Here is a 57,671-nt window from a genome sequence, read left to right on the forward strand (position 1 = left end):
GGTGTAGCTTCGAAAGAAGCTACACCGCCGTTTTCATTTGAGCGCCCGGAAACAGTAAAGTCGGGCCGCGATCGCGTACGCGGACTCATGTGAGACAGCGAAGTGAGCGCAGGCAAACTGGTGCTCGCCAGGATCGGCGCAACTCTGGCGTTACGCCGCGGTCTTCACCCGTTCGGTGGACAGGCCGAACTGCCGGGCAATCGAAACTAGACGTTCCTGCCATTCCCACGTACCGAACACGTCATGCACGTTCTGCAGGCAACTGAGCAATTCGACTGTAGTCGCGTCGTAGATGTTGATGCGCGCGCGCAGCAGCGCTTTCTTGAGTGCCGCAACGCCGACGTCCATGTAAATAGGCACATCGCGCGGATCTTTTCCGATATAGCGAACCGGAATGCCTTCCATTGCCGTCATATAGTCGCCCGGCTTGATGAAATTGCCGATGGGACAACCGCCGCAGTGACCCCGGTAAGCGCCGCCGCCATGTGGCAGGAGCGCTGCGCGCTTCTGGCCAAACAGATGGCCGACGCCCTGGTCGAAAATCTCCTGATGGGTCAGGAAGTTCAGGCTTTTCATGGTGAATCTCCTCTGCGCTACGCGCAGCGGTCGTTGTTATTTGAAGACCTACTGTCTTCCTCACAGTTATAACGACTGAGATCGGTAAATATGTAGTGGATCAAACCCGAAGCGGGCAATTTTTGCAGTATCGAGCGTGGTCTGGCCCACGCAACGAGACGCTAACAGGCGTCTCGAGCGACGGCAGCCGACAAACTGAACATCGCGGCTACCCGGCTTTGTGGTTGCGGCCCTTTTTGCCGAGCGCGACGCAGGCCGCCCTGCACGCGCAGGTCCGCTCGTGGTCGTTCACCATGCCGACGGCCTGCATGAACGAATAGCAGATCGTGGTGCCGACAAATTTGCAGCCCCACGTCTTGAGCGCCTTGCTGAGGGCGTCCGAAATGGCGGTCGAAGCGGGTGCATCCCGATAGCTTGCCCAGTCGTTCTGGATGGGCGTCTGGTCGACGAACGACCATACGAAGTTCGCCAGTGAACCGTGTTCGGCCTGAATTTTCTGGACCGCGCGCGCGTTCGTGACCGCGGATTCGAGCTTGCCCCGATGGCGAACGATACTGGCATCGAGCAGCAGCGCGTCAATGCGCTTCGGCGTGAAGCGGGCCACCGCGTCGATATCGAAATCGGCGAACGCCCGGCGATATCCCTCGCGCTTGTTAAGAATCGTCGACCACGACAGGCCCGCCTGCGCGCCCTCCAGTACGAGTAGCTCGAAGAGATGCCGGTCGTCGCGAGAGGGCACGCCCCATTCTGTGTCGTGATATTGCGCAAGCGCTTCTGTTGCCGCCCAGTTGCATCGTTGTGTCACTTTCCCGCTCCTGCGTGTATGAGTTACCCGACCCTCCGGATGCTGCCAGGCAAGAATAGCGGAATGGGCGCGCGCCGCCACCTGGCCGGATGGCAGATTGCCGGATCGAATTGAACCCGATAGTCTCTGCACCATCCTTTTTATCCGACTGTATTCGATGACTTCAGATCTTTACCTCATTGGTGTCGATGGCGGCGGCTCCGGCACCCGTCTCGTCCTTGGCGACATTCACGGTGCGGAACTCGCGCAGGCTGCGGGCGGCCCATCGGGACTTGGCCTCGGCGTCGAGCGCGCCTGGCAGGCGATCGAGGCCGCCTGCCGCGATGCGTTCGCCGCCGCCGGGATCGAGCTGGACTGGTCACGCTGCGTGCTGGGATGCGGTCTGGCGGGCGTGAATAATCGCGACTGGCTCGCGGCGTTCCATGATCACGCACCGAAAGTGGCGGGGCTCGCGGTCGAGAGCGACGCCTATACGACACTGCTCGGCGCGCACGGTGATGCACATGGCGTGGTGGTCGCGCTCGGCACAGGCAGTGTCGCCGCGGCGGCCGACGGCGACGGACCATGGCGTATCGCAAGCGGCTTCGGCTTTCCCTCTGGCGATGAGGCGAGCGGCGCATGGCTCGGCTTGCGGGCAATTGTCCACGCGCAGCAGGCGCTCGATGGCCGCGCGCCGCACGATGCGTTCGCGCAGGCGCTGCTCGGTCACGTCGACGCACAGGACCGCGACAGCCTGATCGTCTGGCTGTGTGCAGCCAGTCAGACTGCTTATGCGAGCCTCGCGCCCGTCGTCCTGCAGCATTGCACGCATCCGTTTGCCGCCCTTCTTCTCGCAGAAGCTGGAACGGAAATCGCAAAGATGATCGATGCGCTCGATCCGCGCGGCACCTTGCCCGTCGCGCTGTGCGGTGGCCTGGGTGAGCCGCTGCGGCCCTACGTACCGGCTTCGTACCATGAGCGTCTGCGCACGCCGCTGGCCGATTCGGCGCACGGCGGATTACAGCTTGCAAGGATCGAAGCGCGGCGGATCAACGCGTAAAACGGCGACGGGACGCGGCGTGCGGGTTCGGGGCGTTAAAATACGCCCTTTGAGTTTGCGGCATCGCCCACGACATGTACAAAGTTATCGCCACCGATCTCGACGGAACCCTGCTCAACAGCGACCATCAGGTGGACCCGTTCACCGTGTCCACGGTGCGTGCGCTCGAAGCGCAGGGGCTCCATTTTGTCATCGCGACCGGGCGCCATTATTCCGACGTGGCTGGCATTCGCGATGTGCTGGGTATCAAGCCCTGGCTGGTGACGTCGAATGGCGCGCGGGTGCATGCACCCGATAACACGCTGATGTACGCGCGAGATCTCGCGCCCGAAATCGTGCGGCGCCTCGTCGAGCCGGAAGTCGCCGGTGAGCATGGCCGTGTGATCGTCAATCTGTTTGCCGACAAGGAATGGCTGATCGACCGGGATGCGCCTCAACTGCTGCGCTTTCATCAGGACTCGGGATTTACGTACGAAGTGATGGACCTGCGCGAGCACTCAGGCAAGGACATCGCAAAGGTGCTGTATATCGGCGATCCGGCGGACCTCGCGCAGATCTCGGCGAATCTCGAACGCGAGTTTGGCGAGGCGCTGTATGTGACCTATTCGTTGCCCGATTGTCTCGAAGTCATGGCCGCGAACGTGTCGAAAGGCACGGCGTTGCGGGTAGTGCTGGAGCGCCTCGGTATCGACGCGGCACGTTGCGTGGCCTTCGGCGACAACATGAACGATATCGACCTGCTGGAAACGGCAGGCTATCCGTTCATGATGAACAACGCCAACCCGGATCTGATCCGCCGCCTGCCGGACGTGCCACGGATTGGCAATAACTTCGAGGCCGGGGTGGCCCATCATCTGCGCCAGCTGTTCGCAATGGATAACGAACTGACGTCGTGATCCTTGCGGCGAAGTGAAGTCGAAGTGAGGTCGAAGTCAGCAGGACAGGCCTCTGCGAATTCCACGCAGAGGCCCCCGCGCGATGGCCGGACGAGTGAGTGCTAACCCGTTGGCGATCAGCCATGCCAGCCATAACCGCGGTCACCGCGGTTATCCCAGCCGCCGCGATCGCCACGACCCCAGCGATGCGAGTCGCGGTCATGATCATGCCAGCCGCCGCGGCCCCATCCCGGATGGCCATATACCGGCTGAGGCGCGACATAGACCGATGCCGGTCGCACATACACAGGGGCCGGTACGCCGAGTGAGAGACCGATACTCAGATCCGTATGCGCTTCGGCAACGCCGCACACGCCAACTGCAAGACCCGCGGCAACCAGCAGATGAGTAACGATGCGCTTCATGTTGTTCTCCTGTATCGCGACTTGTTTGTCGCACAGGTTCAATCTACGCATCGCGGAACGGCCGTGCTGCGACGAGATGTTACGGAGTGAAAGCATCGATTCCGCGTTGCGGCCTTGCATCGTATGACGGAGGAGCGTTTGAAGCGAGGCTGGCGAAAGCGTGGCGACCCCGGCTACGCGGGGCTTTGCGACGGTGTTTTGTCGCGATCGCACGTTTCGGCCAGCTCAGGATATCTGGATGTGTCCCCAACAGGAGTAAGGCGTTCTTACACTTGTGGCATCCATTAATATTCACCGCGCCTCGATCCCGGGCAAAAGCGTCGAGACTCAAGACTTAACCTGGCGCTTCAACGCCTCGCGTCGCCTCACGTTCCCGGGCAACAACCGGATAGACCAGACCCGCGACAATCGCACCAAGCATCGGTGCGAGCCAGAAGAGCCACAACTGGTCGACCGCGCCGCCGCCCACGAACAGCGCCGGACCTGTCGACCGGGCCGGATTGACGGACGTGTTCGTCACCGGAATCGAAATCAGATGGATCAACGTCAGGCACAGACCAATCGCCAGCGGTGCAAATCCCGCCGGCGCGCGGCGATCGGTTGCGCCGAGAATCACGAACAGGAAGAAGCCGGTCAGCACCACTTCGCAGATGAACGCCGCGAGCATCGAATAGTGTCCGGGCGAGCGGCCGTCATATCCATTGGTGGCGAAGCCGCTCGCCACAAGGTCGAAGCCCGGTTTGCCGCATGCAATCAGCGAGAGCACAAACGCACCGAGTATCGCGCCGACCAGCTGCGCCGCGATGTACGGGACGAGGTCGCGGGCCGGGAAGCGACCCGCGACCGTCAGCCCGACGCTGACAGCCGGGTTCAGATGGCATCCGGAGATATGCCCGATTGCATAGGCCATCGTCAGCACGGTAAGGCCGAACGCGAGCGCGACGCCCACGTAGCCGATACCCAGACCCTGCTCGGGGCCGGAGAGACTCGCAGCCAGGACGGCGCTGCCGCACCCTCCGAGCACGAGCCAGAACGTGCCGAACATTTCGGCGGCGACACGTCGCGACAATTGCATTTGCGTATTCCTTTAAAGGTCGACTGCCATTGCGGCATCGCGAAATACACAATGCGCGCTCGAGTCGCGGATTTTAGGCAAACGCACCAGACGTCGCTGTCAAAAATTGTCAAATTCGACGGAATGTCGGTAATTATTTCGGGATAATGTTCGGTGCAATATAACTTCGGGTAGAGCTTAATAATCAAGCTGATGATTTCGTGGTAAGCGTGTTCGTCGTGCATTGCGAATTTTTCTAATTGCAGCTAATCTCCGACCGAATGACTGCCGCGATAAGGGAGAGACCAGAATGTCATCACAATACGCAGATCTTAAGGTTCAGATAGCGCGGCTTCAGGCGCAGGCCGAAGAGGCACGTCGTACCGAAGTCGTGAATGTGATTGCGGAGATCCGTCACAAGATCGTCGAATACGGGCTTACGGCACAGGATCTGGGCTTTGCCGAGGCCGCCCGGCGTGGCCGGCCACCCAGGAAAGCGCCGCTGCCGCCACGCTATCAGGATCCCAAAACCGGCAGCACGTGGAGCGGGCGCGGCAAGCCGCCAAAATGGATTGCAGGAAAAAACCGTGAGCGATTTCTGATCGAACAGTAATTCCGTGCCGTTATCGAAAGCTTTCTGAAGGGGATTGCGCGCACTAAACCATTACTTGATACGGTCGTTTGATGTCAATAAAAAAGCCGCCTTTTCAGGCGGCTTTTTGTTGTCGGAGAAATGGATCGTTCGATTCATACACCAGGCAAACGATTCACGCAGACGATTCCCCCGAATTAGCGCACCGGCTGATCGCTCAGCCAGCCGCAACCTGGCGCAGCACCGGACGGCGCGCGGCTTCCAGAAGCGTCGTATATCCATCGACGTAATTCTGCGCCATCGTCCGGGCGCTGAAGCGGCGCTCGAACTGCGCGCGGATTTCGCTGCGAGAAAGCTCGTCGATGCGCTGGAGCGCGGCAACCGCACCCTGCACGTCCTCGCAGACATAGCCGGTCACGCCGTGATCGATCACTTCGGGCACCGAGCCGCGGTTGAACGCGATCACCGGCGTGCCGCACGCCATCGACTCGATCATCACGAGGCCAAACGGCTCGGACCAGTCGATCGGGAACAGCAGCGCCTTCGCGCCGGAGAGAAACTCGGGCTTCTGCGCCTCGTTGATCTCGCCGACAAACTCGACGTGCGCCTGCGACAGCAGCGGTTCGATTTCGGTCTTGAAGTATTCCTGGTCGACCTTGTCCACCTTGGCGGCGATCTTCAGCGGCAGACCGCTTTGGGCAGCGATCCTGATGGCTGTATCGACGCGCTTCTCCGGACAGATCCGGCCGAGGAACGCCAGGTACTCGGGCTTCCTGTGCGGCTGCGGCGTCAGTAGCTGCGCCGGCAGACCGTGATAGATCGTGTTGAGCCAGTTCGCCTGCGGCAGCGGCTGGCGCTGCGAATCCGAAATCGATACGACCGGCACGTCCGAAAATGCATCGAACACTGGCTGAAGCTCCGGTAAATCGAGGCGGCCGTGCAGCGTCGTGACAAACGGCGTGTCCATCGTGGAGAACAGCGGGAACGGCAGATAGTCGAGGTGGAAGTGCAGCACGTCGAACTCGTGGGCGACGCGGCGCACCTGTTCCATCATCAGCACGTGCGGTGCCATCGCGTCGCGCACGGTCGGATCGAGGCGCAACGCCCGCGGCCAGCATGCTTCCAGGTTCGCAGAGGTAACCGAATCGCCGCTCGCAAACAGCGTGACGTCGTGACCGAGGTCCACCAGCGCCTCAGTGAGGTAAGAGACAACACGCTCGGTGCCGCCGTAAAATTTCGGCGGGACAGCTTCATAAAGCGGCGCGATTTGTGCGATTCGCATGTGGTTCTCCTTGTTCAGACGGCTTCGCTCGACGTTGCCCGGGTGAGCGGGCGAATGCCGGGCGGACGGGCTGCGCGACGTTTCCACTTTGCTGCGCGAGGATTGCCCGAGCCGGATCGGGTTATCCCTTAGGGCCATTATCGGGATTGGGTGCGCTAATTCGAGCTATTTTTCAAACACTTAATGTTGTTACAGCGCGAAACAGGCGCCCGGGATTTCTCCCGATATCCGGGAAACCCAATAACGGCGCGGGACTCGACGCTATGAGAGGCGAGTCGAAGGGTGGCACGGTACTCCGCCGAGGCGCGTGGCGCACGGCTTCCCTGGCGCGTCCGCCAGGTCGCGAAACGGGTGAATACGCGGCTTTAAATCTGCATATAATCTTTCCCACTCCCCTCGGCGCGACATCCGTTACGCCAGAAAAACTGCCTGTCGTATCCTCAAAAACCACGTGCAACAAATCATGTAGGAAAAATTCCTACATGATTAATGGACAATTCCGTCAAAACGACGGGCGGTCTGTCCGATTTCCGACCGGTTGCACTTTCGACACAATGCTGGAATGACCATAAACGGGCAGGTCGTGCGCTTTTGGGCGCGCGATCGAGCAAACGTTTTCGCAACGGCCTGACCAGCCAGATTGAACCGGGGGAATCATGACCGCCACTAGCGAAATGCTCAGTGAGATCAGAGAAGTAAACCTGTCCTACCTTCTGCTGGCCCAACGTCTTCTGCGTGAGGACAAGCCCATGGGCATGTTCCGCATGGGTATCTCCGACCAGCTCGCCGATGTTCTCGCCAATCTGTCGCTTGCACAGACCGTCAAGCTGGCCGCGTCGAACCAGGTGCTTTGCCGCTTCCGGTTCGACGATCACACCATTCTTTCGTCCCTCGCTGAGAAAGGCAAACAGGGCGTCGTCGCCCAGGCGCATTCGGCGATCCTGATGGCGAGCCAGCCGACCGAGCAGATCGGCTGAGGCGCACGCTGCAGTCCCCTACGGTCGGCCATCCGGCTGGCCGGAGCCGGCACGGACGACAGAACGAGGGCGGATGGCAACGAAAAGTGTGATGACGGAAGTCAGGGAAATCACCCTGGCAATCGAACTGATCGAACTTGGGGCGCGGTTGCAACTCCTCGAGGCGGAAACCAGCCTCTCGCGCGACCGGCTGATCAGGCTCTACAAGGAACTGAAGGGCGTCTCGCCGCCCAAGGGCATGCTGCCCTTCTCGACAGACTGGTTCATGACATGGCAGCCGAATTTCCATTCGTCGCTGTTCTTCAATATCTACCGGTTCATCAACCTGCAGGGCGGCTGCGACCCGATCCAGTCGATCGTGAAAAGCTACCGGCTCTATATGGAACACGTCCAGTTGCAGCAGGACGAGCCGGTATTGAGCCTCACGCGCGCCTGGACGCTGGTGCGGTTCTTCGACTCGGGCATGTTGCAGATGACACCCTGCACGCGTTGCGGCGGACATTTTGTCGCGCACGCGCACGATCCGCAGCAGGGTTTCGTCTGCGGGCTGTGCCAGCCGCCTTCGCGGGCGGGCAAGACCCGCAAGGCCGCCGAGGCAAAAGCCCGGCCGGTCGACGCTCCGATTCTCGTCGCCTGAGCATGAGTCCGGGCGCCCAGACGGGCGCGCGAAGCGGGCGTCCCGCGAGGAAATCCAGCCCGTGCGCGGCCGGGTGAGCGGACCGCCCCGCGGCAGTCCGCGCATCTGCGGTACCCGGCCGGCGATGGGCGCCCGACCGGCGCGTATCCCCGAGTCCATCTGGCATACACCGGGTGGCCGGTCCCCTTTACCCCCAAAGTTTTCTGTCCGTCTGCCGTAAACCAGTTTAACGACGGTCTCCGTCGCTTCTTTGTGAGGGCTCGGCAGTGTTGATTTTCGTGGGAACACTCGTAACGCTGTTGTCCGTCTTCGGCGGCTATGCGCTGGAAGGCGGCCATCTTGGCGCGCTGTTGCAGCCCGTCGAAGTGCTGATGATTGCGGGCGCGGGGCTTGGTGCGTTCATCCTCGGCAACGGGGCGAAGACGATCAAGGCCACGCTGCGCGTGATACCGACGCTCTTCAAAGGTGCCAAGTACGACAAGGACGTCTACATGGAGCTGATGGCGCTCCTGTACGTGCTGCTTGCGAAAGCGCGCAAGGAAGGCACGCTGACGCTCGAAGCCGATATCGACGATCCGCAGAAAAGTCCGATCTTCACGCAGTATCCGAAGATCCTGGCGGATCACCACATCGTCGAATTCCTGACCGACTACCTGCGGTTGATGGTGGGCGGCAACATGAACGCCTTCGAGATCGAAAGCCTCATGGACGAGGAAATCGAAACCCATCATCACGAAGGCGAGGCCCCGGCCCACGCGCTGATGAAGGTCGGCGACGCGATGCCGGCGTTCGGTATTGTCGCGGCGGTGATGGGCGTGGTGCATACGATGGCATCCGCGGACAAGCCGCCGGCGATTCTCGGCGAGATGATCGCGCAGGCGCTGGTCGGCACCTTCCTCGGGATTCTGCTTTCGTACGGGCTCATCGGGCCGCTCGCGAGTCTCGCTGAACAGCGCGTGACCGAGTCGACCAAGATGTTCCAGTGCATCAAGGTGACGATTCTCGCCAGCCTGAACGGCTATGCGCCGGCGATCGCCGTCGAGTTCGGCCGCAAGGTGCTCTTCTCGACCGAACGCCCGTCGTTCACCGAGCTGGAAGAGCACGTGCGCCGCGTCAAGGCGAAATAAGGCGACGGCCAGGGACTGGGAATGAGCAAGGACAAGGATCGCGCAATTGTCGTCAAGCGCTCGGCGCCGAGGAAGTCCAGCCCTCACGGCGGCGCCTGGAAGCTGGCGTACGCCGACTTCATGACCGCGATGATGGCGTTCTTCCTGCTGATGTGGCTCCTGAGCTCCGCATCGACGGTGCAGTTGCGCGGCATCGCCGAATACTTCAACCAGCCGCTCAAGGTTGCACTGATGGGCGGCGATCGCAGCGCCGAGGACTCGAGCATCCTGAAAGGCGGCGGCCGCGACATCTCGACCGACCAGCAGGGCATCACGCGGCAGAGCGACGGTTCGACGGCACGCGCCGAAAAGACCGCCGCCCGCAACGACGACGATGCGGTCAATCAGACACAGGGCTCGCTGGAGCGTCGCGAGCAGGTTCGTCTGCATGACCTGCAGGTGAAGTTGATGGCGGCGATCGAAGCCAATCCGGTGCTGCGCCAGTTCAAGCAGCAGATCCGCATCGATTCGACGCTGATGGGCCTGCGCATCGAGATCGTCGATTCGCAGAAGCGGCCGATGTTCGCCACGGCTCGCGACATCGTCGAGCCGTACATGCGCGACATCCTGCGCGAGATCGGCAAGACGCTGAACGACGTGCCGAACCGCATCGTCGTGCAGGGTCACACCGACGCCGTGCAGTATGCCGGCGGCGAGAAGGGTTACAGCAACTGGGAACTGTCGGCGGATCGCGCGAACGCGTCGCGGCGCGAACTGATCGCCGGCGGCATGGATGAAACGAAGGTGTTGCGCGTGCTCGGTCTTGCATCGACGCAGAACCTGAACAAGGCCGACCCGCTCGACCCGGAAAACCGTCGTATCAGCATCATCGTGCTCAACCGCAAGTCGGAAGAAGCGTTGATGCGGGACGACACCACGACGACGACGCTGTCGTCGGATGCAGCGGGCTCCTCGAAGCAGCCGCTGCTGGAAAAGATTTCGCAGCCGGTGACGGTTGCGCCCAGAACGGCGCCAGCAATGGCGACGCAGTAACGAAGCAACAGGCAGTTGTCTGGCCGGCATGGGTGCCGGGGCGGCGCGGCAGGCCGGACAGCCCACAGGAAGCGCAGTGAGGATTTCATGATCAGGCACATTCTGGCAATCGACGATTCGGCAGCGATGCGGGAGATTCTCTCGGCGACGCTGACGGCGGCCGGCTATCAGGTGACGCTCGCGGCAGACGGCGAGGCAGGGCTGGAGAACGCGCTGGCGATGCCGTTCGATCTCGTGCTGACAGACCAGCACATGCCCGGCCGCACCGGCCTCGATCTGATCGCGGCGCTGCGCGGCAATCCGGCGTATCAGACGACGCCCATCCTCGTGCTGACGACCGAATCCGGCGACGTATTCAAGGCGGCGGCGCGCGATGCGGGCGCGACAGGCTGGATCGAAAAGCCGCTCGACCCCGACATGCTGACTGAACTGGTCGCGGCGCTTGCCGTACCAGGCGTTGTCTGAGCGGCGACGGACGAAGCGAAACAAGACACAGCCCAGCCCAGACAGGATCTCTTGCGGTGACCCAGGCATGACACTCGACATCACTCAGTTCTACCAGACGTTCTTCGACGAAGCGGACGAACTGCTCGCGCAGATGGAGCAACTGCTGCTCAATCTCGACATCGGCCATCCCGATCCGGAAGACCTCGCGGCTATTTTCCGCGCGGCGCACTCGATCAAGGGCGGCGCGGCGACCTTCGGCTTTACCGCGCTGACCGAAACGACCCACATTCTCGAATCGCTGCTCGACCGCGCACGCAACAACGAACTCGTGCTGCGCAAGGACATGATCGACACGTTCCTCGAAACCAAGGACGTGCTCTCGGGCCAGCTCGCCGACTACCGCGCGAGCGCCGAGCCGGACGCCGCGACCGCGAAGGCGATCCAGGCGCGGCTCGAATTTCTCTATAACGAAAGCCGCGGTGTGGCAGCGGCTGGCGCGACGCCGCCGGCAGCGGCACCCGCGCCGGCCGCTGCCTCGTCGTCCGCGCTGGCGCCGGAGCACGTGGTCGACCAGGCCGTGCGGGAAGTCGGCGAAAAGCAGGCCGGATCGACGCCGGCTGCGGCTGCCGGCAACGCGGGCGGACCGCATCTGAAGATTACGCTACGGGGAGTAGGTGAGAAGGACCAGGAACTGCTGACGGAAGAACTCGGCAACCTGGGGCATATCGTCGGACAGGTGAAGACAGGCAGCGATCTGACGCTGTGGCTCGAATCCGATGTGTCGTCCGACGACATCATCGCCGTGTGCTGTTTCGTGATCGACGACAGTCAGATCGAAATCGGCCGCGGCGCAGCGCCGGTGGACGAGTCGCAGGAGGGCGAACCTGGAACGCCCGCGCCCGCGGCTCCGAATCCGGTGGACGCGGGAAGCATGGCAGACGGAGGCGCGGGGGCGCCGACCGCCGCCGTGCCGAACGCGGCAGTCGACACGCAACCCGCGGAAGCGGCGAGCGCGTCAGTCGCGCCCTCGGCAGGAGCCGTTGCACCAGCTCCTGCCGCGCAGGGCAGCGCGCCGGCCGGCGGTACGGAGGCGGAGCGCAAGGCAGCCGGTCGCCCGGCGGCCAACGCCGCGGAAGGCAGTTCGATCCGCGTCGGTGTCGAAAAGGTAGACCAGCTGATCAACCTCGTCGGTGAACTGGTGATCACGCAGGCCATGCTGGCGGAGACGACCAGCACATTCGACCCGGCGTTGCACGACCGCCTCTTCAACGGCATGGGGCAGCTCGAGCGCAACGCGCGCGATCTGCAGGAAGCGGTGATGTCGATCCGCATGATGCCGATGGATTACGTCTTCAGCCGCTTCCCGCGCCTCGTGCGCGATCTCGCGGCGAAGCTCGGCAAGGAGGTCGAACTCGTCACCTTCGGTCAGGCGACCGAACTCGACAAGAGCCTCATCGAACGCATCATCGATCCGCTGACCCACCTCGTGCGCAACAGTCTCGACCACGGCATCGAAACGGTGGAAGCGCGCCGTGCGGCGGGCAAGGATTCGACCGGCCAGCTCGTGCTGTCGGCCGCGCATCACGGCGGCAACATCGTGATCGAAGTGAGCGACGACGGCGCGGGCCTGCGCCGCGACAAGATCCTCGCGAAGGCGGCGAAGCAGGGCATGCAGGTCAGCGAGAACATGACCGACGAAGAGGTCTGGAACCTGATCTTCCTGCCGGGCTTCTCGACCGCCGAGCAGGTCACCGACGTCTCCGGCCGCGGTGTCGGCATGGACGTCGTGAAGCGCAACATCCAGTCGATGGGCGGTCACGTCGAGATCACGTCGCACGCGGGGAAGGGCAGCACGACACGCATCGTGTTGCCGCTCACGCTGGCGATTCTCGACGGCATGTCGGTGAAGGTGGGCAGCGAGATTTTCATCCTGCCGCTCAACTTCGTGATGGAGTCGCTCCAGCCGCGAGCCGAGGATATTTACAGCGTCGCCGCCGGCGAACGCGTGGTGCGCGTACGCGGCGAATATCTGCCGCTCGTCGCGCTTCACGAAGTGTTCTCCGTCGAAGGCGCGAAGGTCGACCCGACCCAGGGCATCGTCACGATCATGCAGACCGAGGGCAGGCGCTTCGCGATGCTGATCGACGAACTGGTCGGCCAGCAGCAGGTCGTGGTGAAGAATCTCGAAACGAATTACCGCAAGGTGCACGGCATTTCCGCCGCGACCATTCTCGGCGACGGCAGTGTCGCGCTGATCGTGGACGTCGCGGCACTGAACCGCGAAAACCGTGCAGCGCACGGCGCCCTGAACACGCTTTCCTAACCTATCAACTAACCCAACCGTTTGGGGGTTTACGTGGCAGACGTCCAATCCATCAATTCGACCGTGAGCGGCACGAGTGGCCGCCGCGATGCAGGGCAGGCCGACGCCGGCGGTCAGGAATTCCTGGTCTTCACGCTCGGCGAGGAAGAATACGGCATCGACATCCTGAAAGTTCAGGAAATCCGCGGCTACGACAACGTGACGCGCATCGCGAACGCACCCGAGTTCATCAAGGGCGTGATCAACCTGCGTGGCATCATCGTGCCGATCGTCGACATGCGCATCAAGTTTCATCTGGGCCGCGTCGAGTACGACCACCAGACCGTCGTGATCATCCTGAACGTCGCGCATCGCGTGGTCGGCATGGTGGTCGACGGCGTGTCCGACGTGCTGACGCTCGCGACCGACCAGATCATGCCCGCCCCGGAATTCGGCGCGACGCTGACGACCGAGTACCTGACCGGCCTCGGCACGGTCGACGGCCGCATGCTGATCCTGATGGACATCGAAAAGCTGATGACCAGCCGGGAAATGGCGCTGATCGAAACGCTCAGCAAATAAGCCGCGCCGGCGCGCATACGTACACAGGTAAAACGGGAGAACACGATGCTGGGCAAGTTGTCGATCCGCACCTCGCTGACAGCGGTGGGCGCCCTTCTGGTTGCGCTGACCGTGGTGGTCGGCGCACTCGGACTGGCGGCGCTGAATCGCGCGAGCCAGTCGCTTGACGCGATCGCACGAGGCGATCTGGTCGCGATTCACGCGCTCGACGACGCGGCGTCGTTCATGCTGCGTTCCCGCATTTCGCTGAACCGCTTCGAGGCGCTGACGGCGGCCGGCAACGCGGACGAAGCGAAGAAGGCGTTCGATCGCGCGCAGGTCCTGCTCGCATCGTCGAACGACGCGTGGCAGGCCTATCTCGGCACAGCGAAGAACGGCGTCGACGCAGCGCTGCTGGACGAACTGCTGGCACGCCGCACGACGGTGATGCGTGACGGCGTCGATCCCGAATTCGCGGCCTTGCGCGCAAACGATCTCGCGGCTTACCACGCGATCGCGGACACGAAGATCAGCCCGATGTTCGTCGCCTACGACAACGCCGCCGTGCCGGTCCTGAAGGCGCTGCAGCAGAACGCCGTCGACGGCCAGAAGGCTTCGGAGTCGAATATTTCGACGATGACGGCGTTCATCATCGGCGTCACGGTGCTGGCGCTCGTGCTGGTCGTGCTGATCCGCTTCGCGCTGCGCGGCCTGATCGTGCAACCGCTGAACGACGCTGTCGATGCCTTCGAGCGGATTGCTTCGGGCGACCTCACGCATCCGGTCGAAGTGTTCAGCACGAACGAAATCGGACGCCTCTTCAGCGCGATCAGGCACATGCAGGAGAGCCTCTCGACGATGGTGAAATCCGTGCACAGCAGCACCGGATCGATCGATACCGGCGCGCGCGAGATTGCCATGGGCAACACCGATCTGTCGCAACGCACCGAGCAGCAGGCGGCTTCGCTGCAAGAGACCGCGTCGAGCATGGAGCAGCTCACGGGCACCGTGCGCCAGAACGCGGAAAACGCGCGCCAGGCGAGCCAGCTGGCCGTCAACGCGTCCGATATCGCGACGCGCGGCGGCGAGGTGGTGAGCCAGGTCGTCAGCACGATGCAGGACATCGCGACGAGTTCGAACAAGGTCGTCGACATCATCGGTGTGATCGAAGGCATCGCGTTCCAGACCAATATTCTTGCGCTGAACGCCGCCGTCGAAGCGGCGCGTGCCGGCGAGCAGGGTCGCGGTTTCGCGGTCGTCGCCGGCGAAGTGCGCAGCCTCGCGCAACGCAGCGCGAGCGCGGCGAAGGAAATCAAGGAACTGATCGGTACGTCCACCGACAAGGTTCAGAGCGGTTCGGTGCTGGTGGGCCGCGCCGGCACGACGATGGACGAGATCGTGCAGGCGGTGCGCCGCGTAACCGACATCATGGGCGAGATCAGCGCGGCATCGGAAGAGCAGTCGACCGGCATCGAGCAGGTCAACCGCGCCGTCGTGCAAATGGACGAGGTGACGCAGCAGAACGCGGCGCTCGTCGAAGAAGCGGCGGCCGCCGCCGCATCGCTCGAAGAACAGACGCGCCAGTTGCAGACCGTGGTCGGCGGCTGGCGGGTAGCGGGCGGTGTCGAGGCGCAGCAGCGCGGTGTCGCGCGGACGCAGCGTACGCGCGCGCCGGCGACCCCGGCGGCGAAGCCCGCCGCGCAGGCAGCACCTGCGACGGGGCTTTCGGCCGCTCCGGCTCATGCAGCACACGCGACAAAACCACCGGCGCCCGTGCAGGCAGCACCCGCGACGGCGGCACCGCTCCTGCGGCCCGAACCCGCGGCGCTCCGTGCCGAACCCGCGATGAAGCAGAGGAAGACACCGGCAGGCACAAGCGAACCGGCAGCGCGTCCGGCCCCCCCACCTGCGTCCAGCACAGCCGGCTCCGACGCCGACTGGGAAACGTTCTAGGAATTGGCGGTCAGGCATGATGGCAACGCGCGCAGAACCGCGGCCCGAAAGGGCTGATGCAGTTCGTTCCGGTGATCAGGGACGTGATTTCGAATTCACGTCGGCGGATTTCGCACGTATTCGCGAGCTGATCCACCGCGGCGCGGGAATCTCGCTGTCGGACCACAAGCGGGACATGGCGTACAGCCGCCTCGCGCGGCGCCTGCGTGCGCGCGGCCTCGAAAGCTTCAAGTCGTATCTCGACCTGCTCGAATCGGCGAACGATCCGGCCGAGTGGGAAGCGTTCACGAACGCGCTCACCACCAACCTCACCGCGTTTTTCCGCGAGGCGCATCACTTTCCGATCCTCGCCGACTTCGTGAAGAAGCGCAGCGCGCCAGTATCGGTGTGGTGCTCGGCGGCTTCGACGGGCGAAGAGCCGTATTCCATCGCGATGACGCTGATCGAGGCACTCGGCGACAGCGCGGCGCGCAGCGCCACCGTGCTCGGCACCGACATCGACACGCAGGTGCTCGCCAGGGCCGAAGCCGGCACGTACCAGTTCGACCAGGTCAAGCACCTGTCGCCGGAACGGCTCAAGCGTTTCTTCTTGCGCGGCACCGGCGCGCACGCCGGCATGGTGAAGGTGCGCCCGGAAGTGCGCGCGATGGTCCGCTTCGACCAGCTCAACCTGACCGACCGCGATTACGCGTTGCGCTCGCAGTTCGACGCGATCTTCTGCCGCAACGTGATGATCTATTTCGACAAGCCGACGCAGTCACACGTGCTGTCGCGCTTCGAGCCGCTCGTGAAGCCGGGCGGGCTGCTGTTCGCCGGCCACTCCGAGAACTTCACTTATGTGACGCAGGCCTTCAGACTGCGCGGCCAGACCGTCTATGAACTGACGCGCGACAGCGGCGGCGCGCGCGGCACGTCGCGCACCGGCGCGCCGGCAATGGGTGAGGTCAACGCATGAGCAGCACCTTGCCGATCGCGAACAATCTTTATTTCGACAATCACTTCAAGCGTCCCGGCGTCAAACTGCTGCCGAACGAGTTCTACACGACCTCCGAGGACATGGTGCTCGTCACCGTGCTCGGCTCGTGCGTGGCCGCGTGCATCCAGGATCGCACGGCGGGCATCGGCGGCATGAATCACTTCATGCTGCCCGATGACGGCGCCGACGCCGTGCAGGCCGCGTCGGATTCGATGCGCTACGGCGCGTACGCGATGGAAGTGCTGATCAACGAGCTCATCAAGGCGGGCGGGCGGCGCGAGCGCTTCGAAGCCAAGGTGTTCGGCGGCGCGGCCGTGCTCGCCGGCATGACGACGATGAACATCGGCGACCGCAACTCGGAGTTCGTGCGCCGCTATCTCGCGCTCGAAAAAATCCGCATCCTCGCCGAGGATCTGCAGGGTGGCCATCCGCGCAAGGTGGCGTTCATGCCGCGCACGGGCCAGGTGATGGTGAAGAAGCTGCGTCTGCAACAGGATCAAGGGGTCGCCGAGCGCGAGCAGGCGCTCGCCCGGCAGACCGCCGAAGCGCGGGCCGACCGGCTCGCGCGGGCCCGCGAGCGGGTCGAACTCTTTGCGTCGCCGGCTGGCAGGCCGCGCATCGAGCTGTTTGGCTCGAACCCGGCAGCAGGTGCGGCACCGGCCGCGCCGGCGAAGCCGCGCATCGAATTGTTTGGCGCAACGCGCCCGACTACCCAGAACAACGCCAGGACCGTGGAGGAGGCGTGACAGCCGTGCAAAAAATCAAGGTGTTGTGTGTCGACGATTCGGCGCTGATCCGTAGCCTGATGACCGAAATCATCAACGAACAGCCGGACATGATGGTCGTCGCGACCGCGCCGGATCCGCTTGTCGCGCGCGATCTCATCAAGCAGCACAATCCGGACGTGTTGACGCTCGACGTCGAAATGCCGCGCATGGACGGTCTCGATTTCCTCGAGAAGCTGATGCGCCTTCGGCCGATGCCGGTCGTGATGGTGTCGTCGCTGACCGAGCGCGGCTCGGAAATCACGTTGCGCGCGCTCGAACTCGGCGCGGTGGATTTCGTGACGAAGCCGCGCGTCGGCATTCGTGACGGCATGCTCGAATACGCCGAAAAGCTCGCCGACAAGGTGCGCGCCGCTGCCCGCGCCCGCGTGCGCCAGGCCGCGCCCGCGCCGCAACCCGGTGCGCACGCGCAGGCGCCTGCTGCCCCGGCGCCGCTCTTCAACAATCCGCTGGTATCGACCGAAAAGCTGATCATCGTCGGCGCATCGACGGGCGGCACTGAAGCGATCCGCGAAGTGCTCGTGCCGTTGCCGCCGGACGCGCCCGCCGTGCTGATCGCGCAACACATGCCGCCGGGATTTACAAAATCTTTTGCGCAACGGCTCAATGGTTTGTGTCGCATTACCGTTAAAGAAGCTGAGCACGGTGAGCGCGTGCTGCCAGGGCACGCTTACATCGCGCCCGGTCACGCCCACCTCTTGCTGGCAAGAAGCGGCGCGAACTATATTGCCCACCTGTCCGAGGAGCCGCCGGTAAACCGGCACCGGCCTTCGGTCGATGTGCTGTTCCGCTCGGCGGCGCAGCATGCGGGCAAGAACGCACTCGGCGTGATCCTGACCGGCATGGGGCGCGACGGTGCGGCAGGGTTGCTGGATATGAAAAAGGCGGGCGCCTACACGCTCGCTCAGGATGAGGCGAGCTGTATCGTGTTCGGGATGCCGCGCGAGGCCATTGCATTGGGCGCCGCGGATGAAATCGCATCGCTGGCCGACATGAGCCGGCGCGTCATGGCCCGTCTTGCGTCGATGGGCGACCGCGTACAGCGGGTATGATGCCGGCCTGAAACTGAACGAACAGGCGGACGCTCGCCGCACCTTCGAAGACACGGGAAAAGGGAATTGAAATGGATAAGGGAATGAAAATTCTGGTGGTGGACGACTTTCCGACGATGCGCCGGATCGTTCGCAACCTGCTGAAGGAACTGGGCTATTCGAACGTCGACGAGGCGGAAGACGGCGCGGTGGGTCTCTCGCGTCTGCGCAGCGGCCGCTACGACTTCGTGATTTCCGACTGGAACATGCCGAATCTCGACGGCCTCGCGATGCTGAAGGAAATTCGCGCCGACGCGAACCTGACGCACCTGCCGGTGCTGATGGTGACGGCGGAATCGAAGAAGGAAAACATTATCGCGGCGGCGCAGGCCGGTGCGAGCGGCTATGTGGTCAAGCCGTTCACGGCGGTGACGCTCGACGAGAAGCTCAACAAGATTCTCGAGAAGATGGCGAAGACGGGGAGCTGACTGTGAACGAGCCGACCGACGCGCAAGACGCCGATTCGCGGGACGACGGCAGCGATATCGCGACCGATCGTATTCTCGCCCGCATCGGGCAACTGACGCGCACGCTGCGCGATTCGATGCGCGAACTGGGGCTCGACAAGCATGTCGAGCGTGCCGCGGAAGCCGTGCCCGACGCGCGCGACCGTCTGAAGTACGTTGTGATGATGACGGAGCAGGCCGCCGAACGCGTCCTGACCGCCATTGAAATCGCGAAGCCGGTGCAGGAGCAGTTGCAGAAAGACGCTGCCGTGCTCGAGACGCGCTGGGACGAGTGGTACGCCGCGCCCATCGAACGCGAGGAAGTGCGCGCGCTGATGGGCGACACGCGCACGTTCCTGAAGAACCTGCCCGATTCGACGACGGCGACGAGCTCGCAACTCCTCGAAATCATGCTCGCGCAGGATTTCCAGGATCTGACGGGCCAGGTCATCAAGAAGATCATGGACGTCGTGTACCTGATCGAGCAGCAGCTGCTTGGCGTGCTGGTCGAGAACATCGCGCCGGAGCGTCGTGAGCAGTTCGCGGCGACCGCGGCGGCACTGGTGGCTTCCGACCCGGCCGCTCCGACGGGCAGCCCGGAAGGCCTGCTCAACGGGCCGCAGATCAACCCGGAAGGCAAGGCCGACGTCGTGCAGGATCAGGCGCAGGTCGACGATCTGCTCGCGAGCCTCGGGTTTTAATGCAGGGCCGCGTGACGGCGCGCGTCGAAATGCGCGCCGGTGCGCGCGAAAGCGCCTCGCCGTCACAGGCGGTGACGTGAAGCGCGCTTGCCGCGTGGCGGAACAGGCGGAACAGGCTCTTTGAAATAATCCACAGGCATACTACGGCGACAGGACGCTGGCGTCCGGATCGCCCGGATCGTCCGATTCACGGCGCACCGGCGGGCCAGTTCCAGAACTGCCGGTTCGCTACCGTACGAACCCGGCGGTCACTTGCCAAGGGGAGCCTGGGAATGTCGAAATCGAGTCACCTCGCGCGCGTCGTTACGCTGACGTCGCTCGGATTGTGCTGTACGTTGATCGCTGCCCGCTCCGCTCACGCAGGGCTGGGCGGCAGTCCGATGACAACACCCGCGGGGGCTTCCACCTCATCGCGCGTCGTGCAGGGCTCAGCGGTTGTTTCCCGCTCTGCTTCCGCTTCACCCTCCCAGTCCGCTTCCACCGCCTACACCGTTCGCGAGACGACGTTCGGCTCCGGCACCGTCGTGCATGAGTATGTGTCGTCGGCGGGGACGGTGTTCGGCATCGCGTGGCAGGGTCCGCGGATGCCCGATCTCGCCGACCTGCTCGGCAGCTACTTCCCGCAATACGTCGACGCCGTGAAGGCCGCGCGCGCGACGTCTGGCCGGCGCGGCGTGAGCGCGGTCGACCAGAGCACGCTGGTGGTGCGCTCCGGCGGTCACATGGGTGCGTTCGCTGGCGTCGCGTGGCTGCCGCAGGCGTTGCCGGCCGGCGTCAGCGGCCAGGACATCCAGTGATCCCTTGACCACCAGGAGACGAAGCGTGCAAATCACAACAAAGCTCAAGGGATGGATGCAGGTTGCGGCGGTGGTCGTCATGGCGTCGCTCGTCGCGGCATGCGGCGGCGGAGGCGGCGGCGACAGTGGCAGCAACAACGCGGGCAACGGCATCAGTTCGCTGCCGGCCGGCCCGACGCAGCAGCCGGTCGCGGTGGGCGCCGCGAACACTGTCGCGATTACCGTCGATAAAGGGCTGAAGAACGTCATCAACATCCCCACCGTGAGCGTGCAAATCTGCGCGCCGGGCACGGCGAACTGCCAGATCGTCGATCACGTGCAGCTCGATACGGGCTCGTACGGGCTGCGAATCGTGAGTACGGCGCTCAATGCGACGCTTGGTTCCGCGTTGCCCGTCACGACAGTCAACGGCTCGCAGCACCTGGCTGAATGTGCGTCTTTCGCCGACGGTTTCACGTGGGGCTCCGTGCGCACCGCCGACGTGACCCTCGGCCAGAAGCGGGCGGCCAGTCTGCCGGTCCAGATCATCGGCGATCTGGCGGCGGCCTCCGTGCCCGCGTCGTGTACCGGCGTGCCGGAAAACACCGTCGACGACCTGCGCGTGAACGGCATCCTCGGCATCGGCGTGATGCAGAACGATTGCGGTACGACGTGTCTGGACCCGACCTCCAGCAATTATTACGGGTGCACCGGCAACACATGCACGCCCACGATTGCGACTACGGCCGTGCAGGTCGCCAACCCGGTGCCGAAATTCAGCGGCGACAACAACGGGGTGATCGTGCAATTGCCGCCGGTGTCGAATACCGGCGCGGCTTCGGCGCAGGGCACGCTCGTGTTCGGCATCAACACGCAGTCGAACAACACGCTGACGGCCGCGCAGACCTTCCTGTCCGACTCCGCTGGCGACCTGACCGGCAGTACGTTCAATGGCAATCCCGCGACCGCGCTGTTCGATACGGGCTCGAACGGCTATTTCTTCGACGATTCGACGCTCGCCGCCTGCGGCAGCAACGAGCCGGGCTTCTACTGCCCGCCGAGCGCGCAGACGCGGCCCTTCACGGTGAAGGGCACCGGCAGCGCGAGCGCGAACGTCAACATGAACGTCGTCAGCGCGGCGACGCTCGTCTCGGGCGGCACCAACTTCGCGTTCAACGACCTGGCCGGCGAGGGCATCAGGGCCGGCTGGGTCGATCTCGGCCTGCCGTTTTTCTTCGGCCGCTATGTGTACTTCGGCATGGATCTGAGCTCGACGGGCGGCCCGGCGCCATTCATCGCGTTCTGACCGGGCGGGGCGGTTCCGCCTGACGCGGCGCCGCCCCGACCTCCTGGTCACACCGATGCACCGGCGCCGCCTGAGCCGGGCGCGCGTTTCATCCCCCGAAATACCCCCCTTTCCCCGGCTTTATCCGCCGATGGTCGCTCGACTTCTGCGGGAATAATCGCTCTCACTGAAAAAGGGCAGGGTGCCCCGATCATCTGGAGAGCGCGTTGGCAGAGGATAGCGACCTCGAAAAAACCGAATCAGCCACTCCCCGGCGCATTGAAAAGGCGCGGGAAGAGGGGCAGGTTGCGCGTTCCCGGGAGCTTTCGACCTTCGCGCTGCTGTCGGCGGGCTTTTTCGGCACGTGGGCGATGTCCGGTTCGATCGGCGAGCACACGCAGAACATGCTGCGCGCGGCCTTCACGTTCGACCACGCGACCGTCTTCGAAACGCGCAGCATGCTGATCGGCGCGGGCGTCGTGGGTCGCGAAGGTCTTTCCGTGCTGTTTCCGGTTCTCGCGCTGACGGGCGTCGCCGCGCTGCTCGCGCCGCTCGCGCTCGGCGGCTGGCTGATCTCGACGAAATCCTGGGAGCCGAAGTTCAGCCGGCTCGACCCGATCGCGGGTCTGGGCCGCATGTTTTCGATCAACGGCCCGATCCAGCTTGGCCTGTCGTTCGCGAAGACGCTGGTGGTCGGCATCATCGGCACGACGGCGATCCTGAATCGTCGCGATGAAATCCTCGCGCTCGCCATGCAGCCGATGCACGAGGCGTTCGCCAACGCGGTTCATCTGATCGGCGTCTGCTGCGGCATGACCGTGGCCGGCATGGCGCTCGTCGCCGCGCTCGACGTGCCGTATCAGCTCTGGTCGTACCACAAGAAGTTGCGCATGACGAAGGACGAAGTGAAACGCGAGCACCGCGAAAACGAAGGCGATCCGCACGTGAAGGGCCGCATCCGCCAGCAGCAGCGCGCGATCGCGCGGCGCCGGATGATGGGGGAAGTGCCGAAGGCGGACGTCGTCGTGACCAACCCGACCCACTTCGCCGTTGCGTTGAAGTACACGGACGGCGAGATGCGCGCGCCGAAGGTCGTCGCCAAGGGCGTGAATCTCGTGGCGGCGCGCATCCGCGAACTGGCCGTCGAAAACAACGTGCCGCTGCTCGAAGCGCCGCCGCTTGCACGGGCGCTGTATCACAACGTCGAGCTGAACCGTGAAATTCCGGGCCCGCTCTACGGCGCGGTCGCCGAAGTGCTGGCGTGGGTCTACCAGCTCAAACGGTTCAGGGACGAAGGCGGCGAAAAGCCGGTCGCGCCGACGGAGTTCGACGTGCCCGCCGAACTCGACAAGGGCGGCGTCCCCGACGACGAAGCCATGCAGGAAGCCGCCGACGCACTCGGCGATGAAAACGAAGGCAAGGGAGCCTCAGCATGAACGCACGCATCGGGTTCCTTTCGCGACGGCCGGACGCATTGAGCGGCACCAACCTGCGCGCGCTCGCGGGTCCAGTGCTGATCGTCATGATCCTCGGCATGATGATCCTGCCGTTGCCGCCCTTCCTGCTGGACCTGCTGTTCACGTTCAACATCGCGCTTTCGGTGATGGTGCTGCTCGTCGCCATGTACACGATGAAGCCGCTCGATTTCGCGGCGTTCCCGAGCGTGCTGCTGTTCTCCACGCTGTTGCGGCTCTCGCTGAACGTGGCGTCCACGCGGGTCGTGCTGCTCGAAGGTCACAAAGGACCGGACGCGGCCGGCCAGGTGATCGAGTCGTTCGGTCACTTCCTCGTGGGCGGCAACTTCGCGGTCGGTATCGTCGTCTTCGTCATCCTGATGGTGATCAACTTCATGGTGATCACGAAGGGCGCGGGGCGGATCGCGGAAGTGTCCGCGCGCTTCACGCTCGACGCGATGCCCGGCAAGCAGATGGCGATCGACGCCGACCTGAACGCCGGCCTGATCAACGAAGAACAGGCGCGCAAGCGCCGCCTGGAAATCTCCCAGGAAGCCGAGTTCTACGGCTCGATGGACGGCGCGAGCAAGTTCGTGCGCGGCGATGCGATCGCCGGCCTGCTGATCATGGTGATCAACATCATCGGCGGGCTGATCGTCGGCGTGGTCCAGCACAACATGGACTTCGCGGCGGCCGGCAAGGTCTACACGCTGCTGACGATCGGTGACGGCCTCGTCGCGCAGATTCCCTCGCTCGTGATTTCGACGGCAGCCGGTGTGATCGTCTCGCGCGTCGCGACCAACGAAGACATCGGCACGCAGCTGACCGGCCAGCTTTTCACGAATCCGCGCGTGCTGGTCATCACCGGCGCGATCCTCGTGCTGATGGGCCTGATTCCGGGCATGCCGCACTTCGCGTTCCTGCTGCTCGGCGGCGGGCTGATCCAGCTTGGCCGCACGATGAAAAAGCGCGCGTCGCAAAGCAAGGCCGCCGCGGCGCTCGTCGACGTCGTGCCGGCCGCGCTCACGTCCACCGAAGCAACCGAAGCCAGCTGGGACGACGTGACGATGATCGACACGCTCGGTCTGGAAGTCGGCTACCGGCTGATTCCGCTGGTCGACAAGAACTCCGACGGCGAACTGCTCAAGCGGATCAAGAGCATCCGCAAGAAATTCGCCCAGGAAATCGGCTTCCTGCCGCCGGTCATCCACATTCGCGACAACCTGGAACTGCGGCCGAACGGCTACCGGATCGCGCTGAAGGGCGTCGAAGTGGGCGTCGGCGAAGCGTATCCGGGCCAGTGGCTCGCGATCAATCCAGGGCAGGTGACGGCCGCGTTGCCGGGCTCGCCCACACAAGACCCGGCCTTCGGCCTGCCGGCTGTCTGGATCGATACGAACCTGCGCGAACAGGCACAGGTGTATGGCTACACGGTGGTCGATTCGAGCACGGTTGTCGCGACGCACCTGAATCACCTGGTCGTCACGTATGCGTCGGAACTGCTCGGCCGTCAGGAAGTGCAGTCGCTTATCGAGCGGATGCAGAAGGACACGCCTTCGCTCGTCGACGATCTGGTGCCGAAGATCCTGTCGCTCACGACGCTGCAAAAGGTGTTGCAGAACCTGCTGGAAGAAGGCGTGCCGATCCGCGATTTGCGCACGATTCTCGAATCGCTCGCCGAACACGCGCCGAAGATCACGGATGCGCACGACCTCACGGCGGCGGTGCGTCTCGCGCTCGGTCGCGCGATCACGCAGCAGTGGTTCCCGGGCACCGGCGACATGCAGGTGATGGGCCTCGACCCGAATCTCGAACGGGTGTTGTCACAGGCGCTCTCGACCGGCGCGAATCCGGGCCTCGAACCGGGCCTCGCGAATACGCTCCTGACCGAAGTGCAGAAGGCGATGCAGCGCCAGCAACATCTGGGTCTCGCGCCCGTGCTGCTCGTGCAGCATGCGCTGCGTGCGATGCTCGCGCGCTTCCTGCGCCGCAGCCTGCCGCAACTGAAAGTGCTGTCCTACGCGGAAGTGCCCGATACGCGGCACGTGCGCGTTGCCAATGTGATTGGCGCGTAAGGCCGGCCGTTTTGCTTCGCCGCTGGCGTCGAACCAGCGGCCCGCGCACCGCTTCATACCCCACTCCCGTTGCCTTTCGCGCGGATATCGGCGCGCGGGCGCCGTGCGCGGCGCGTGCCTAATGCGCGAATTGCCCGCCTTTCCCGGTCTTTATCCACCGATGGGCGGTGGACTTAATTCGCAATAATCCGTCTCAATGGGAAGCGGTATGTTGCCGGTCCGTGACGCTCATCGGGAGTCAAGCTTGAACATTCGTAAATTTGTCGGCGCAACGAGTCGTGACGCGCTGCGTCTCGTTCGTGAAGCACTGGGCTCCGATGCAGTCGTCCTGTCGAACCGTACGATCGAAGACGGCACGGTCGAAATCGTCGCACTCGCCGATCGCGATCTCGCCGCGATTTCTCCCGCGCAGCAAGCCGCCGATGACTTCGGTTCCGGAGTGTCGTTCGGCGCTGGCAATAGTGGTAACGGCAACTTCGGCACCGGACTGAATGGCGGCGCGGGATATTCTGGCGCGAACCCCGGTTCCGGCACGGGCAGCAACACCACGATGAGCACCGGCTTTGGCGGCGCGCCGGCTTCGTACCCGTCTTCGGCGATGCCGTCGATGGCCGTGAATCCATACGCGAGCGCCATGCCGGATGTCTTTTCCTCGGTGTTCGGCGCGAGTCCGGAAGCCGGCACGGAGCGCGCGGCGACGCCGGCCGGCGAAACCGGATCGAACGACAGCAGCACGCTGGCAGGCAACGCCGGCGGCACCACGTCCAGCACCCGCACGACCGATGACGCACGCATCGAGATCCGTTCCGAAGCGCGGCTCGAAAGCCGTCCGGACACGCGCGCCGGCAGTCGCGCTTCAGGCCGCCCGGAAAACCGCATCGACGCACGTCCGGACATGCCGACGCCACCGTCGGTCATGACGCCGCTGCCGGCAATCGCCGAGGCGCCGGGCCGTCCGCGCACGATGGTCGAAACGAACCCCTGGCTGATCGATCACGCGCGCCGCATCGCGGCGACGGATGTCGCGCACACCGCGAAGTCGGTGATGACGCCGGCCACCGCGATGGCGCGCGGTCTGGGCGCGCCGGTCGACACGCTGGCCGCAATCGACGATCCGGGCACGCCCGACTGGGCGCGCGAAGCCGCCGACCTCGCGGCACGCCGCGCCGCGCCGCGCGCCGCACCGGCGAAAGCCGCCGCGAAGGGCGGCGTGAACTCGCTTGCCGGTCTGTCTCCGGGCGCGGCAGCGGCCGTGACCGACGGCATCAAGGCGCGCATGGAGCAGATCGTCAACGAAACCGTGATGAGCGAGCTCGCATCGCTGCGCGGCATGATGGAAGAGCAGTTCACCGGCCTCTTGTGGGCCGACCGTCAGCGTCGCAGCCCGACGCATGCCGCGCTGACCCGGCATCTGTTCGCAGCCGGTTTCTCGGCGCAGCTCGTGAAGATGATGGTCGAGAACCTGCCGGCGGTCGAAAACATGGACGCGGGCATGGAATGGGTGCATTCGGTGCTCGGGGCGAACCTGCCCGTGATCGAAAACGAAGACGCGCTGATGGAGCGCGGCGGCGTGTTCGCGCTGACGGGGCCGACGGGCGTCGGCAAGACGACCACGACGGCGAAGCTCGCGGCGCGCTGCGTGATGCGCTTCGGCGCAAGCAAGGTGGCGCTGCTGACGACCGACAGCTACCGGATCGGCGGCCACGAGCAACTGCGCATTTTCGGCAAGATCCTCGGCGTCTCGGTACATGCGGTGAAAGACGGCGCGGACCTGCAACTCGCGCTGAGCGAACTGCGCAACAAGCACATCGTGCTGATCGACACGATCGGCATGAGCCAGCGCGACCGCTCGGTGTCGGACCAGATCGCGATGCTGTGCGGCACGGGCCAGCCGGTGCAACGTTTGCTGCTGCTGAACGCAACGAGCCACGGCGACACACTCAACGAAGTGGTGCAGGCCTACCAGAAGTCGCCGGATAACCAGGCGCTCGCCGGCTGCATCCTCACGAAGCTCGATGAAGCGACGAATCTCGGCAGCGTGCTCGACACGGTGATTCGCTACAAGCTGCCGGTGCACTACGTGTCGACCGGCCAGAAGGTGCCGGAGAACCTCTACGTCGCGACGAAGAAATTCCTGATCAAAAGTGCGTTCTGCATTCCGCGCGACGGCTCGCCGTTCGTGCCGCAGGACGACGATATCCCCGCGCTGCTCTCGGCACTGTCGGCGCGTTCGACGGCCGATCTGCACGAGGTTCGCTTTGGATAAGTTCGTGCTCGATCAGGCGGAAGGCTTGCGTCGTCTGCTCAACCGGTCCGGTTCGCGCGTGGTCGCTGTTACGGGCGGCTCGTCCGGCGTCGGTTGCACGACCGCGGTGGTGAATCTCGCGGCCGCGCTCGCGGAGCTTGGCCGCGACGTGCTGGTGATCGACGAGCGTTTTGGCAAGAACTCGGTGAACGGCATGCTCGGCGGCGTGCGCGGCGCGGGCAACTTCACGGCGGTCGTGCGCGGCGAGATGGCGCTCGCGCAGGCCGTCGGCCGCCACGAGCTTGGCTTTGGCGTACTCGTCGCTTCGCGCGGCAATCGCGAGGGCTGCACGCCGGAACAGCTGGCGCTGCTGCTCGCCGGACCGGCTGACATCGTGCTGATCGACGCGGAACTCGACCACGACGGGGCGCTGTCGTCGCTCGCGATGCAGGCCAACGACGTGCTGATCGTCACGCGCATCGACGCCCAGGCGATCACCGACGCGTATGCGTGCATGAAGCGTCTGCATTTCGCGCACGCGATCCCGCAGTTCCGCGTGCTGGTGAATCGCGTCCAGAGCGCGGCGGATGCGCACAGTGCGTTTGAAAATCTGGCGGGCGTCGCGGGGCGGTATCTGACTGTCGCGCTGGAAGAAGCAGGATGTGTGACCGCTGACCCGCGCATGACGCGGGCCGTGGAGTTGTCGCGCTGCGTCGTCGATGCGTTTCCGTCGACACCGGCTGCGCGCGACTTCCGGCAGGTCGCCGGAGAACTGCAGTACTGGCCGATGCGGCCAGCGATGTCGTCACGGACGCCCGGGGTGGCTTCCGCGACAGTAACAGCGGCGAAACACGCCGACCAACCGTCTGCGCAGCACGCCTGAGAGGCGAAGCGCGGAGACAAGGGGAGCACGATGTACAACGCTCAGGGAAAGATCTCCCAGGCCGACGTCCTGGCAAAATACGCACCGCTGGTGCGGCGCCTCGGCCTGCAGCTCGTCGCCAAGATGCCGGCGAGCGTGGATCTCGACGACCTGATCCAGGCCGGCATGATCGGCCTGCTGGATGCGGCGAGCCGGTACAAGGAAGATCAGGGCGCGCAGTTCGAAACGTACGCAAGCCAGCGGATTCGCGGCGCGATGCTCGACGAGCTGCGCAGCAACGACTGGCTGCCGCGCAGCCTGCGCCGCACTTCACGCGAGGTGGAAACGGCGGTGCACAAGGTGGAACAGCATCTGGGCCGCTCGGCGAGCGAGACCGAGATCGCCGATCACCTGAAAATGCCACTCGACGAATATCAGTCGATGCTGCAGGACCTGCATGGCAGCCAGCTGATCTACTACGAAGATTTCGACCGTTCCGCCGACGATGAGCCGTTTCTCGACCGTTACTGCGTCGACCATTCGGACCCGCTGTCGGCGCTGCTCGACGACAGTCTGCGCTCGGCGCTGGTCGAAGCGATCGACCGCCTGCCGGAACGCGAGAAGCTGCTGATGTCGCTGTATTACGAGCGCGGGCTGAACCTGCGGGAGATTGGCGCGGTGATGGAAGTCAGCGAATCGCGCGTGTGCCAGTTGCACAGCCAGGCGGTTGCGCGGCTGCGCACGCGGTTGCGGGAAATGGCGTGGGCGGGAGCGGAGGCGGGCTGATATCAGCCGGTTTCGCGATATCTCCACCCATCGCAGAAAAAGCAACGCGGCGCACCAGGCGCCGCGTTGCTTTTTGTGTCAGGGATTCAGGAAGCGAAACGGTCCGCGTGACCGGGCTTAAAGCCCGTTATTCGCCGGAATCCGTCCGTCCGGGCCGTAGAACCCGACGCGTTCGGTGGTGACCGCGACGTTGAGCGCTTCGAGCGCGCGCTGGTTGTAGTCCATCCGCGTGCGAATCAGCGAACCGTTCAGGGTGTTCGAGCGGCGCGCGCGTTCGGCGGCTTTTTGCAGCAGCGACCATTGCGCGGCCAGTCGCGCATCGCCGTCCGCGGCCAGCTCCATCCCCGGCCAGCCGGCCGGATAGCCGAGCTCAGCCAGTTGCGCATCGCGCAATTGTTCCAGCGTGGAGAGTTTGCCGACCAGTTCGGTTTTCTTTTCGACGATCGGCGGGAGCGTTTCGAGCGGCTCAACGGCAGTGAGCGCCTTTTCTTCCAGGGCGAGAACCGAGGCAAAGGCTTCGACGGTCGAATATTCGTCGATGACAGTAGAAAGCAGGGCGTCTTTCATCACAACTCGCTAGACACGCTGGCCCGCGCGTTGCATGCGGACCCAGTTTGACAAATGCCGCCCGGCACGAGGCGCACCATGCACCGGTGCGTCAATCAGTTGCCGGTCGACGGGCTCTTCTTCTGCAACAGGTTGCGTGCCGTTTCCAGCACGCCATCAGCAATCTTGCCGGTATCGATCTTCAGCGAACCGTCCTTGATCGCCTGACGGATCGATTCGACGCTTGCCGTATCGATGTCGGCCGAGCCAGTGGAGGCGAGGCTGTGCAGATGCGCGGCCAGTCCCGACAGGCTGACGCTCGCGTCGCCCGACGCGCTGCCTGCCGCACTGCTGCTGGCTGCTGCACCGGCGGCCGTTGCGCCCGCGCTCGCCGGAGCGGCGTCGCCGCCTTGCTGCGCACGCTGCGCGGCGTCTTTCAACGTCGGCAGACCTGAATTGGATGTGGAATCGACTTTCACGATTGGCTTCCTGAACGATTTGAGTCTAATAACGGCATTCACGAATCGAAACTTTAGCTCAATCGATACCGCCCGCTTCCGGTCTTCTTCCTGTGCGCACAGTGCTCGCGGCGCCCCGGTGTTCCGTCATCCCGCCCCAGAAAACTAGAGCTGGATCTCGACGGTGCCACCGTTCTTCACAATTCCCTGGATCACCTGGCCACTGGCCGTCTTCACCCGCACCGACTGGCCGGGCGCTGCGTTGTTCATCGCGCTGCCTTCCGCCGAAATCGCAAAACCCTGCCCTTGCGCGACCACTTTCACGGTCTGGCCGATCGTCACCGACGACGCGCTCTTCAGCATGTCCAGGCGCAGCGGCAGGCCGGCGGACACACGCATCGTGGTGGCCGAGCCGATGGCCTGCGACGGATCGGTCACGATCGATTGCGGCAACATCGTCAGATCGCCTTCACGGGCGACGAGGTCGGCGGCGGAAAGCGTCTCGCCGGGATTCATCGGGCGCGAGGCCACGTAATAGGTGGCGTGCACGGTAATGCGCGCCTGCATGTACATCGTCCACGGACGCTCGCCAGCACAGCGCACACCGACAGTCGTGCGGCCCCAGAGGCGCGTGCCGGTCGGCATGAACGGCTCGAACGTCGCGCAGGCGGCGAGCCCGCGCGGAAACACCGGCGCAATCGTGATCTCGACCTTGCCCGGCAGGCCGACGACCTGCTGCTGCAGGAACGCGAGCGCGGCGCGGCGGACCGCTTCGCCGTCCTGCTGGCCGGCGGGAACGGGTGGCGCGGCTTGTACGGCCTGAGTCGCCGCCTGCGTGGGCTGTGCAGCGACGGTCTGCAGCGCAGCGGACAGCACTGTCGGTTGCGAAGCGGGTACGCTGCGCGCCGCTGCATGAGCGCCCATCGCGCGCGTCGTGTTGCCGGCACTGGTGCCCAGTTGCGGCGGCTCGCCGCGCGATGCGAGCGTGTCGAATTGTGCCGCGGCATCGCTGGCGGGCGGGTTCGCCGCGACCGGCCGCACCGGCTCGGCCATGCGCACGGCCGGTTGCGAGGGCGCGATGATCACCGGCGTCACCTGGCGTTCGGCAGGCTGCATGCTGACGCGCATCATGCCCGGAGCCGGCGCCTCGCCCGCGCCGGGAATGACAATCGCACCATCCGCGTGGGCTGCGTTGGCGAACCGGTCGATGTTGTTGCGATCGTTCGGCGACGCGCGGCCGGCTGTGTCCATCGCCGCGCGCTGCATGGCAGCCGTTGGCGCCGGCGCATTCATGCGCCCGGCCATTGCCGCGAGCGCGCCCGGATTCGTCTCGGCGGGTCCCGCGATCACGATCGGTCCGCCGGCGTCCTCCGCGTAGGCGGACGAAGGCAGCGCCGCGCCGGCCGCGCCGACGGCGAGCGCGAGCCACGCCGCCAGCGTCCGTACGGTGCCCGCACTGGCGCGGCGCGCGGTGTGCGGGAGAGCGGAAGCGGACAGGGACATGGTGTTTCTCCATCGGAATGCACTGGTACGAATCGCATTCTAGAGAGCGGCCCTCTCTGGCAAACGTTGAATAGAGGCCCCCTTCCCCGGTTATTCGTCCGATTGCCGCCTGGCGCCGGCCCCTAAGATGCATCACATGCAAAAAGGCCTTCATGGTCGCCATCATCGTTCGCTGCGCCTCGCGCAAAGCGCACATCGGCCGATCAGGAAGCCCCGGACCGTCATGGGGAAAGATCAATGCTGGACAAACTCGATGCCGAATTCGCTTTTGGCCGCCAGGCGCTCGATGTGCGCGCCTACCGTCAGGAGCTGCTGTCTTCGAATATCGCCAACTCCGACACGCCCGGCTACAAGGCACGCGATGTCGATTTTTCGTCGGCGCTTGCCGGCGCGCTGAAAAAGAGCGGCGGCGCCGTTCAGGGCGCGTCGAACAGTTCGACGCTCGCCATGACGCAACCCGCCGGTGTGACGAGCGGCATGTCGATGGTGTCGACGCAGCCAGGACACCTGCCGGGCAAGCAGACCCTTCAGGCCACCGGCGGCCCGACCGACGACTTCGGCACGGTCGCATACCGCATTCCGGCGCAACCGTCGCTCGATGGCAATACCGTCGATCTCGACACGGAGCGCGTGAACTTCGCCGACAACTCGCTGCACTTCGAGTCGGGCATGACCGTGTTGTCGCAACAGATCAAGACCATGCTCTCGGCGATCACGTCGGGTTCGTAAGCAGGCACGCAGGAATATCACGCATCACCGCATCTGATTTGAGTACCGCCAGAAACCACACGCTACGGGATTAATAGCCGGACACCGGCAAGAGAGGTCGAGAAGCCATGCCTTCCCTGATGAATATTTTCAATGTCGCCGGTTCGGCGATGTCCGCGCAGTCGCAGCGGCTCAACGTCACGGCGTCGAACCTGGCGAACGCGGACAGCACCACCGGTCCCGACGGCCAGCCGTACAAGGCCAAGCAGGTCGTGTTCGGCGTCAGCCCGATCGCGGGCGGCGCACGCACGAGCTCCGGCCAGCAGATCGGCGGCGTCCAGGTGACGGGCGTCATCGACGATCCGACGCCGATGAAAACGTCGTACGAACCGGGTAACCCGGCCGCGAATGCAGACGGCTACGTCACGTTGCCGAACGTCGATCCGGTGCAGGAAATGGTCAACATGATTTCGGCCTCGCGCTCGTATCAGGCCAACGTCGAAACACTGAATACCGCGAAGCAGCTGATGCTGAAAACGCTAACGATCGGAACCTGAGGAGTATTTCCTTGACCACCAACACCTCTATCGGTAACAACGGCCCGGCCATATCGCAGACGTTGCTCGATACGATGAACGGCACGGCCAGTTCGTCCTCCAGCTCCAGCTCGACCTCGAGCGCGACAAGCGGCTCGGATCTGCAGAACACGTTCCTGCAACTGCTCATCGCGCAGATGAAGAACCAGGACCCGACGAATCCGATGGACAGCTCGCAGATGACTTCGCAGCTGGCCCAGATCAACACGGTGACGGGCATCAGCCAGCTGAACACGTCGCTCACGTCGCTCTCGACGCAACTGACCGCGGGCCAGCAGACGCAGGCCGCGAACCTGATCGGCTCGACGGTGCTCGCCCCGGGCAACACGTTCCAGGTGGCAAGCGGCAAGGCGACCGGCTTCGGCGTCACGCTCGCGAACGACGCGTCCGACCTGCAGATCGTCGTCAAGAACTCGGCCGGCACGATCGTCAACACGCTCGACCTCGGCAAGCAGTCGGCGGGCACGGTGCCGGTGGGCTGGACACCGGTCGACAAGTCAGGCAACGCGCTGCCGGACGGCACCTACACGATTACCGCGACCGGCACGGTCGGCGGCAAGGCCGCGACGGCGACGACGCTGTCCGCCGGCACGGTTCAAGGCGTGATCAAACAGACGGACGGCACGGCGGGCCTCGTGCTGTCGACGGGCAGCACGGTCGGACTGACCGACATCGCCGCCATCATCTAACTGCATCCAGATACTTCAGATACGGAGAATGTCATGGGTTATCAGCAAGGCTTGAGCGGGCTGGCTGGCGCGTCGAGCGACCTCGATGTGATCGGCAACAATATCGCCAACGCGAACACGGTGGGTTTCAAGCAGGGCTCGGCGCAGTTCGCCGACATGTACGCGAATTCGGTGGCAACCGCGGTGAACACGCAGATCGGTATCGGTTCGCGTCTCGCCTCGGTGCAGCAACAGTTTTCGCAAGGCACGATCAACACGACGAATCAGGCGCTCGACGTCGCGATCAACGGCAACGGCTTCTTCCAGATGTCGAACAACGGCTCGCTGACGTATTCGCGTAACGGCGTGTTCCAGCTCGACAAGAACGGCTTCATCATCAACGCCGACGGCCTGCAACTGATGGGTTACGCGGCCAACGCGAACGGCATCATCAACTCGGCGAACACGGTGCCGCTGAAGGTGCCGACCGCGAACATCCCGCCGACGACGACCAGCACCATCACGGCTGGCCTCAATCTGAACGCGCAGGATCCGCTGGTGCTCGGTACGCCAGGCGTGGCGCTCGGCGGCACCAACACGGGTACGGTGACCAGCAGCGGCGCGGCGATCACCAATACCGCCGCCGGCACGAACGCCAACACCTATCAGATCACGTTCACGAGCGCGACGACGTATGACGTCTACGTCAATGGCAGCGCGACGCCTTCGGTCACGGGCGCAACTTACACGGACGGCTCGCCGATCACGCTCGGGACCGGTGAGACGGTGACGCTCGCGGGTGTCCCGGCAGTCAATGACACGGTTACCGTGTCGCCGACGTCCGTCCCGTTCGACCAGACCGACAGCACGACCTACAGCTATCCGACGTCGGTGCCGGTGTACGACTCGCTCGGCGGCGCGCAGCAGGTCAACATGTACTTCGTGAAGACGGCAGCAGGCTCGTGGGACGTATACGCGGGCGTGTCGACCGGCACGGCGAGCAAGATCGGCACGGCGACCTTCGACAGCTCGGGCAATCTGGTGAGCACCACCGACAATGCGGGCAACCCGACTGCCACGCCGCTGGCATTCGATTTCTCGATCCCGACCACCGACGGTTCAGCCACACCGCAAAGCCTGCAGCTGCGTATCGGCGGCACCACGCAGTTCGGCAGCAAGGACGGCACGAACTCGCTCGACCAGGACGGTTTCGCCGCCGGCACGCTGACCAATTTCACGATCGGCCAGGACGGCACGCTGACGGGTAACTACTCGAACGGCCAGACGGCCGCGCTCGGCCAGATCGTGCTCGCGAACTTCGCGAACCAGAACGGTCTCGTCGATCTCGGCAACAACCAGTACGGAGCGACGGCCGCTTCGGGCGTCGCGCAGATCTCGACGCCGGGCAGCACGAATCACGGCACGCTGCAGGGCGGCGCGGTGGAAAACTCGAACGTCGATCTGACAAGCGAGCTGGTGGACCTGATCACGGCGCAGCGCAACTACCAGGCGAACGCGCAGACGATCAAGACCCAGCAGGCCGTCGATAACACGTTGATCAACCTGTAAGCGCAGCACGCACCGACACCATCATGGACCGGCTCATATATACCGCGATGTCGGGCGCCACCCAGGCGCTCGAACAGCAGGCACTGGTCGCGAACAACCTCGCGAACACGTCGACAACGGGTTTTCGCGCGCAGCTCGCGACCTTCCGGGCCGTGCCGATGGCGTTCGGCGACGGCAGCACCGTCAACAACGATACGACCCGCACCTTCGTGCTGTCGTCGACGCCGGGCGCGGATTACACGCCCGGCCCGATCCAGCAGACCGGCAACCCGCTCGACGTCGCGATTCAGGGTCCGGGCTGGCTGTCGGTGCTGACGCCCGACGGCAACGAGGCGTACACGCGCGCAGGCAACCTGCACGTCGACGAGAACGGCCAGATCGTGACCGCGACCAACCTGCCGGTGGTCGGCAACGGCGGCCCGCTGTCGGTGCCGCCGGGTTCGGAGGTGACCATCGGCAAGGACGGCACGATCTCCGCGCTGACCCCGGGGGATCCGCCGACGTCGATCGCGCTCATCGACCAGCTGAAGCTCGTGAACCCGGAGCCGGGCACGCTCACGCGCGGCGATGACGGCCTCTTTCATACCACCGACGGCAACCCCGCCGACGCCGATCCGAACGTGGTGGTCGCGGCAGGCTCGCTCGAAGGCAGCAACGTGAACCCGGTTGCAGCAATGGTCTCGATGATCACCAACGCGCGTCAGTTCCAGATGCAGACGAAGATGATCGAGTCCGCCGACCAGAATGACCAGTCGGCCAACAAGCTGCTCGACTTCAGTTAATACAGACTGCGGGCCCGCCTGCACTCAGGAGAAGAATCACCGTGAACCGCTCACTCTATATCGCTGCAACCGGCATGAATGCGCAGCAGGCGCAGATGGACGTGATCTCGAACAATCTCGCGAACGTCAGCACGAACGGCTTCAAGGGCTCGCGCGCGGTGTTCGAGGATCTGCTGTATCAGACCACCCGCCAGCCGGGCGCGAACTCCACGCAGCAGACCGAACTGCCGTCCGGCATTCAGGTCGGCACGGGCGTGCAGCAGGTCGCGACGGAACGTCTGTACACGCAGGGCAACCTGCAGCAGACCGGCAATTCGAAGGACGTCGCGATCAACGGCGCGGGCTTCTTCCAGGTCCTGATGCCGGACGGCTCGAACGCCTACACGCGTGACGGCTCGTTCCAGACCAACTCGCAGGGCCAGCTCGTGACGTCGAGCGGCTATCAGGTCATTCCGGCTATCACGATTCCGCAGAACGCCACGTCGCTCACGATCGGCAGCGACGGCGTGGTGTCGATCACGCAGGCAGGGTCGAGCACGAGCACGCAGATCGGCTCGATGCAGATCGCCACGTTCATCAACCCGACCGGCCTCGACGCGAAGGGCGAAAACCTGTTCGCGGAAACGTCGTCGTCGGGTGCGCCGATCGTGTCGCAACCGGGCCTGAATGGCTCGGGCTCGCTCAATCAGGGCTACGTGGAAGCGTCGAACGTGAACGTCGTGCAGGAACTGGTCAACATGATCCAGACCCAGCGCGCGTACGAAATCAACAGCAAGGCCGTGACGACCTCCGACCAGATGCTGCAGACCCTGAGCCAGATGCCGGTCTGACCGGTCGGTAAATGACAGGGTTAACAGAAACGGTAATCACGATGTCGCATTTCACAGGTATCCCGGCAATCACACGCGGCGCGCGCGCGGCGCGGCTGCTCGCGCTCGCCGGAACGTTCGCCGCCGCCCTCGGCGGCTGCGCACTCGTGCCGACGCAGCCGATCGTCCAGCAGCCGATGACGGCCGCCCCGCCCCTGCCGCCCTCGCAGCAGTCGCCCGGCTCGATTTTCAATCCGGGTTACGCGGGTCGGCCGCTCTTCGAAGACCAGCGGCCGCGCAACGTCGGCGATATCCTGACCATCGTGATCGCGGAAAACATCAACGCGACGAAGTCCTCGGGCGCGAACGCGAACCGCGACGGCGCGACCAAGTTCGGCGTGCCGACCGCGGGGTTCCTCTCCGGCCTGTTCGGCAAGGTGAACCTCGACGCGAGCGGCACCAACACGTTCCAGGCGGCAGGCGGCGCGAACGCGTCGAACACGTTCAACGGCACGATCACGGTGACCGTGACGGGCGTGATGCCGAACGGCAACCTGAACGTGAGCGGCGAAAAGCAGATGCTGATCAACCAGGGTAACGAGTTCGTGCGCTTTTCGGGCGTCGTCAATCCGAACACGATCTCCGGCCTGAATTCCGTGTACTCGACCCAGGTCGCCGACGCGAAGATCGAATATTCCGCGAAGGGCTATATCAACGAGGCCGAGAACATGGGCTGGCTGCAACGCTTCTTCCTCAATCTCGCGCCGTGGTGATCATGAGCTTCGCACTTTTTAGCCGCATGGGCTCCGCGCGCACGTCAGGCACCTCGGGCGCATCAGGCGCCGCGCGCCTTCGCAACGTCTGCCGCACGCTCGCACTCTGCGCGCTGGCATGCGTGGTGCTGCCGCTCAGCACGTCCGTCGCGCATGCCGAGCGCCTGAAAGATCTCGTATCGATCCAGGGCGTGCGCGACAACCCGCTGATCGGTTATGGCCTCGTGGTCGGCCTCGACGGCACCGGCGACCAGACGACGCAAACGCCGTTCACGACGCAGACGCTCGCGAACATGCTCGCGAACCTCGGCATCTCGATCAACAACCAGTCCGCCGGATCGAGCAATACCGGTACGTCGGCGCTTACCAGCATGCAGTTGAAGAACGTCGCCGCCGTGATGGTGACGGCGACCCTCCCGCCTTTCGCGCGGCCGGGCGAAGCGATCGACGTGACGGTGTCGTCGCTCGGTAACGCGAAGAGCCTGCGTGGCGGCACGCTGCTGCTCACGCCGCTGAAGGGCGCGGACGGCCAGGTCTATGCGCTCGCGCAGGGCAACATGGCCGTCGGCGGCGCGGGGGCGAGCGCGAACGGCAGCCGGGTTCAGGTCAACCAGCTCGCGGCCGGCCGCATCACGAACGGCGGGATTGTCGAACGTGCGGTGCAGACCACGATCTCGCAGTCGGGCACGGTCCAGCTCGAACTCAACGACATGGATTACGACACGACGCAGCGCATCACCGCGGCCGTGAACAACGCATTCGGTTTCGGCACGGCGGTCGCGCTGGATGGCCGCACGGTCCAGCTGCGCGCGCCGACCGATCCCGCGCAACAGGTGTCGTTCATGGCGCAGTTGCAGAACCTCGATGTGAAACCGGCGCAGGCCGCCGCGAAGGTGATCCTGAACGCACGCACCGGTTCGATCGTGATGAACCAGATGGTGACGCTGCAAAACTGCGCGGTCGCGCATGGCAATCTTTCGGTGGTCGTCAATACGCAGCCGGTGGTGAGCCAGCCGGGCGCATTCTCGAACGGCCAGACGGTGGTCGCGCGGCAGTCGCAGATCCAGCTCAAGCAGGATAACGGCGCGCTCAAGTACGTGAACGCCGGCGCGAATCTCGCCGACGTCGTCAAGGCGCTCAACGCGCTTGGCGCCACGCCAGCAGATCTGATGTCGATCCTGCAGGCGATGAAGGCGGCCGGATCGTTGCGCGCCGACCTCGAAATCATCTAAGGAACCGTGATGAATTCAGATCCCACCAGCGCGGCAAACGACCTGTCGCAACGCTTCGCGCTCGACGTCCAGGGCTTCGACGCACTGCGCGCCCAGGCGAAGAACTCGCCGCAGGAAGCGATGAAATCGGCGGCGAAGCAGTTCGATGCCGTGTTCACGCAGATGATGCTGAAGAGCATGCGCGATGCGACGCCGCAGGACGGTCCGTTCGATTCGCACGACACGGCCACGTTCACGTCGATGATGGACCAGCAGCTCGCGCAGCAACTGTCGAACAAGGGCATCGGCGTGGCGGACGCGATGCTCAAGCAGTTAATGCGCAATTCCGGCATGCAGACCGGTGACGCGAACGCGGGCAACAACGCCGCGCTCAACGCGCTCGCGAAGGCCTACGCGAATCCGGCGAACAACGGCGCGCTGCAATCCGGCCGCGGTTATTCGGCGAACAGCGCGCTGACGCCACCGGTGAAGGGCGACGGCAGCTCGCCGAAAGTCGATGCGTTCGTCGACCGGCTCGCGGCACCGGCGCAGGCGGCGAGCGAAGCGACCGGTATTCCGGCGCGCTTCATCATCGGCCAGGCCGCGCTCGAATCGGGCTGGGGCAAGAGCGAGATCAAGAAGGTGGACGGCTCGACGAGCCACAACGTCTTCGGCATCAAGGCGACGAAGGACTGGACCGGCAAGACGGTGTCGACCGTCACGACGGAATACGTACACGGCAAGCCGCAACGCGTGGTCGAGAAATTCCGCGCCTACGATTCGTACGAAGACGCGATGACCGATTACGCGAGCATGCTGAAGTCGAATCCGCGCTACGCGCAGGTGCTCAACAGCTCGCACGACGTGAACGGTTTCGCGACCGGCATGCAGCGCGCCGGCTACGCGACCGACCCGCATTACGCGAGAAAGCTCATCTCGATCATGCAGAAAATGGGGTGAAGCAGGGCTTGCGGATGAGCGGTGCGCAGGTTCACATCGCGGCGGGCCAGCGCCTCGCGCGGGCAGGAATTAAACGTTTGCCGGGAAAAATTAACGGTGGTGCCCTAAACTTTGGGTGCGCGCTGCCGCTAATCAGTTACACCCGATACGGGAAAGAAGTGAAAGTATTCCGGTTGAACGCGCGTTGACAGGCGAAGGACGACGGCTTCAAAAGCCGCCCTTCCTGCCCGGTAGACCGCCCGCAAGAACAGGCACACTGGCAAGAACATGGATACCAACCAGTCGAACGGCGATAAAACTCAGGCAGAAGACGCCGGGAGCGGTAACGATTTCGGTCGCCGGAACCCGCTGGAAATCGGCGTCCAGCTACGCAACCTCGCCATCCGTGGCGATTTTCTGACCGTGCAGTACAAGAGTGGCCAGCTCGTCACGAAGATCCTCGATGTGGATGTGCGCGCGCGGACGTTCACCTTCGACTGGGGTGGTCTTCCCGAGCAGAACGAGGGTTTGCTTGCCGCGCCGCGCGGCCGCTTTCATGCGTCGCCGGATGGCGTTCGTGTCGAGTTTTCGACCGCCACGCCGCGTGAAACAGAATACGAAGGCCGTCCGGCCTTCGTGGCCGAATTCCCCGAAGTGCTGTTCTATGTGCAGCGTCGTGAATATTTCCGCGTCGATGCGCCCGTGCTCAATCCCTATCTCTGCAAGGGCCAGCTCGCGGACGGCGGCGCGTTCCGTTTTGAAGTACACGACCTGTCGCTGGGTGGCGTCGGCATACGCACGAACGACGAGCGCATCGCCGACCTTCCGATGGGCGCGGTGCTCTCCGATTGCGAGCTGATTCTCGGCGCACTCGGCACGCTGTATCTCGACCTCGAACTGGTTTCCCATCGCGCGATCACGCAGCCGAACGGCGCGGCGTGCTATCAGCTTGGTTTCCGTTTCGTCACGCTGCCGGGCAATGCGGAGAACACGCTTCAACGCCTTATCACGCAGCTCGAAATGAAGCGGCGCTCGCTGGTGCGCGCCTGAAGGCTTGACGGGCACGCGCCGCGTGCCCGGAACGACCCGCGCGGCGCGCGCGAAAAGCGCTTCGCCCGACGCAATTGGCCCTCAATGTTTTCGCGGCCGGGCCGATATACATGGTGTTCAGTCAACTCGGCGGCGCATCAGCGTCGCCTCTCAGGATGACGCATGTCCAGTAACCTTTTCAGCATCGGCCTCAGCGGACTCAACGCAGCCCAGTGGGGGCTGACGACGACGGGCCAGAACATCGCCAACCAGGCAACGCCCGGCTATTCGATCGAGCGTCCTGTCTACTCGGAAACGAGCGGACAGTACACCGGTTCCGGATATCTGCCGCAAGGCGTGTCGACGACGACCGTCCAGCGTCAGTGGAGCCAGTACCTGGCGACCCAGCTGAACACCGCGCAGTCGGGCGCCGGTTCGCTGTCTACCTACTACAGCATGATTTCGCAGTTGAACAACCTGGTCGGCAGTCCGACTTCGGGTATTTCGACGGCGATCACGAGCTACTTCACCGGTCTGCAGAATGTCGCGAACAGTGCGTCCGACAACGCGATGCGCCAGACCGCGATGAGCAATGCGCAAGCGCTTGCCGATCAGATCAACGCCACCGGCGAACAGTACGACCAGTTGCGCACGAGCGTGAACACGCAGCTGACTGATACCGTCGCGCAGGTCAACACGTACACCGCGCAGATCGCGTCGCTGAACGCGCAGATCGCCGCGCAAAGCACCTCGGGCCAGCCGCCGAACCAGTTGATGGACCAGCGCGACCTCGCCGTGTCGAACCTGTCGTCGCTCGTCGGCGTGCAGGTCGTGCAGAACAGCAGCGGTTACAGCGTGTTCATGGGTAACGGCCAGCCGCTCGTGATGAGCGACAAGAGCTTCAACCTCACGACGCAGACGTCGCCGGGCGATCCGACCGAACTGTCAGTGGCGTACGCCGGCCTCGTGGGTGCGAACCCGGCGCCGACGCCGCAGGTTCTGTCGGATTCGGCAGACATTGGCGGCCAGCTTGGCGGTCTGCTCACGTTCCGCAGCCAGTCGCTCGATCCGGCCGAAGCGCAACTCGGCGCGATCGCGACGAGTTTTGCCGCCCAGGTGAACGCGCAGAACGCGCTCGGTATCGACCTGTCTGGCAACCCGGGCGGCGCGCTGTTCACAGTCGGCTCGCCGACCGTCTACGCCAGTTCGAAGAACACGAGCACGGCTACGCTAAGCGCATCGTTCGCGAACGCCGCGCAGCCGACGACGAGCGACTACACGCTTTCCTTCGACGGCACGAACTACACGCTGACGGATTCCGCGACGGGCACCGTCGTCGGCCAGTCGACGAGCCTTGCGTCGCCGATCGGCGGCCTGCAGCTTTCGGTGTCCGGCACGATGAACGCGGGCGACAAGTTCTCCATCGAGCCCACGCGCGGCGCGCTGAACAACTTCGCGCTGACGACCTCGGTTGGCTCCGCGATTGCCGCTTCGGCGCCGGTGCTGGCGTCGGCGACGTCGACCAACAGCGGCTCCGGCCAGATCACGCAGGGTTCGGTGTCGGCGGGCTACACGCTGCCGAGCTCGAGCACGACGCTCACGTACAACTCGGGCACGGGCGAGCTGACCGGTTTCCCGGTGGGGTCGGTCGTCACGGTGGGCGGCACGCCGCCTTCGACGGTCACGATCACCACGGCCGGCACGGGCGTGCCGTACGACCCGGCGACGGGTGCGACGCTGACGATCAACGCCGGCACGGGCGCTCCGCCGGCGGGCGGCTGGATGAACGGCGTGACGGTAAGCCTGAGCGGCGCGCCTTCGAACAACGACACGTTCACGATCGCGGCGAACACCGGTGGCGCCAACGACGGCCGTAACGCACAGTTGCTGTCCGCGCTGGTCACGGCAAAGCAGCTGAACGGCGGTACGGTGACGTTGACGAACGCATACGCGAACTACGTCAACGACATCGGTAACCAGACGAACAACGTCGACGCGCAGAGCACGGCGCAGGCCTCGCTCGTCACGCAGATCACGACAGCCCAGCAATCGGTTTCGGGTGTGAACATCAACGAGGAAGCCGCGAACCTGCTGCAGTACCAGCAGGCGTATCAGGCGAACAGCAAGGTGATCCAGACTGCTGACACGCTGTTCCAGACCATCCTCGGCATTTTCAATTGAGGCGTTGAACGCATATGCGCATTTCCACGACCCAGTATTTCGGCATGAACGTCCAGACGATGGACGATCAGCAAAGCCAGCTCACGCAGCTGTATCAGCAACTGTCGAGCGGCGTGAGCCTTGCGACGCCGTCGGACAATCCGGTGGGCGCGGCGCAGGCCGTGCAGCTGAGCATGCAGGCTGCGACGCTGTCGCAGTACTCGAGCAACCAGAACGCGGCGCTTTCGTCGCTGCAGTCGGAAGATTCGACGCTCGGGACCGTCAACACGATTCTGACGAACATCAACACGCTGCTCGTGCGTGCCGGCGACGGCTCGCTGAACGACGGCAACCGTAGCGCGCTCGCGACCCAGTTGCAGGGCTTGCGCAGCCAGCTGCTGTCGCAGGCGAACGCCACCGATGGTTCGGGCAGCTTCCTGTTCGCGGGTTACCAGACGACGTCGCAGCCGTTCGGTACGAACGCGTCGGGCGCGGTGCAGTACAACGGCGACAGCGGCGTGCAGTACGTGCAGGTCACGGGCACCCGTCAGATCGCCGCCGGCGACAACGGCGCGACAGTGTTCCTCGGCGTTTCGCCGACCGGCACGAACTCGATTCCGGCTGGCAACCCGGGAAATACCGGCTCGGGCACGATCGGGGCGGTGAGCACGACGAACGCGGCCGATCCGGCGAATGCGGACAAGTACACGATCAATTTCACGAGCCCGTCGAGCTATACGGTGACGGACGTCACGGCGGGCACGACGACCGGCGCGCAGACGTTTACCGCGGGCACGGCTATCACGCTGGGCGGTCAGAGCGTGGTGATTTCCGGCGCGCCGGCATCGGGCGATTCGTTCTCGCTGACGCCGGCCACGCAGGCGGGCACGGACGTGTTCGCGAATATCGACGCCGCGGTGGCGGCATTGCAGACGCCGGTCACGGCGGGCGCGGGCACGGCGAACCTGACGAACGCGCTATCGACGGCGATGGGCAAGCTGGCGAACACGCTGAACAACGTGATTACGGTTCAGGCATCGGTAGGCGGACGGGAAAACGAAGTGCAGGCGCTGCAGTCGGTCACGCAGAGCAGCAACCTGCAGACGCAGAGCAATCTGGCGGATTTGACGCAGGTGAATCTGACGCAGGTGATCAGCAAGTACACGATGGTGCAGTTTTCGCTGCAGGCGGCGCAGCAGGGATTCTCCATGATCCAGAAGATGTCGTTGTTTAATTACATTGGGAATTGATGTAACGGGTTTTGTAGTCTGAATGTGAGAGCGGCCCGGGATTGTGAAGACCCGGGCCGCTTTGCTTTTTTCGTTGCTACTAACCGATCACAGGTAGACCAGCGAGAACGTTGCCAGACCGTCGATTGGCACTTCTTGATTGAGTGCCGGCATGCCTGAAATCTTGTTCAGACCGAGCGACACATTCAGCGGCTGCGAAATAATCGTGTATGCACCAGGGGTCGAGCCCCCTGTCGGCGCCCACGACAAATCAAGCCCGACCGGGCGCCAGTTGCCGGAAAACGAGGTTGCCGCATACCAAGTCTGACCGTTGTCAAGGCTGGCGATGCGATCCACAGCTGCGCCGTCGCCTGTTGCGCCCGTGGCCGGCGCATTAATGACATACGTCCCTACGTTTTTGCCGTTGACTGAACCAACGCCATACGCGTAAGAATCGTTGAGGTTAGCGCTAATTGCATTCGCGATGCCCGGCACCGTCGACCCGGTGCGATTGTCAACCACGGTCACTGCAATCTTCGTCGGTGCATCGCACGTAACGGTCAATGAAGTCGACTTCGTAGGAAGAACCGTAAAATTAGTATTGCTTAGGGTGCTGGCACTGATTCGGCCAAAATCAACGATAGAGCCGCCGGCGATCGTCGGCGTGCACGACGGTGGAATGATTGTTCCAATGACCTTCAGGTCAACCGAATCAGCAGCGAATGCGCCAACCGAAGTCGCGGCCAGCAGGGCGGCCAGAAGGGTGTTTTTCGAAACGAGTTTCATGTTTAGCTCTTTCAAGATTGAGGAGGAAGAAGAACCCGACTGGTTGTGTTTGCGCCGAATCCTTGAGTTGAATTCTGGGTGCTTTCTCTGGCTCGTTAAATCGCAGATTCTTTAAATGTGCAGTTCGTGACGAGAAATGTCGTGACGATTGGGGCGTTATCCGACGGAAGGTGCGGGGATGCGTCCTTTCAAATGAGAGTGACGTGAAAGCAGCCCGGTCTGAACCGCACCGAGCCGCTATTTCATGCTACTGCGGCGCGATTACAGGTAGACCAGCGAGAACGTAGCGAGGCCATCCAGCGGCACGTTGTCCGTCAGATCAGGCAGGTCAGGCCGGCTGTTCAGCTTCGTCGAAACCACAATGCCCTGCGTAACTACGCTATATGCCTGCGGAGCCGTGCCGCCGCTTGCCGTCCATGCGACCAGGTTGGTGCCACCTGCCTGGAGATGTGCATCCGTGACATTCAGGGTGCCCCACGTCGAGCCGCCGTTATCTGAATAAACGCCGTCCGGGGTCGTACCATCTGCCGTCGCGGTGGCATGAGGGAACGTGATCGAGTAAGCACCGACGTTTTTCGAATTCACGGCGCCCAGACCGTACGCATATTGATCACCCGTTGCGATCGCGCCAGCCGGCGCCGTGCCGCTGCGGTCGTCGATGACCTTCACCGAAACCTTGGCCGGTTGATCGCAGGTGATCGTCAGCGACGAGGTCTTGTCGGCGAGCGTCGTGAAACCGGTATCGCCAAGCGAAGCGGCCGGAATGTTGCCGTAGTCGATCACGCCGCCGCCCGACAGCGTCGGCGTGCACGATGCCGGCACAATCGTGCCGATCACCTTCAGGTCAACTGAATCAGCGGCAAATGCGCCGATTGAGATTGTTGCGAGCATGGCTGCCAGAAGAGTCGACTTCGAGATGAGTTTCATGAGAATCCGTTCAAAGAAGGTGGAAAAGAGGATGCGGCGAGAGGTACGCTAGCGTCCTCGCGACGGATTCTCAGCGCTTGCTTAACAAATTCAAATCGTAGTTATCCGAAATGTGAGAATCATTCGCGATTACCTGAGAGAAATAGAACAATCGCGCACGGGAATGAGAATTCGTAAACCTGCGATGTATCCCAAAATGTTCTTTGTCCAGAATCCGCGTTCCGCGCGTGCCTTCCGTTTTGAGCAGGCATCAGCGCTCAACCGGAACGGACTCTCATGTTTTCTCTCCCTCTCAGGCGCGCGCCTCTCGCGATCGCCGTTTCATTGCTGGCTGCCGGCACGTCCGCGCATGCCTATGTTCTCGTACCCAGCGGTACGCGCGTCGTCACCGCTCAAACTGCTCCCGACGACTACGAGCTTCAGAACGCGGCGTCGCTGGACGTGCAGTCAGGCGCGACCGTATATGGTGTGCGCACTGGCTACACGGGAACCGGCGCACAAGTCCTGCTGGACTCGGGCGCGCAAATCTCCACACACGGCCTGCTGGTCAATAGTGGCTCGGTTGACGTAGTCGCAGCAACACGACCAGGCGTCCAGACGATCATCCGCAACGACGGTACAGCCAGCGATCTGGGCGACGCGGTGCGCCTGAAAAACGGCAGCACGGGAACGCTTCGGAACGTGCTGCTGGAAAGCACGGCCGGCACCAGCTACGCCGGCCTCCAGGCGGAAACGAACTCGACCGTAACGGTCAGCGACGGCATCATCCGCAGCGCCGGATGGGGTGTGATCGGCACGACTGGCGCGCGGATCGACCTGCAGCGCGTGTCAGTCGAAGCTGGCGCGAACACCGGCGCATTCATCAGCGCCGGCGCACAGATGACCGCCACCGATAGCCGCATCACCGGCCCCAAAGGGGTGGAGGTGCGTCAGCAGAATTCCAGCTTTACAGGCCACAACACCGAGATTACCGGAACGACTGGAGCAGGCGTGACGATGGTCGGAGACGCATCGGTTGTGCTCGACGGCGGCTCGTCGGTTCAGGGTGCAACGAACGGCATCGCCGTAGCACTGATTCCCGGCGCGACGCCCGGCAATAACACCATCAGCCTGACCGACACGTCCGTTAATGGCGCAAATGGATCGGCGATTTTTGCTTCGTCGGCGAGTCATACCGATATCACCGTTGCAGGTGCGAGCGTGCTGACCGGCTCGGACGGAAATGTATTGCACGTTGGACCGGGTAGCACGGCGAACTTCAGCGTCATCGGTTCGAACCTTCTGGGCAACGTGACCGCAGACGATCGCCTGGGCGCCAATGTCTCGCTCACAAGCGGCGCAACGCTCACGGGCAATCTGATTCGGGTTGGAGACGTTTCGGTCAGTAACGGCGCCGCGTGGAACCTCACGCAAAGCAACACGATTGGCAGTCTGAGCCTGAACGGAGGCACCGTTGTGCTCGACAACGGTATCGACAAGACGCTAACCATCGCGGGCAATCTGAGCGGGCAGGGAACGTTCGCGATTCACACGGATCTCGGCGACGTGCACGGCGATCTGATCGACGTTCAAGGCTCGGCATCCGGTCAACATCAACTGCAGGTGCGCAATACCGGGCGTGAACCCGACGCGCCGGGCGGCAAGCTGATGGTCGTGCAGACCGAGGGCGGCCCGGCCACGTTCTCGCTTAAGGGCGACAAGGTCGACGCGGGTGTGTATGAATATCGTCTGGCGCAGCAGGGCGACGACTGGTATTTGCAGAACACGGCGGTGAATCCGGTTAACCCCGTTGATCCGGTCAATCCGGTGGATCCGTCGGACAACACGCCGGACAACACGCCGGTGATCACGCCATCGGCTGCGACGATCCTCGGTCTCTTCACCGCACCCGCCACGATTGCGTGGGAGCAGATGGATGTTCTGCGCACGCGCATGGGTGAGCTTCGTCGCGACGAACAGGGCAGCGGCGCATGGGTGCGCGGCTACGGCTCGCGCTATCGTGTTTCCAGTGCAGCGGGCCAGCCGTTCACGCAGGATCAAAGCGGCGTCGCGATCGGCGGCGACCGCAAGATTGCGGTGTCGGGCGGCAAGGTGCTCGTCGGCGGCAGCTTCGGATACACGAACGCAAATCTGACGTTCGCGCCGGGCGCGGATGGCGTCGTGGAAAGCCAGACGCTGGGCGGCTACATCACGTGGCTGCGCGACGACGGCTACTACGCAGATGCAGTGCTGCAGGCGAGCCGCTTCGAAAACCGCGGCGACGCAACGATGAGCGATGGTGTCCGCACGCACGGTAACAACGTCAACTACGGCCTGGGTAGCTCGCTGGAAGTGGGCCGTCATATCGGCGTGCAGGACAACTGGTTCGTCGAGCCGTACGTGCAGCTCGCGGGCCTGTTCTCGAGTGGCAGCAGTTTCTCGCTGGATAACGGCATGCAGGCCACCAATGGCCGCAACGCATCGTTGCAGGCAAAGATCGGCATGGCGGCGGGCAAGGACTTCAAGTTCGATGAAGGCAGCGTGATCCAGCCTTACGCGAAGGTGGCGTTCATCAACGAGTTTGCGCACAGCAATCCTGCGTACGTGAACGGCATCGCGTTCTCTACCGATCTCGCCGGTCCGCGCGGCGAACTGGCCGTCGGCGTCACGGCGCAGGTCAAGAAGTCGTTCCACCTTTTCGCTGAATACAGCTATTCGAAGGGCGACAAGATCGAGAAGCCGTGGGCATTGTCGGGCGGAATGCGTTACGTCTGGTAAGCAGCAAGCTTCTAACGAAAAGGCCGTCGTGAACATCCACGACGGCCTTTTGCTGTCTGCCGCTTACCGAAACTTGAACAGAGCAGCTTGCGCCTTGATTGCAGCATCCAGCGTCTGGCAATCCGGCAGCACGCGGCTCACACAGTCGATAAACGTCCGGCAGCGCGGCGACAAAACAGGCGGCTGCGGCTCGACGAGCGTGGCGGCCGGATGTTGAAGCGCGGCGTGATCTATCAGCACATCCGGAATGTCGGTCTCGCCGCGCAGGCGGAGCAGCATCAGGAGTTCGATTGGCATTGCCTGCTCAACGGGGTGATCGAAATCGAACCGCATCTGGCCCGAGTCCAGACGGCAATGCGACAGATGTCGGTCCGCCAGCTGCACCGAAAGCGGCGCGAAAACGGACGCTGGCGCGTTCCACAAATCGATGATGTCCGCGAGCAGTTCTTCGCCCTTCTGAAACGTACACGGCACGACGGGAACGTGCAGTCCCTTACTGGCGACGCTAACGATCATCCCCGTGATGCCGCCAGGAACCGGGCGCCCTGCATGATCGACGTCGCCACCAAACCAGCATTCGAGTACGTGCGCGGCAAGGTCTGGCCAGCCGAGCGTCACCAGCATTGCAATCAGCAACGCCATGTCGCGATCGTAGATCTGCCGGCGTCGCGGGCCTCGCCACACGTCTTCGTAAATCGCGAGCGCGTAGGTGCCCGCGAGCGCTTCAAGAACGCCCTTTCTCAAAGCGCTCCAGTCAGGTTCAGGCGCGTTTTGATCTCCGTTCAGATCGATACCGCGCCACTGGCGCAAACGACCTAGCCAATACAGCGGACGTGCCGCACTCGGCAGCGGAATGGCGGATGGCGCGCGGAAGAAATCCTTCAGCGCCTCGCGATGCATACCGTCGAGTGCGGACGCTTCGGCGTACGCGGCATGAAGGATCGTTTGACGTCGTTCGTCAGGATCGGATGCAGGTGGATTAAGCAACGAGAAGTCCCCGGTAGATGTGCGTTTGACCGTTGACCATACGGAGTTGCATGTGCTTTCGCCATCGTAGTTTTATGAATTTTCGTTGTGGTCGGCGTGTAACGCGCACCTTCGAAACAGAGGAGCATTCTGCTAAAGCATTAATTCGAGATTTAAAGATTCTGCGATTCAGAAGACTCCCCGGTTCTTCCAAACTCAATGCATCGAGACAAGCGTCGTTGCAATGAAGCTGCGACCGAACCTAAGGAGCCTCAATCATGAAATCGATCAACTTCAAACTTCGCAACGTCGTGATCGCTGCGGCCATGCTCGCCGGTTTCGCGAACGTTGCAATGGCAACCGGCATGGTGCCGGAAACGTCAGTGGTCCTCGTCAACGAAGCCGATGGCGAAGCGACGATGAACGTGAAGAACAGCGAGAGCACGCCGCAGCTTCTCTACACGTCGGTTACGCACATTGAGGAAGACCAGGAAAACCTGATAGTCGTAACGCCGCCGGTTACACGCGTTGAAGGCAACCAGACGCAAACGGTGCGTTTCGTGTTGCAGAACAAGACGCCGTTGACAGTCGAACGCCTCGAACGCGCTGTCTTCGAAGGCATTCCCCCGCGTGATCCGAAAGCCGGTGCCCGCGTGACGATGACGATCCGCCAGGATCTGCCGCTCGTGATCCATCCGAAGGGCCTCGCAGTGAATCGTGAACCGTGGAAGGAACTGAAGGTTTCGATCACCGGCGACGAGATGACGATCGAAAACCCGAGCGCCTACGTCGTGCGTCTTGCGCAGACCGTGCAGTTGCAGCCGGAAAAAAAGAACGTCGAGCTGCCGCGTCCTTACGTGCTGCCGAAGACCAAAGTGACCGTGCCGCTGAAGGGCGCGAGCGCAGCAGCGACCATTGCGCGCCTGTTCCCGGCCACGACATATGGCTACTCGGTTGATCCGTACGACGCGCCTGTTACCGCGGCTTCCGCAGCAGCAACGCAGACGCAAGCGCCGGCACCGGCCTCGCAAGTATCGGTTTCGAAGTAATCAGATCAGAGACGTTCGACATCATGAAGCTCAACCCACATGCCTCCAGCAGGCACAGCAAGCAGGGAGGACAGACCACTCTCAAGCTAGCTCCAATCGCAGTGGCCGCGGCGCTGATGATGCTCGGCGTCGCTACAGGCAATACCTTCGCGGCCGAAGCGAACAACGGAGCACCCATTGTCGAAACCAACGCTGGCTTCGACACGGAAATGCTGAAGTCCCGCGGCATCGATCCGAAGGTCGCGGAATACTTCAAGGATGCCCCGCGTTATCGTCCGGGTATCAGCAACGTCACGTTGCTGGTGAACGGCAGCAAGAAGGGCACAGTCGCAGCGCGCTTCGACGACCAGGGCAACCTGTGTTTCGATCCGAAGTTCATGGCGCGCGCTGGCCTGCAACTTCCGAAGGGCTCCGCTGAAGAAAAGGACGTAAAAGCAGCCGACAAGAAAGCCGCGCAGAGCGACGACTCCGCCGCCGCCCCTTGCGTGGACTTCCTTGCCGCATGGCCTCAGGCCATTGTGAAACCGTACCCGAATACGGCGACGGTCGAACTGGTCGTGCCAACCGACGCGCTGCGTCTGGAAGCACTGACTGACACGAACTACACGACCGGCGGCACAGCGGCACTGCTGAACTACGACCTGCTTGCAATCGGCAATCAGGGCAACGGAACCAGCTCGCAGTATTTCTCCGGTGCGACGGAGCTTGGCTTTAACGCTGGCGACTGGATCGTGCGCAACCGCAGCATGTACACGAACGACGGGAAGCACTCGCAGTTCGAACATCTGTATGCCTACGCGCAGCGCACCTTCGCTGACTACAAGTCGGTATTCCAGACGGGAGAGATCAACGTCGGCAATTCGATCTTCTCGGGTATGTCGATTTACGGCGCGCAATGGGTGCCGGAAGCCGCGCTTACGCGTACCACCAGTGCAGCCGCGCAGGTTACCGGCATCGCGCAATCGACGGCGCGCGTCGAAGTGCGCCAGGCTGCCGCGCTGATTTACTCGACGGTCGTGCCGCCGGGCCCGTTTTCGCTCAGCAACCTTCCGCTGCTGAACGGTACCAACGATCTCGAAGTCACCGTGATCGAGGCGGACGGCTCGTCGCACAAGTTCATCGTGCCGGCGGCTTCGCTGTCGGCTGGTTCGCTCGGCATTGCGCCCGGTTACTCGTTCGCGGTAGGCAAGTTGCGTGATCTCGGCGACAGCGCGACCAGCAAACCGTGGATGGCAACCGGCACGGGTACATGGTCAATCGGCAAGAGTTCGAGCGTGACGGCCGGCGTGCTGGGTGCGACGGAATATCAATCGGTCGGCTTCGGCGGTCAGACGACGATTTTCGATCGCACGGCGATCAGCGCGCAGACCACATGGTCGAACGCAACCCGCGAAGGACTGCAGGGCGGACAGGCAACGGCATCGATGAGCGCGCCGATTACGGAATCGCTGTCGTTCAACGCATCCGCCAGTCTGCAAACGCCGGGTTATCGCACGCTGACCGATACGACACAGGACACGACGCAGAACTGGAACGACAACCACTATCGCGCCCAGTACACGGCATCGGCGGCATGGCTTCATCCGTGGCTTGGCGGTTTCACGGCCGGCTATACGCGCTCGAACCTGTTCAACGGTCAGACATCGCAACGCGTGACCGGATCGTGGGGCCGTGCGTTCAAGTACGCGACGGTCAATCTGAACATCGAGCACGCGCTGGGCGGTGGCGCGTCGAGCAACAGCGGCAACTCGGTCTATTTGACCGCGACGATTCCGTTCGGCAAACGCAGCGTGAAGACCTATGTGAACTCGACGGACGGCAACGCACGCGTCGGCGCAACGTATAGCGAAGTCGTCAGTGACGAACTCAACTACACGCTGAACGGCGAACTGCAACCGAACAACGGCACGGCTTCGAGCAGCGCAACTGCATCGATCACGCCGCACTACACGCAGATGAACGTGGGCGTGACGCAGAACGGCGCGAACTCGACTTCGTACAACGCCGAGCTGCGTGGCGGTGTCGTGGCGCACAAGCATGGCGTGACGTTCTCGCCGTACCCGGTGGCCGATACCTTCGGCATCGCGAAGACGAGCGACGTGGCGGGCGTCAAGATTTCGACGCCGCAAGGTCCGGTGTGGACGGACTTCTGGGGCCAGGCAGTCATCCCGACGGAAGCGGCGTATTCGACGAGCCGCATCGAAGTGTCGGGCAAGTCGCTGCCGCGCAACGTCGATATCGGCAACGGTTTCGCGCAGGTCAATCCGGGTCGTGGCTCGGTGAACTACGTGAACTTCGACATCGTCAAGGTGCGACGGATTCTGCTGCGCGCCATCGACAAGCGCGGTCAGGTTCTGCCGAAAAATGCATCGGTTCTCGACAAGGACGACAACTACATCACCACCGTGCTCGACGACGGCAACATCTTCCTGAACGGGAACGAGGGTGAAGAGCTGAAGGTTGTGGATCTGGATGGCAACCGCTGTTCGCTCGGCTACAAGCTGGCCGAGAAGCCGGATCTGAAGAGCTACTTTGAAAACGCAGAGGCAGTGTGCCGTTAAGGCGCCGCCTTCACACAGGAGAAACGTTATGAAATCCAGACTGCATCCAGTGCGCGCACTGGGTACTGCCGTGACGCAAATCACGGCCGCCGCGTTGCTTGCGATGGGCGCCTGTACCGCCGCACAGGCACAAGGTCCTGGCGAATGCCAGATGACCGTGAACGAAAGCTCGGTCGACTACGGCGCGTTCACGCGCTATCAGCTTCAGGGCGACAACCCGCAGGCCCCGACGCTGAGTCTCGGCAAGCGTCAGCTGACGCTGAACGTGAACTGCCGGATGCCGGTAACGATGGCCGTGGCTTTCCGCAGCGGCGCTAACGGTGCGGACTACAGCTTCGGCAATGGCGGCACTGTCACGGTGACGATGGCGAACGCGCAGGTTGATGGCCGGCCGGCGATGATCGGTAGCGCCGCCGGCGTGGGCATGCTGCCGGCGAGCCCCGCCGCTGTCGCCCGGTTCGCGCCCGGTCAGGTGATCGTGCCGGTCGTCGACGGCAGGCCGGCGAAGGGAGCGAGCTTTTCCGCGCAGGTCGAAGTCGATCCGCGTGTGCCCGCTGCCAACACGAAGGTCGCTGGCCGGATCAACCTCGAAACAAACGGGACGTTCCAGCTCATCACGCAGTAACTGTGGCTTTAAAGATCTCCACGCCGGCGGCTTTTGCGCGCCGGCGTTTCTGTTTTATCTGAATCCGCGACGCCGTATCCAGATGTTCGATCGCCTCGAAAGTCGCGCACGCAACGCGCGCGTCCGCTATCCGAACCCTGCCGCAACCCGTCCCATCTGCTCGATACCGCTGTCGAAGAGTCGCGAGAAATACGGAATCATGTTCGGCAGCATGAGTTGCACGAGCAGCAGGCCGACCAGCATCGTCAGCGGCAGGCCGACCTGGAACACGCCGATCTGCGGCGCCGCGCGGTTGAGAATGCCGAGCGCCAGGTTGGTGATCAACAGTGCCGTCACGACCGGCATCGCCAGCAGCAATCCGGAAGTCAGCACCGTGCTGCCGTAGCTGGCCAGCACGCGCCAGCCGTTCGCCCCCAGCATGTTCGCCGAAACCGGAATCGACTGGAACGTCGCGATGAGCGCGCTCAGCATCTGCAGATGGCCGTCGAACGCGAGGAACGTCAGCATCGCGATCGTCCACATGAAGCGCGACAGCACCGCGCTCGAGCCGCTCGCATGCACGTCGAAGAACGTCGCGAAGCCGAGACCCATGCTGAGACCGATGATGTCGCCGGTTGCCTCGATAGCGGCGAACACGATCTGCATCGTGAAGCCGAGCGCAATGCCGATCAGGAACTGGTTGACGATGATCCACACGCCTTCGGCCGAAAACACCGTGGCCTGCGGCAGCGCACCGAGCGTCGGCGCGACGATGAGCGTGACGAAGGCGGCGAGACTCACTTTCACGCGCACGGGTACAGACGTGTCGCCGAACGCGGGCGCAACCGCCACGAGCGCGAGAATCCGCACGAACGGCCAGAGGAACGCGGTAAGCCAGGTGTTCAGCTGCGCGTAGGTGATGGAGAACATGGCGGGACGTGTAGCCGGAAAGCGGTCAGCTGGCGAGCGACGGAATGCTCGTGAACATGTGACGCATGTAGTCGAGCATCGTCGTGAGCATCCACGGGCCGGCGATGACGAGCGTGATGAGAATCGCGATCAGCTTCGGGATGAACGACAGCGTGGTTTCATTGATCTGCGTCGCGGCCTGGAACAGGCTGACGAGCAGCCCGACGACGAGTGCGACGAGCAGCAGCGGCGCGGCCAGCACCATCGAAACGTACATCGCCTGGTGGGCGAGCGTGGTGACTGTTTCTGGCGTCATGGCCGGTCTCCTTCCTGTGCGCCGTTCACGTTCCGATGAAGCTCTGCGCGAGCGAGCCGAGCAGCAACTGCCAGCCGTCGACGAGCACGAACAGCATCAGCTTGAACGGCAGTGAGATCGTCGCGGGCGAGATCATCATCATGCCCATCGACATCAGCACGCTCGCCACCACCATATCGATGATGAGAAACGGAATGAAGATCGTGAAGCCGATCTGGAAGCCGGTTTTCAGCTCGCTCGTGATGAACGACGGCACCAGCAGCGACAGCGGCACGTCTTCCGGTCCCTGCATCGGCGGGGCGTGAGAAATGCGCGCGAAGAGCGCGAGATCGCCTTCGCGGGTCTGGCGCAGCATGAACGTCTTGAACGGCAGCACGCCGCGCGCCACGGCCTGATCCATCTGTATCGTGCCGTCGGCGAACGGCTTGTAGCCGTCGGTGTAGGCCTTGTCGAGCACCGGCGACATGATGAAGAGCGTCAGGAAGAGCGCGAGGCCGACCAGCACCTGGTTGGGCGGCGTCGAGTTCGTGCCGAGCGCCTGGCGCAGCAGCGAGAGCACGATGATGATGCGCGTGAAGCTCGTCATCATCAGCACCATCGCCGGCAGGAACGTCAGCATCGTGAGCAGCAGCATTGTCTGCACGCTCAGCGAGTACGTCGTGCCGCCGTTCGGGCCGGGGCTCGTGTTGAAGGCGGGCAGCCCGGCTGTCTGCGCGAACGAGAGCGCCGGCAGCGTCAGCAGCAAGGCCGGCAGTGCGAGCGTGGCGACGCACTTCAGCACGGTACGGGTCTTTGTCGGGACGTGGCGGGTCGGCGCGCAGACGTCCTGCGCTTCACGATGATTGAACTGCATTTACTGTTCTCCGCTGACGCTTCGCTGGAAACGTTTGCCTGCTTCCTGTTTCAGCGCGTCGCGAAAGCGTTGTCCGAAGGAGCCGGGGAGGGTGCCGGACGCAGCGGGTGCGCCGGGCGTCACGAAACCGGCCTCGGCCGAACCTGCCGGCATGGTGTGCAGCAGCCGGACGTTGCCAGGCGCCGTGCCGAGCACGAGCCACGTATCGCCGATTTCGACGACCGCGACACGCTCCTTGCCGCCGAGCGATACGCCGCCGATCGTCTTCACGAGACCGCCGCGTTGCGACGGTTGCAGGCCGAGGCGGCGCGCGAGCCACGCACAGCCGAATACCAGTCCGATCACCACCGCCAGGCCGACGACCGTCTGCAGCACCGCACCGACGCCGAGCGACGGCACGGCCGTTCCCGCACCCACGCCCGACGCGATTTTCGCGGCATTGTTGACCGCGTTCATATCGGCGGCGTGAGCCGGCAGCGCTATCCACGCGCCGGCAGCGACGCAGGCTGCCATCAGCGAGGCGAACCGGGCGTGCGCGGCGAGCGGCAAGCCGCCCATTGCGAACGCAGCCCGGCGGGTGAGGCGTTTCATCGGTTCAGCTTCCGGATACGCTCGGACGGCGTGATGATGTCCGTCAGACGGATACCGAACTTGTCGTTCACGACGACCACTTCGCCCTGCGCGATCAGGCAGCCGTTGACGAGCACGTCCATCGGTTCGCCGGCGAGCCCGTCGAGTTCCACGACTGAGCCCTGCGCGAGTTGCAGCAGGTTGCGGATCGCGATTTTCGTGCGGCCGAGTTCGACAGTCATCTGGACGGGGATGTCCAGGATCATGTCGATGTCGTTACGCGTCGTCGTCGGTTCTACTTTCGACAGCGGCTGGAACACGCCTGCTGCGGCCGGTTCCGGTTCCGGGTTGCTGTTCTGCTCGGCGAGCGCGCTTGCCCAGTCATCCATTGCGATATCGTCTTCTTCGGTTGTGGCGGCCGCGGCTGCTGCTGCGGCCAGTTGCGGCTCGCCGACGGGCAGCTCGCTCTCCGGCGTGGGGTTCAGCTCACTCATATCCACCTTCCTTCATCGTGTCGGCTGCGCTGATCATTTTCTGGACCCGCAACGCGTACTGACCATTGAAAATTCCGTAGCCGCATTCCATCACCGGTACGCCATCCACTTTCGCCGTGAGGGTCTCGGGGATGTTGACCGGCAGCACGTCGCCCTTGCGCATGTTCAGGATCTGCTGGAACGTCACGGGCATGCTGGCGAGATCCGCCGTCAGTTCCACTTCGGCCGTTTGCACCTGTTGCGAGAGCACGCGTACCCAGCGGCGGTCGATGTCCATCGCTTCGCCCTGGATCGGCGACGACAGCGTGTCGCGGATCGGTTCGATCATCGAGTACGGCATGCAGATGTGCAGCGTGCCGCCGGTCGAGCCGAACTCGATCGAGAACTGCGTGACGATGACGATTTCGTTCGGCGTGGCGACGTTGGCGAACTGCGTGTGCATTTCCGAGCGCACGAATTCGAACTGCAGCGGGCGCACGTTCTTCCACGAAGCCGTGTAGTGCTCGAACACGAGGTTCAGCAGCTTGCCGATGATGCGCTGTTCGGTGGCCGTGAAATCGCGGCCTTCGACGCGTGTATGGAAGCGGCCATCGCCGCCGAACAGGTTGTCGACGACGAAGAACACCAGATTCGGATCGAACACGAACAGCGACGTGCCGCGCAGCGGCTTCACGTGGACGAGGTTCAGGTTCGTCGGGATCGGCAGATTGCGGGTGAATTCGCTGTACTTCTG

56 protein-coding genes (1 of these 56 running past the window's edge) are annotated in these 57,671 nt (G+C 63.6%); 39 read left to right on the plus strand and 17 right to left on the minus strand.

Features of this window, described 5'->3' with window-relative positions; all coding sequences use genetic code 11:
• Positions 1 to 150: 150 nt before the first annotated feature.
• Positions 151 to 576 carry a hypothetical protein gene (locus LPA37_RS23165; RefSeq protein WP_228980006.1) on the minus strand — a complete coding sequence of 142 codons (426 nt, stop codon included), beginning with the start codon at positions 574 to 576 and terminating at the stop codon, positions 151 to 153.
• A gap of 208 nt (positions 577 to 784) precedes the next feature.
• The gene (locus tag LPA37_RS23170; protein ID WP_228980004.1) at positions 785 to 1,381 is read right to left on the minus strand and encodes a DNA-3-methyladenine glycosylase I; all 597 of its coding nucleotides are present in this window, start codon (positions 1,379 to 1,381) and stop codon (positions 785 to 787) included.
• 157 nt (positions 1,382 to 1,538) lie between these two features.
• Here LPA37_RS23170 and LPA37_RS23175 point away from each other — a divergent pair, with 157 nt between their 5' ends.
• Both LPA37_RS23175 and LPA37_RS23180 read left to right on the plus strand, forming a co-directional pair.
• Positions 1,539 to 2,420 carry a BadF/BadG/BcrA/BcrD ATPase family protein gene (locus LPA37_RS23175; RefSeq protein ID WP_229013831.1) on the plus strand — a complete coding sequence of 294 codons (882 nt, stop codon included), beginning with the start codon at positions 1,539 to 1,541 and terminating at the stop codon, positions 2,418 to 2,420.
• A gap of 74 nt (positions 2,421 to 2,494) precedes the next feature.
• Entirely contained in the window at positions 2,495 to 3,316 is an 822-nt protein-coding gene (locus LPA37_RS23180; RefSeq protein WP_229013832.1) for a Cof-type HAD-IIB family hydrolase, read from the plus strand.
• Between the two features lie 116 nt (positions 3,317 to 3,432).
• On the opposite strand, the gene LPA37_RS23185 is transcribed toward LPA37_RS23180, so the two are convergent.
• Positions 3,433 to 3,720 carry a PXPV repeat protein gene (locus LPA37_RS23185; protein WP_229013833.1) on the minus strand — a complete coding sequence of 96 codons (288 nt, stop codon included), beginning with the start codon at positions 3,718 to 3,720 and terminating at the stop codon, positions 3,433 to 3,435.
• A 334-nt stretch (positions 3,721 to 4,054) separates the two neighbouring features.
• A complete protein-coding gene (gene aqpZ / locus LPA37_RS23190) occupies positions 4,055 to 4,795 on the minus strand; it encodes an aquaporin Z (RefSeq protein ID WP_228979997.1) in 741 nt (246 codons plus the stop codon).
• Between the two features lie 289 nt (positions 4,796 to 5,084).
• Between aqpZ and LPA37_RS23195 the strand changes: the two genes are divergently transcribed.
• Complete coding sequence (locus LPA37_RS23195) at positions 5,085 to 5,387, plus strand: H-NS histone family protein (RefSeq protein WP_090535148.1); 303 nt, start codon at positions 5,085 to 5,087, stop codon at positions 5,385 to 5,387.
• Between the two features lie 196 nt (positions 5,388 to 5,583).
• Here LPA37_RS23195 and LPA37_RS23200 read toward each other — a convergent pair whose 3' ends face one another.
• Positions 5,584 to 6,648, minus strand: coding sequence for a glycosyltransferase family 4 protein (locus LPA37_RS23200; RefSeq protein WP_228979995.1), 1,065 nt, complete (start codon positions 6,646 to 6,648; stop codon positions 5,584 to 5,586).
• A gap of 656 nt (positions 6,649 to 7,304) precedes the next feature.
• On the opposite strand from LPA37_RS23200, the gene flhD reads away from it, so the two are divergent.
• From flhD to LPA37_RS23300, 20 genes are all read left to right on the plus strand, one after another.
• Entirely contained in the window at positions 7,305 to 7,625 is a 321-nt protein-coding gene (gene flhD, locus LPA37_RS23205) for a flagellar transcriptional regulator FlhD (protein WP_090535150.1), read from the plus strand.
• A gap of 73 nt (positions 7,626 to 7,698) precedes the next feature.
• The gene (flhC, locus tag LPA37_RS23210; RefSeq protein WP_228979993.1) at positions 7,699 to 8,262 is read left to right on the plus strand and encodes a flagellar transcriptional regulator FlhC; all 564 of its coding nucleotides are present in this window, start codon (positions 7,699 to 7,701) and stop codon (positions 8,260 to 8,262) included.
• A gap of 266 nt (positions 8,263 to 8,528) precedes the next feature.
• The gene (gene motA, locus LPA37_RS23215; protein WP_228979992.1) at positions 8,529 to 9,389 is read left to right on the plus strand and encodes a flagellar motor stator protein MotA; all 861 of its coding nucleotides are present in this window, start codon (positions 8,529 to 8,531) and stop codon (positions 9,387 to 9,389) included.
• Positions 9,390 to 9,410: 21 nt separating this feature from the next.
• The gene (motB, locus tag LPA37_RS23220; protein WP_229013834.1) at positions 9,411 to 10,421 is read left to right on the plus strand and encodes a flagellar motor protein MotB; all 1,011 of its coding nucleotides are present in this window, start codon (positions 9,411 to 9,413) and stop codon (positions 10,419 to 10,421) included.
• A gap of 87 nt (positions 10,422 to 10,508) precedes the next feature.
• The gene (locus tag LPA37_RS23225) at positions 10,509 to 10,886 is read left to right on the plus strand and encodes a response regulator (protein ID WP_228979988.1); all 378 of its coding nucleotides are present in this window, start codon (positions 10,509 to 10,511) and stop codon (positions 10,884 to 10,886) included.
• A gap of 67 nt (positions 10,887 to 10,953) precedes the next feature.
• On the plus strand, positions 10,954 to 13,191 hold the full coding sequence (gene cheA / locus LPA37_RS23230; protein WP_228979986.1) for a chemotaxis protein CheA: 2,238 nt from the start codon (positions 10,954 to 10,956) through the stop codon (positions 13,189 to 13,191).
• Positions 13,192 to 13,224: 33 nt separating this feature from the next.
• On the plus strand, positions 13,225 to 13,752 hold the full coding sequence (cheW, locus tag LPA37_RS23235; RefSeq protein ID WP_228979984.1) for a chemotaxis protein CheW: 528 nt from the start codon (positions 13,225 to 13,227) through the stop codon (positions 13,750 to 13,752).
• 45 nt (positions 13,753 to 13,797) lie between these two features.
• Positions 13,798 to 15,684 (plus strand): methyl-accepting chemotaxis protein, encoded by a 1,887-nt coding sequence (locus LPA37_RS23240; protein ID WP_228979983.1) that lies wholly within the window; start codon positions 13,798 to 13,800, stop codon positions 15,682 to 15,684.
• Between the two features lie 16 nt (positions 15,685 to 15,700).
• Positions 15,701 to 16,639, plus strand: coding sequence for a CheR family methyltransferase (locus LPA37_RS23245; protein WP_228979982.1), 939 nt, complete (start codon positions 15,701 to 15,703; stop codon positions 16,637 to 16,639).
• Positions 16,636 to 17,406, plus strand: coding sequence for a chemoreceptor glutamine deamidase CheD (cheD, locus tag LPA37_RS23250; protein WP_228979981.1), 771 nt, complete (start codon positions 16,636 to 16,638; stop codon positions 17,404 to 17,406). The genes LPA37_RS23245 and cheD overlap by 4 nt, the downstream gene beginning before the upstream one ends.
• Positions 17,407 to 17,411: 5 nt before the next feature.
• Entirely contained in the window at positions 17,412 to 18,497 is a 1,086-nt protein-coding gene (locus LPA37_RS23255; protein WP_228980018.1) for a protein-glutamate methylesterase/protein-glutamine glutaminase, read from the plus strand.
• A 71-nt stretch (positions 18,498 to 18,568) separates the two neighbouring features.
• Positions 18,569 to 18,964, plus strand: coding sequence for a chemotaxis response regulator CheY (gene cheY / locus LPA37_RS23260; protein ID WP_090535160.1), 396 nt, complete (start codon positions 18,569 to 18,571; stop codon positions 18,962 to 18,964).
• Between the two features lie 2 nt (positions 18,965 to 18,966).
• Entirely contained in the window at positions 18,967 to 19,683 is a 717-nt protein-coding gene (gene cheZ, locus LPA37_RS23265; protein WP_228979980.1) for a protein phosphatase CheZ, read from the plus strand.
• Between the two features lie 272 nt (positions 19,684 to 19,955).
• Positions 19,956 to 20,480: a DUF2844 domain-containing protein gene (locus LPA37_RS23270; protein WP_228979978.1), complete on the plus strand. Its 525-nt coding sequence runs from the start codon at positions 19,956 to 19,958 to the stop codon at positions 20,478 to 20,480.
• Between the two features lie 55 nt (positions 20,481 to 20,535).
• Positions 20,536 to 21,765: a DUF3443 domain-containing protein gene (locus LPA37_RS23275; RefSeq protein WP_228980016.1), complete on the plus strand. Its 1,230-nt coding sequence runs from the start codon at positions 20,536 to 20,538 to the stop codon at positions 21,763 to 21,765.
• A gap of 206 nt (positions 21,766 to 21,971) precedes the next feature.
• A complete protein-coding gene (flhB, locus tag LPA37_RS23280) occupies positions 21,972 to 23,180 on the plus strand; it encodes a flagellar biosynthesis protein FlhB (protein WP_229013835.1) in 1,209 nt (402 codons plus the stop codon).
• Positions 23,177 to 25,273, plus strand: coding sequence for a flagellar biosynthesis protein FlhA (flhA, locus tag LPA37_RS23285; protein WP_228979974.1), 2,097 nt, complete (start codon positions 23,177 to 23,179; stop codon positions 25,271 to 25,273). Before flhB ends, flhA begins: the two co-directional genes overlap by 4 nt.
• 244 nt (positions 25,274 to 25,517) lie before the next feature.
• Positions 25,518 to 27,539: a flagellar biosynthesis protein FlhF gene (gene flhF / locus LPA37_RS23290; protein ID WP_228979973.1), complete on the plus strand. Its 2,022-nt coding sequence runs from the start codon at positions 25,518 to 25,520 to the stop codon at positions 27,537 to 27,539.
• The gene (locus LPA37_RS23295) at positions 27,532 to 28,401 is read left to right on the plus strand and encodes a MinD/ParA family ATP-binding protein (RefSeq protein ID WP_229013836.1); all 870 of its coding nucleotides are present in this window, start codon (positions 27,532 to 27,534) and stop codon (positions 28,399 to 28,401) included. Before flhF ends, LPA37_RS23295 begins: the two co-directional genes overlap by 8 nt.
• A gap of 30 nt (positions 28,402 to 28,431) precedes the next feature.
• Complete coding sequence (locus tag LPA37_RS23300; RefSeq protein ID WP_228979967.1) at positions 28,432 to 29,166, plus strand: RNA polymerase sigma factor FliA; 735 nt, start codon at positions 28,432 to 28,434, stop codon at positions 29,164 to 29,166.
• 117 nt (positions 29,167 to 29,283) lie between these two features.
• Here the strand turns inward: LPA37_RS23300 and LPA37_RS23305 are convergent, their stop codons facing one another.
• From LPA37_RS23305 to flgA, 3 genes are all read right to left on the minus strand, one after another.
• Positions 29,284 to 29,733, minus strand: a complete 450-nt coding sequence (locus LPA37_RS23305; RefSeq protein WP_228979965.1) for a flagella synthesis protein FlgN — start codon at positions 29,731 to 29,733, stop codon at positions 29,284 to 29,286.
• A gap of 95 nt (positions 29,734 to 29,828) precedes the next feature.
• Positions 29,829 to 30,191 (minus strand): flagellar biosynthesis anti-sigma factor FlgM, encoded by a 363-nt coding sequence (flgM, locus tag LPA37_RS23310; protein ID WP_228979963.1) that lies wholly within the window; start codon positions 30,189 to 30,191, stop codon positions 29,829 to 29,831.
• Positions 30,192 to 30,335: 144 nt separating this feature from the next.
• On the minus strand, positions 30,336 to 31,673 hold the full coding sequence (gene flgA / locus LPA37_RS23315; protein WP_229013837.1) for a flagellar basal body P-ring formation chaperone FlgA: 1,338 nt from the start codon (positions 31,671 to 31,673) through the stop codon (positions 30,336 to 30,338).
• A gap of 237 nt (positions 31,674 to 31,910) precedes the next feature.
• Here flgA and flgB point away from each other — a divergent pair, with 237 nt between their 5' ends.
• From flgB to flgL, 12 genes are all read left to right on the plus strand, one after another.
• Entirely contained in the window at positions 31,911 to 32,402 is a 492-nt protein-coding gene (gene flgB / locus LPA37_RS23320) for a flagellar basal body rod protein FlgB (RefSeq protein ID WP_228979960.1), read from the plus strand.
• 107 nt (positions 32,403 to 32,509) lie between these two features.
• Positions 32,510 to 32,938 carry a flagellar basal body rod protein FlgC gene (gene flgC / locus LPA37_RS23325; protein WP_228979957.1) on the plus strand — a complete coding sequence of 143 codons (429 nt, stop codon included), beginning with the start codon at positions 32,510 to 32,512 and terminating at the stop codon, positions 32,936 to 32,938.
• An 11-nt stretch (positions 32,939 to 32,949) separates the two neighbouring features.
• Entirely contained in the window at positions 32,950 to 33,666 is a 717-nt protein-coding gene (gene flgD / locus LPA37_RS23330) for a flagellar hook assembly protein FlgD (protein WP_228979955.1), read from the plus strand.
• Between the two features lie 33 nt (positions 33,667 to 33,699).
• A complete protein-coding gene (locus tag LPA37_RS23335) occupies positions 33,700 to 35,214 on the plus strand; it encodes a flagellar hook protein FlgE (protein WP_228979952.1) in 1,515 nt (504 codons plus the stop codon).
• 23 nt (positions 35,215 to 35,237) lie between these two features.
• Entirely contained in the window at positions 35,238 to 35,996 is a 759-nt protein-coding gene (gene flgF, locus LPA37_RS23340; protein ID WP_228979950.1) for a flagellar basal-body rod protein FlgF, read from the plus strand.
• Between the two features lie 41 nt (positions 35,997 to 36,037).
• Positions 36,038 to 36,826 (plus strand): flagellar basal-body rod protein FlgG, encoded by a 789-nt coding sequence (gene flgG, locus LPA37_RS23345; protein ID WP_228979948.1) that lies wholly within the window; start codon positions 36,038 to 36,040, stop codon positions 36,824 to 36,826.
• Positions 36,827 to 36,867: 41 nt separating this feature from the next.
• On the plus strand, positions 36,868 to 37,578 hold the full coding sequence (flgH, locus tag LPA37_RS23350; RefSeq protein WP_228979946.1) for a flagellar basal body L-ring protein FlgH: 711 nt from the start codon (positions 36,868 to 36,870) through the stop codon (positions 37,576 to 37,578).
• A gap of 2 nt (positions 37,579 to 37,580) precedes the next feature.
• The gene (locus LPA37_RS23355; RefSeq protein ID WP_407672606.1) at positions 37,581 to 38,810 is read left to right on the plus strand and encodes a flagellar basal body P-ring protein FlgI; all 1,230 of its coding nucleotides are present in this window, start codon (positions 37,581 to 37,583) and stop codon (positions 38,808 to 38,810) included.
• A gap of 9 nt (positions 38,811 to 38,819) precedes the next feature.
• Positions 38,820 to 39,749 carry a flagellar assembly peptidoglycan hydrolase FlgJ gene (flgJ, locus tag LPA37_RS23360; RefSeq protein WP_228979943.1) on the plus strand — a complete coding sequence of 310 codons (930 nt, stop codon included), beginning with the start codon at positions 38,820 to 38,822 and terminating at the stop codon, positions 39,747 to 39,749.
• A 267-nt stretch (positions 39,750 to 40,016) separates the two neighbouring features.
• Positions 40,017 to 40,778 carry a flagellar brake protein gene (locus LPA37_RS23365; protein WP_228979938.1) on the plus strand — a complete coding sequence of 254 codons (762 nt, stop codon included), beginning with the start codon at positions 40,017 to 40,019 and terminating at the stop codon, positions 40,776 to 40,778.
• A 162-nt stretch (positions 40,779 to 40,940) separates the two neighbouring features.
• Entirely contained in the window at positions 40,941 to 42,938 is a 1,998-nt protein-coding gene (gene flgK, locus LPA37_RS23370) for a flagellar hook-associated protein FlgK (RefSeq protein ID WP_228979935.1), read from the plus strand.
• A gap of 14 nt (positions 42,939 to 42,952) precedes the next feature.
• Positions 42,953 to 44,167: a flagellar hook-associated protein FlgL gene (flgL, locus tag LPA37_RS23375; protein WP_229013838.1), complete on the plus strand. Its 1,215-nt coding sequence runs from the start codon at positions 42,953 to 42,955 to the stop codon at positions 44,165 to 44,167.
• 87 nt (positions 44,168 to 44,254) lie between these two features.
• On the opposite strand, the gene LPA37_RS23380 is transcribed toward flgL, so the two are convergent.
• Both LPA37_RS23380 and LPA37_RS23385 read right to left on the minus strand, forming a co-directional pair.
• Positions 44,255 to 44,932 (minus strand): DUF1120 domain-containing protein, encoded by a 678-nt coding sequence (locus LPA37_RS23380; RefSeq protein WP_229013839.1) that lies wholly within the window; start codon positions 44,930 to 44,932, stop codon positions 44,255 to 44,257.
• Between the two features lie 261 nt (positions 44,933 to 45,193).
• A complete protein-coding gene (locus tag LPA37_RS23385; protein ID WP_229013840.1) occupies positions 45,194 to 45,859 on the minus strand; it encodes a DUF1120 domain-containing protein in 666 nt (221 codons plus the stop codon).
• A 276-nt stretch (positions 45,860 to 46,135) separates the two neighbouring features.
• Between LPA37_RS23385 and LPA37_RS23390 the strand changes: the two genes are divergently transcribed.
• Positions 46,136 to 48,616, plus strand: a complete 2,481-nt coding sequence (locus LPA37_RS23390; protein WP_229013841.1) for an autotransporter outer membrane beta-barrel domain-containing protein — start codon at positions 46,136 to 46,138, stop codon at positions 48,614 to 48,616.
• Positions 48,617 to 48,679: 63 nt separating this feature from the next.
• Here LPA37_RS23390 and LPA37_RS23395 read toward each other — a convergent pair whose 3' ends face one another.
• Positions 48,680 to 49,360 (minus strand): hypothetical protein, encoded by a 681-nt coding sequence (locus LPA37_RS23395; RefSeq protein WP_229013842.1) that lies wholly within the window; start codon positions 49,358 to 49,360, stop codon positions 48,680 to 48,682.
• 500 nt (positions 49,361 to 49,860) lie between these two features.
• Here LPA37_RS23395 and LPA37_RS23400 point away from each other — a divergent pair, with 500 nt between their 5' ends.
• From LPA37_RS23400 to LPA37_RS23410, 3 genes are read left to right on the plus strand one after another with little or no spacing between them, the layout of a single operon-like run.
• Positions 49,861 to 50,631, plus strand: coding sequence for a fimbria/pilus chaperone family protein (locus tag LPA37_RS23400; RefSeq protein WP_229013843.1), 771 nt, complete (start codon positions 49,861 to 49,863; stop codon positions 50,629 to 50,631).
• Between the two features lie 23 nt (positions 50,632 to 50,654).
• Entirely contained in the window at positions 50,655 to 53,192 is a 2,538-nt protein-coding gene (locus LPA37_RS23405; RefSeq protein ID WP_229013844.1) for a fimbrial biogenesis usher protein, read from the plus strand.
• A 28-nt stretch (positions 53,193 to 53,220) separates the two neighbouring features.
• Positions 53,221 to 53,817 (plus strand): DUF1120 domain-containing protein, encoded by a 597-nt coding sequence (locus LPA37_RS23410; RefSeq protein WP_229013845.1) that lies wholly within the window; start codon positions 53,221 to 53,223, stop codon positions 53,815 to 53,817.
• Positions 53,818 to 53,943: 126 nt separating this feature from the next.
• Here the strand turns inward: LPA37_RS23410 and fliR are convergent, their stop codons facing one another.
• The 6 genes in view from fliR to fliM are tightly spaced (at most 25 nt apart) and all read right to left on the minus strand, a layout consistent with a single transcriptional unit that may run on beyond the window.
• On the minus strand, positions 53,944 to 54,726 hold the full coding sequence (gene fliR, locus LPA37_RS23415) for a flagellar biosynthetic protein FliR (RefSeq protein WP_229013846.1): 783 nt from the start codon (positions 54,724 to 54,726) through the stop codon (positions 53,944 to 53,946).
• A gap of 25 nt (positions 54,727 to 54,751) precedes the next feature.
• Positions 54,752 to 55,021: a flagellar biosynthesis protein FliQ gene (gene fliQ / locus LPA37_RS23420; RefSeq protein WP_228979902.1), complete on the minus strand. Its 270-nt coding sequence runs from the start codon at positions 55,019 to 55,021 to the stop codon at positions 54,752 to 54,754.
• Positions 55,022 to 55,046: 25 nt separating this feature from the next.
• Entirely contained in the window at positions 55,047 to 55,874 is an 828-nt protein-coding gene (gene fliP, locus LPA37_RS23425) for a flagellar type III secretion system pore protein FliP (RefSeq protein WP_229013847.1), read from the minus strand.
• On the minus strand, positions 55,875 to 56,465 hold the full coding sequence (fliO, locus tag LPA37_RS23430; RefSeq protein ID WP_407672607.1) for a flagellar biosynthetic protein FliO: 591 nt from the start codon (positions 56,463 to 56,465) through the stop codon (positions 55,875 to 55,877).
• Positions 56,462 to 56,938: a flagellar motor switch protein FliN gene (gene fliN, locus LPA37_RS23435; protein WP_228979900.1), complete on the minus strand. Its 477-nt coding sequence runs from the start codon at positions 56,936 to 56,938 to the stop codon at positions 56,462 to 56,464. Before fliN ends, fliO begins: the two co-directional genes overlap by 4 nt.
• Positions 56,931 to 57,671 carry the 3' portion of a flagellar motor switch protein FliM gene (fliM, locus tag LPA37_RS23440; RefSeq protein WP_228979898.1) on the minus strand. Its footprint extends 258 nt past the window's final position, so only the last 741 of its 999 coding nucleotides appear in the window; the start codon falls outside the window, past its right edge; the stop codon is at positions 56,931 to 56,933. Before fliM ends, fliN begins: the two co-directional genes overlap by 8 nt.

The sequence above is a fragment of the Paraburkholderia gardini genome (assembly GCF_907164545.1).
Taxonomy (GTDB): domain Bacteria; phylum Pseudomonadota; class Gammaproteobacteria; order Burkholderiales; family Burkholderiaceae; genus Paraburkholderia; species Paraburkholderia gardini.

Coding starts and splice junctions, on each gene's coding strand:
- LPA37_RS23180 (WP_229013832.1), top strand. CDS start 2,495: ATGTACAAAGTTATCGCCACCGATCTCGACGGAACCCTGCTCAACAGC.
- LPA37_RS23400 (WP_229013843.1), top strand. CDS start 49,861: ATGAAATCGATCAACTTCAAACTTCGCAACGTCGTGATCGCTGCGGCC.
- fliR (WP_229013846.1), bottom strand. CDS start 54,726: ATGTTCTCCATCACCTACGCGCAGCTGAACACCTGGCTTACCGCGTTC.
- LPA37_RS23245 (WP_228979982.1), top strand. CDS start 15,701: ATGATGGCAACGCGCGCAGAACCGCGGCCCGAAAGGGCTGATGCAGTT.
- LPA37_RS23335 (WP_228979952.1), top strand. CDS start 33,700: ATGGGTTATCAGCAAGGCTTGAGCGGGCTGGCTGGCGCGTCGAGCGAC.
- LPA37_RS23225 (WP_228979988.1), top strand. CDS start 10,509: ATGATCAGGCACATTCTGGCAATCGACGATTCGGCAGCGATGCGGGAG.
- flgA (WP_229013837.1), bottom strand. CDS start 31,673: ATGTCCCTGTCCGCTTCCGCTCTCCCGCACACCGCGCGCCGCGCCAGT.
- cheY (WP_090535160.1), top strand. CDS start 18,569: ATGGATAAGGGAATGAAAATTCTGGTGGTGGACGACTTTCCGACGATG.
- LPA37_RS23185 (WP_229013833.1), bottom strand. CDS start 3,720: ATGAAGCGCATCGTTACTCATCTGCTGGTTGCCGCGGGTCTTGCAGTT.
- LPA37_RS23305 (WP_228979965.1), bottom strand. CDS start 29,733: ATGAAAGACGCCCTGCTTTCTACTGTCATCGACGAATATTCGACCGTC.
- LPA37_RS23380 (WP_229013839.1), bottom strand. CDS start 44,932: ATGAAACTCGTTTCGAAAAACACCCTTCTGGCCGCCCTGCTGGCCGCG.
- fliP (WP_229013847.1), bottom strand. CDS start 55,874: ATGCAGTTCAATCATCGTGAAGCGCAGGACGTCTGCGCGCCGACCCGC.
- flhA (WP_228979974.1), top strand. CDS start 23,177: ATGAACGCACGCATCGGGTTCCTTTCGCGACGGCCGGACGCATTGAGC.
- LPA37_RS23390 (WP_229013841.1), top strand. CDS start 46,136: ATGTTTTCTCTCCCTCTCAGGCGCGCGCCTCTCGCGATCGCCGTTTCA.
- LPA37_RS23270 (WP_228979978.1), top strand. CDS start 19,956: ATGTCGAAATCGAGTCACCTCGCGCGCGTCGTTACGCTGACGTCGCTC.
- cheD (WP_228979981.1), top strand. CDS start 16,636: ATGAGCAGCACCTTGCCGATCGCGAACAATCTTTATTTCGACAATCAC.
- LPA37_RS23405 (WP_229013844.1), top strand. CDS start 50,655: ATGAAGCTCAACCCACATGCCTCCAGCAGGCACAGCAAGCAGGGAGGA.
- LPA37_RS23385 (WP_229013840.1), bottom strand. CDS start 45,859: ATGAAACTCATCTCGAAGTCGACTCTTCTGGCAGCCATGCTCGCAACA.
- flgJ (WP_228979943.1), top strand. CDS start 38,820: ATGAATTCAGATCCCACCAGCGCGGCAAACGACCTGTCGCAACGCTTC.
- flgK (WP_228979935.1), top strand. CDS start 40,941: ATGTCCAGTAACCTTTTCAGCATCGGCCTCAGCGGACTCAACGCAGCC.
- LPA37_RS23300 (WP_228979967.1), top strand. CDS start 28,432: ATGTACAACGCTCAGGGAAAGATCTCCCAGGCCGACGTCCTGGCAAAA.
- LPA37_RS23175 (WP_229013831.1), top strand. CDS start 1,539: ATGACTTCAGATCTTTACCTCATTGGTGTCGATGGCGGCGGCTCCGGC.
- flgL (WP_229013838.1), top strand. CDS start 42,953: ATGCGCATTTCCACGACCCAGTATTTCGGCATGAACGTCCAGACGATG.
- LPA37_RS23365 (WP_228979938.1), top strand. CDS start 40,017: ATGGATACCAACCAGTCGAACGGCGATAAAACTCAGGCAGAAGACGCC.
- fliQ (WP_228979902.1), bottom strand. CDS start 55,021: ATGACGCCAGAAACAGTCACCACGCTCGCCCACCAGGCGATGTACGTT.
- aqpZ (WP_228979997.1), bottom strand. CDS start 4,795: ATGCAATTGTCGCGACGTGTCGCCGCCGAAATGTTCGGCACGTTCTGG.
- LPA37_RS23165 (WP_228980006.1), bottom strand. CDS start 576: ATGAAAAGCCTGAACTTCCTGACCCATCAGGAGATTTTCGACCAGGGC.
- flgF (WP_228979950.1), top strand. CDS start 35,238: ATGGACCGGCTCATATATACCGCGATGTCGGGCGCCACCCAGGCGCTC.
- LPA37_RS23355 (WP_407672606.1), top strand. CDS start 37,581: ATGAGCTTCGCACTTTTTAGCCGCATGGGCTCCGCGCGCACGTCAGGC.
- flhD (WP_090535150.1), top strand. CDS start 7,305: ATGACCGCCACTAGCGAAATGCTCAGTGAGATCAGAGAAGTAAACCTG.
- flgH (WP_228979946.1), top strand. CDS start 36,868: ATGTCGCATTTCACAGGTATCCCGGCAATCACACGCGGCGCGCGCGCG.
- flhC (WP_228979993.1), top strand. CDS start 7,699: ATGGCAACGAAAAGTGTGATGACGGAAGTCAGGGAAATCACCCTGGCA.
- flgC (WP_228979957.1), top strand. CDS start 32,510: ATGCCTTCCCTGATGAATATTTTCAATGTCGCCGGTTCGGCGATGTCC.
- LPA37_RS23200 (WP_228979995.1), bottom strand. CDS start 6,648: ATGCGAATCGCACAAATCGCGCCGCTTTATGAAGCTGTCCCGCCGAAA.
- fliN (WP_228979900.1), bottom strand. CDS start 56,938: ATGAGTGAGCTGAACCCCACGCCGGAGAGCGAGCTGCCCGTCGGCGAG.
- LPA37_RS23275 (WP_228980016.1), top strand. CDS start 20,536: ATGCAGGTTGCGGCGGTGGTCGTCATGGCGTCGCTCGTCGCGGCATGC.
- LPA37_RS23195 (WP_090535148.1), top strand. CDS start 5,085: ATGTCATCACAATACGCAGATCTTAAGGTTCAGATAGCGCGGCTTCAG.
- cheA (WP_228979986.1), top strand. CDS start 10,954: ATGACACTCGACATCACTCAGTTCTACCAGACGTTCTTCGACGAAGCG.
- LPA37_RS23240 (WP_228979983.1), top strand. CDS start 13,798: ATGCTGGGCAAGTTGTCGATCCGCACCTCGCTGACAGCGGTGGGCGCC.
- fliO (WP_407672607.1), bottom strand. CDS start 56,465: ATGAAACGCCTCACCCGCCGGGCTGCGTTCGCAATGGGCGGCTTGCCG.
- LPA37_RS23410 (WP_229013845.1), top strand. CDS start 53,221: ATGAAATCCAGACTGCATCCAGTGCGCGCACTGGGTACTGCCGTGACG.
- flgB (WP_228979960.1), top strand. CDS start 31,911: ATGCTGGACAAACTCGATGCCGAATTCGCTTTTGGCCGCCAGGCGCTC.
- motB (WP_229013834.1), top strand. CDS start 9,411: ATGAGCAAGGACAAGGATCGCGCAATTGTCGTCAAGCGCTCGGCGCCG.